This is a genomic window from Streptomyces sp. NPDC056948, from assembly GCF_042674225.1.
In the GTDB taxonomy this organism is placed as follows: domain Bacteria; phylum Actinomycetota; class Actinomycetes; order Streptomycetales; family Streptomycetaceae; genus Streptomyces; species Streptomyces purpurascens.
Map to the genome: position 1 here is coordinate 1 of NZ_JBHUQX010000007.1, position 52,578 is coordinate 52,578.

Genomic DNA, 52,578 nt, shown 5'->3' on the forward strand with positions numbered 1-52,578 from the left:
GGGCCTGGAGGGCCGGGCGCAGGCCCGGGCCGGCGCCCGGCACGTTGCCGTGCGCGAACGGCTCCCCCTCGGCGGTGCGGCAGGAGTCGACGAAGTCGAGGACGCCGGCGAGGTCGAGGCCGAGCCCGTCCGGTCCGCCGAGCAGGGCCGCCGTCTCCACCGCGGCGGCCGTGGACACCAGGTCGGATCCGCGCCCCTCCCAGTAGCCGAACCCGCCGTCGGCGTTCTGGAGTCCGGCCAGCCAGTCGGCGATCCGGTGCCGGGCCGCCCGGTCCTCGGCGAAGGCTCCGGCCGCGAGGGCCCACAGGGTGCAGCGCACCTCACTGCCCCGGCCCGGCATGTACATCACGCCGCCCTCGTTGGGCAGTTGGCAGCCCTCCAGCCAGCGCACCTCGTCCGGGCTCGGGGACTCGGCCGAGAGCACGGCGGCGGCCGTGGTCAGGGCGTCCGCCGAGGCCCGGGGTTCCCGGTAGGTGTAGCCGCCCCCGGCGACGCCCAGTTCGGCGATGCGGGCGGTGACGGCGTCGGTGACGGGGGCGAGCGGCGCGCCGAGGGCCTTGAGCGTGCCCACGGCACAGAAGGAGGCCCACACGTCCTCGACGTCGTACCCGTCCCAGCGGACGAAGGCGCCGGAAGGGCCGCGCCGGCGCATGACCCACTCCCGGCAGCCGTCGGGATCACGAGGCGCCCGGCCGAGTGCCGCGAGCGCGCCCACGGCCCGGTACGTGGCCCACAGGCACGGCACCTCGGCGGCGGGCGCGAACCGGAAGCCGCCCTCGTCGCCCTGGCGGGCGCGCAGCCAGGCGGCCAGCGCCTCCACGTCCCACGGCGGTGCTCCCGAGGCGCCGTTGTCCGTGGCGGCCCGCCAGGCCATCACCCCGTAGTAGCAGGCCCGTACGTCGGCCTTGCCGCGCCGGGCGTCCTCGGGGGACCAGCTCAGTCCGCCCCCGTCGCACTGGAGCCGGCTCAGCCAGTCCAGCAGCCGGGTGCGGTCGGGCACCGGGCCGCCGCACAGCTCGACGGCCGTGCGGGCGGAGAAGTGGGTGGCCCACACGTCCGGGGCCTGCCCCGGGAGCATGGCGTAGGCGTCGCCGGACCAGGTGCGTTCCAGCCAGCGGGCGGTGGCCTCGGTGCCGGGCACCGGGCGGCCCATGTCGCGCAGCGCCTGGGTGCAGTAGAAGGTGGCCCAGGCGTCGGAGAGCATGCCCCGGCTCCAGGCGTAACCGCCGTCGGCGTTGCGCCGGCCGGTCAGGTAGGCGGCCGTGCCGTCCGGGTCGGTGACCGTGTCCGTGCGGTCCAGCCAGCCCAGCGTCCGCACGGCGGCATAGGTGCACCACAGGTCGGGTTCGCCGCCGGACACACCCCGGCCCTGCGGCGCGCGGGGGGCGGTCGTCGTCACGGTGGCGGTCATCGCGCGACCTCCACTTCCCGGATGTTGGACCGCTTCCAGCTCTTCTGCGAGGCGCCGCTCTTGGTGTTGGCGGGCAGGGAGTTGACGAACACCACCCCGTCCCAGCGCAGCCCCAGCAGCTCCTCGGACCTGGCCTGGACGCGCCGGCACTCCTCGGGCTCGCCGTCCCGCCCGGAGCCGATGCCGCGCTCCAGGAGCAGCCGTGCGTAGGTGCCCTCGCTGTCCACCTCCAGCAGGTAGCCCGTGGCGTCGGTGACGCCGTAGACGACCTCCTCGACGGCACGTACCGACAGCGGAGTGCCGCGCACGCGCAGGCCGTCGCTCGAGCGGCCGTGGACCGTGATCCCGGGCGCCGCGCTGCCGCACGGGCAGTCCGCCTCGACGGACACCTCGTCGCCGGTGTCGAGCCGCAGCAGCGGCCTGGCGTGTGCGTTGAGCGGGGTGACGACGAGCCGTCCCCGCTCGTGCCCGCCCCGGTCGTGCAGCGGTACGACGCCCTCGGGCGTGGCCAGCTCGAAGTAGGTGGCGGCAGGCAGCAGGTGCTGGCGGCCGTGCGCACAGGCCGCGGCCAGCGTGCCGGTCTCCGTGCTGCCGTAACTGGCGTCGTAGACATCGGCGTTCCACCACCGGCCCAGCCGGGCGCGGAAGGGCGCGGTGTTGACCTCTCCGAGCAGCATCAGCCGCTCGACCGAGGAGTTGAGCTCGTCCAGTTGCCCGCGCTGCGCCAGCAGCCGGGTGAACTGGAGGGCCACGCCCGGGGCGACGAACACCGTGGTGGGGCGGTAGGTCCGCCACATCGACTCCAGCCGGTCCCAGCCGGAGATGCCCGTGGCGAACGGATAGGCCCGGATGTGCGCGTGGTCGAGGTACTCGCAGACCCCGGCGACCAGATCCGCCACCGGCACGATGTCGGACGGCAGCAGGATCACCACGCGCTCGTCGGAGCCGAGCAGCGGGCGCCACGCCTCGGCCACCGAGACGGTGTTCCAGATGGTGTCCTCGGCCCGGCGCGGGGTGGGCGTGGGCTGGCCCGTGGTGCCGGTGGTCTCGTAGTACTTCGAGGCCTCGGTCGGCGATACGGCCGCGAAGTCCAGGGGCCGCGCCTTGAGTGACTCACGCGGCGTCACGGGCAGGTCCCGGAAACGGTCGGGGGAGAACTCCCCGATATCGCCGCTGCCCTCACCTGCGCCGTAAGCCCTTGTTCCGCGCGCGCGTCGCCAAGCTGCGGAGAGCTTTTCTGCGTAGAAGTACTCGGCCGGGATGCGGCCTTGATTCTCCCTAATCTCGGCCTGTGCCTCACGAAGTATTGTCTGGCGTTTGTCGGTGTGCAGGATCACACGAACCTCGCTCAATTTATCGCTTGTCGCCTGCGCACAGCCAGGAAGGAGGAAGGGCTGTACGCGCCCGTGACGTCGGTCTCGACGGGCCGCCCTGCGAGGGTCGGGAAGCCACAGCTCAGGGCGTGGCGCAGGGGCCAGGAGCCCGACCCACAGCGAACGTATAGCACTAAAGGTGAGCCGTGCAACCGCCTCAGGGAGGCTCAACTCGCCATCCCCGACCGAAAATCGACGGCCCCGCTGACGCGGCAAAGGGCCTACTACTCGGTACGTTGCCCGAGTTGGTTTTCCGGCCTAGTCTCGACGAGCGCCGATGTGAAACCGGCATCGTTTTGAAGCCGCGGTTAATCGAACCCGAACAGCGGGTTTCGCGCCCTGTTGGAGCGCATACCGCACGCCGTTTTACCCGGCAGCCCGCAACCCTCATCCGAATCCGGTTGGAGCTTTCTCATGTGCGGAATCGCAGGCTGGGCCGACGCAGGACTCGACCTCACACGGGAGGTGGACGGCGTCGAGCGGATGGTGCGGACCATGGCCTGCCGAGGGCCGGACGCCGCCGGAGTCCACGTCGGCGCGCACGCGGTCCTCGGACATCGCCGGCTGGCGATCATCGACCCGGACGGCGGCAGGCAGCCCATGGCGGCGCCCGCCGATCCGGACCGGCCCGAAGGGGACAGGCCGGCCGTGGTGCTCAGTTACAGCGGCGAGGTGTACAACTTCCGCGAACTCCGCGAGGAGCTCCGTGGGTTCGGCCACACCTTCCGCACCCGCTCGGACACCGAAGTCGTCCTGCGCGCCTACCTCCAGTGGGGCCAGGACTTCGTCAGGCGCCTCAACGGCATGTTCGCCTTCGCGCTGTGGGACGAGCGAGACCGGCGCCTGCTCCTGGTGCGCGACCGTCTCGGCATCAAGCCCCTCTACGTCGCACGGCTCGGGGGCGGTGTGCTGTTCGGCTCCGAACCGAAGGCGGTCCTCGCTCACCCGGGCTTCCGCGCCCGGCTCGACAGCCAGGGACTCGCCGACCTCCTCGGCCTGATGAAGTCGCCGGGCGTCACCCCCTACCGGGACATCGAGGAAGTGCCCCCGGGCTGCTTCGCCGTCTACGACCGCGAGGGGCTGCGGACCGAGAGGTACTGGAGTCTGGGGCGGCAGCCGCACGAGGACGACCTCGGCACCGCGGCGGACACCGTGCGGGCCCTGCTGGAGGACACCGTGTCCCGCCAGATGGTCACCGACGTACCGCTGTGCGCCCTGCTCTCCGGCGGACTCGACTCCACCGTGCTCACCGCGCTGGCCGCCCGGGTACAGGCCCGCGCCGGTGAACCACCCGTGCGTTCCTTCGCGGTGGACTTCACCGGCAGCGAAGCCGACTTCAAGGCCAGCGACTTCCGGCCGGAGCGCGACTCCCCCTACGCCCTCGAAGCCGCACGGCACATCGGCACCGACCATCGGCTCATCGAACTCTCCGCCGACGAGCTCACCCGGGACGTCAACCGCGACGCGGTCCTGCGCGCCCATGACCTGCCGTACACCTTCGGCGATGTGGACACCTCGCTGCACCTGCTGTTCCGGGGGATACGCGAGCACTCCACCGTCGCCCTGTCCGGTGAGTCGGCCGACGAGGTCTTCGGCGGCTACGCCTGGTTCCACGACCCGGCCGTCATCGAGGCGGCGGCGTTCCCCTGGCTCAGTCGTATGCAGCTCATCACATCCGGGCTGCTCTCCCCGGCCTTCCGGGCGGCCACCCGCTTCGAGCAGTACCGCGCCGACCGCTACCAGGAAGCCCTCGGGGAGGTCGAGCACCTGCCCGGCGACTCCCCGTCGGAACGCCGCATGCGTGAGATCAGCCACCTGCACCTCACCCGCTGGCTGCCCGCGCTGCTCGACCGCAAGGACCGGCTCAGCATGTCCGCCGGTCTGGAGGTCCGCGTGCCCTTCTGCGACCACCGGCTCGTCGAGTACGTGCACAACACGCCCTGGGACCTCAAGACTCCCGACGGCGACCCCAAGGGCCTCCTCAAGCGGGCCACCCGCGACATCGTGCCCAGGTCCGTGCTGGAACGGCGGAAGAGCCCCTACCCGACCACCGCCGACCAGCTCTACGAGAAGGACCTGCGGGCCCGGACCCAGGCGCTGCTCGCCGACCGCTCCTCTCCCGCCTTCGACATCGTCGACGCCGGCGAACTCGGCCGCATGCTCGACCTCCCTCAGGGTCATTTCCACACACAGTTGCACCGCAACGGGCTGGAGACCGCCCTGTACCTCGACAGGTGGATGCGCGAGTACGACATCGCACCGGAATGACAGCGCTACGGCACAGATGCGGATATGTCCGCTGAATCGCCGCCGAAGGCAGTGACAGGCCGAGGTTCGTGGTGGATCAGGTGCCCGCACGCGTTAGCGTGGTGGGTCTGACAGCGAGCCGTGCCGGTTCGCGCTGGTGGCGGAGTGGCGGCAGGGGGAGACATGCGGGTCGGAGCGGTGTCTTGAGACTGCTGCACACGTCCGACTGGCACCTCGGCCGGTCGTTCCACCGGGTGAACATGCTCGGGGCTCAGGCCGACTTCATCGGCCGGCTCGTCGCGACCGTGCGGGAGCGGTCCGTGGACGCGGTGGTCGTGTCGGGGGACGTCTACGACCGGGCGGTTCCGCCGCTCGCCGCGGTCGAGCTGTTCGACGACGCCCTGCACCGGCTCGCCGACCTCGGCGTGCCGACCGTGATGATCTCCGGGAACCACGACTCGGCCCGCCGTCTGGGCGTCGGCGCGGGCCTGATCGGGCGGGCCGGTATCCATCTGCGGACCGAGCCGTCGGCTGCCGGTGCCCCGGTGGTGCTGGCCGACGCCCACGGGGAGGTCGCCTTCTACGGGCTGCCGTATCTCGAACCTGCCCTGGTGAAGGACGAGTTCGGCGTGGAGAAGGCCGGGCACGAGGCCGTGCTCGCCGCCGCCATGGACCGGGTCCGCGCCGACCTCGCCACCCGAGCGCCCGGCACCCGCTCCGTCGTCCTCGCGCACGCCTTCGTCACCGGCGGCGAGCCCAGCGACAGCGAACGGGACATCACCGTCGGCGGTGTCGCCGCCGTACCCGCCGGTGTCTTCGACGGCGTCGACTACGTGGCGCTCGGGCATCTGCACGGCTGCCAGACCCTCACCGAGCGCGTCCGCTACTCCGGTTCCCCGCTGCCCTACTCCTTCTCCGAGGCCGGGCACCGCAAGAGCATGTGGCTCGTCGACCTGGACGCCGACGGGTCGGTCGGCGCCGAGCGCGTCGACTGCCCCGTGCCACGCCCCCTGGCCCGGATCCGGGGCACGCTGGACGACCTGCTCGCCGACCCGGGGCAGGCACCGCACGAGGAGTCGTGGGTCGAGGCGACGCTCACCGACCCGGTCCGCCCGGCCGACCCGATGGCCCGGCTCACCGAGCGCTTCCCGCACACGCTCAGCCTCGTCTTCGACCCCGACCGCACCGCGGACGACCCCGACGTGTCGTACGCCCGGCGCCTCGCCGGCCGCAGCGACCAGCAGATCGCGGAGGACTTCGTCGCCCATGTGCGCGGCGCCGGACCCGACGGGCACGAACAGGGCGTGCTGCGGGACGCGTTCGACGCGGTACGGGCCGACGAGACCGTCCGGGAGGTGGCGCGGTGAGGCTGCACCGGCTGACGGTCACCGCCTTCGGCCCCTTCGGAGGCACCCAGACCGTCGACTTCGACGAGCTGTCGACGGCCGGGCTGTTCCTGCTGCATGGACCGACCGGCGCCGGCAAGACGTCCGTCCTCGACGCCGTGTGCTACGCCCTGTACGGCTCGGTGCCGGGCGCCCGGCAGGGCGGCGGACAGGGCGCGACCCTGCGCAGCGACCACGCCGCACCCGCGACCCGTACCGAGGTCGCCCTCGAACTCACCGTCGCCGGACGCCGGTTGGAGGTCACCCGCCAGCCCCCCTGGGAGCGCCCGAAGAAACGCGGGACCGGCACGACACTCGACAAGGCCCAGACCTGGCTCCGCGAGTACGACGCCACGGCCGAGGCCTGGAAGGACCTCAGCCGCTCCCACCAGGAGATCGGCGAGGAGGTCACCCAGCTGCTCGGCATGAGCCGGGAGCAGTTCTGCCAGGTCGTGCTGTTGCCGCAGGGCGACTTCGCCCGGTTCCTGCGCGCCGACGCCGAGGCCCGGGGCAAGCTGCTCGGCCGCCTGTTCGACACCCGTCGCTTCGCCGACGTCGAGAAGCGCCTGGCCGAGCGGCGCCGTGCCACCGAGGCCCGGGTGCGGGACGGCGACGCCGAACTGCTGGCCGACGCCCACCGTATGCAGCAGGCCGCGGGCGACGCCATGGAGCTGCCGGACCTGGATCCTGGCGAACCCGGGCTGGCCGAGGCCGTGCTGGGCGCCGCAGCCGTCGCCCGCAGCACCGCCCGGGAACAGCTCACCGTCGCCGACTGCACGCTCACCGCCGCCGAGTCCGCCCAGGCCTCCGCCGGCCGCACCCTCGACGACGTACGCGAACTCGCCCGGCTCCAGCGGCGGTTCGCCGAGGCGCGGGAACGGGCGGCGCGCCTGGAGGAGGGCGCCGAGGCCTACCGGGAGGCGCAGGCGCGCATGGAGCGGTCCCGCAAGGCCGAGAAGGTCGCGCCCGCCCTGGACCTGCGGGAGTCCGCCGACGCCGAACACCGGCGGGCCGCCGTCGCCGAGGCACGCGCGCGAGCCCTGCTGCCCGAGAGCTTCGCCGACGCGGGCGCGGCCGGACTCGCGACGGCCGCACGCCGGGCCGCCGAGGAACTGGGCGGGCTGGACTCGGCCCGCCGCGCCGAGCGCCGGCTGGTCGAACTCCTCGACGAACGCACCGGCCTGGACCGCCAGGAGCGCGCCGACGCGGACGTCCTGCGGGAGGCGGAGGACTGGCTCGAGGGCTGGGAGGAGACCCGCGCCGGTCTCCAGACCCGGGTGGACTCCGCGCAGCAGGCCGCCTCCCTCGCCGAACAGCTCGCCGTACGGCGTGAGCCCGCGCGGGCGCGTCTGAAGGCCGCCCGGCTGCGCGACCAGCTCGCCAAGGACACCGACCAGGCCGCCGACCGGGTCCGCGACGTGCAAGAGCAGGCACTGCGGGCCAAGCAGCACTGGCTCGACCTCAAGGAACAGCGCCTGACCGGCATCGCCGCCGAACTGGCCGCGCATCTCACCGACGGCGAGCCCTGCGCCGTCTGCGGTGCCACCGAACATCCCGCCCCCGCCCGCAAGGTCGCCGGGCACGTCGACCGCGAGGCCGAGGAACACGCCCTGGCCGCCTACCAGCGCGCCGACGAGCAGCGCACGGCGGACGAACGGCGGCTGGGCGACGTACGGGAGGCGCTGGCGGCGGCCACCGCCGAGGCCGGTGACACACCCACCGAGCAACTCGCCGAAGAGGCCGAGGAGTTGGAGGAGCAGTACGAGCAGGCCCGCCGTGGCGCCGCCGAACTGCACTCCGCGCGGGAACACCTGCGGCAGGCCGGGCATGAGCAAGAACGGCGCGTCGCCGCCCGGCAGGAGGCCGCCGTGCGGACCGCCGCCCGGGTCGGACACCGGGAGCGGCTGGACCGGGAACGGGCCGGCCTGGAGGAGGAACTGGACCGGGCGAGGGGGACCCTGGACAGCGTCGCCGCCCGGGCCGCGCAACTGGAGCGGCGGACCGCGCTGCTCACGGACGCCGCCGACACCGCCCGCGCCGCAGAGGACACCGCCCAGCGGCTCAAGGACGCCGACGCCCGGCTCGCCGACGCCGCCTTCCGCGCCGGCTTCGAGACCCCGCAGGCCGCGGCCGACGCCCTCCTCGACGACGCCGTCCACCGCGAGCTGCAACGGCGGCTGGACGCCTGGCAGAACGAGGAGGCCGCCGCACGGGCCGTCCTCGCCGAGGCCGACACCGCGGCCGCCGCCCGGCAGCGGCCCGCCGACCCGGAGAGCGCGGAGCGGGCCGCTTCCGCCGCCGACCGGCGGACCCGCGACGCCGCCTCCGCCCATGACGCCGCCGCCCGGCGCTGCGCCGAACTCGACCGGCTGTCCGCCCGGGCGACCGCCTCCGTGCACCGACTCGCGCCGCTGCGCGAGGAGTACGACCGGGTCGCCCGCATGGCCGGCCTCGCCGCCGGCACCTCGGCCGACAACGAACGCCGGATGCGCCTGGAGTCGTACGTCCTCGCGGCCCGGCTGGAACAGGTCGCCGCCGCCGCGACCGTACGGCTGCGGCGCATGTCGTCCGGCCGCTACACCCTCGTCCACTCCGACGACCGCACCGGGCGCGGGCGCAGCGGACTCGGACTGCATGTCGTCGACGCGTGGACCGGCCGCGAGCGGGACACGGCGACGCTGTCGGGCGGCGAGACGTTCTTCGCCTCGCTCGCCCTCGCCCTCGGCCTCGCGGACGTCGTCACGGACGAGGCGGGCGGCGTGCGGCTGGACACCCTCTTCATCGACGAGGGCTTCGGCAGCCTCGACGACCAGACCCTCGACGAGGTCCTCGACGTCCTCGACTCCCTGCGCGAACGTGACCGCAGTGTCGGCATCGTCAGCCATGTGGCCGACCTGCGACGGCGGATCCACGCCCAGTTGGAGGTCGTGAAGGGCCGGTCCGGGTCGGTGCTGCGGCAGCGGGGCATTCAGGGGGGTTTGTGAGAAGGCCCTAACCCGCGGCACGGTGCGGCGAGTCAGCGTTGTAGGTTCTTGCCCCATGGTGCGATACGCGGAGCCGGGCACGGTGGAGTGGGTGGAGTCGGGCGGCGGACCGCTGATAGCGGTGCCCGAGACGGTTCTGCCGTTCTGGGCGGGCGCGGACGGTGAGGAAACGGCGTCCGACTACGACCGGGCGTGTGAGGTGGACGGGCACGTGGGGCTGCTGCCGGTCGGCGACTGCACGGCGCTGGTGCTGGGCGACGAGCCCGCCTCGACGGCCTATCTGCCCGACCAGGGCGTGTTCGTGCGGTGGAGTGCGGGTCATTCCGAGGACGAGCTGCTGGCGAGTGTGCCGGGTGCTGTCGCGACGGCGCAGTGGGAACCGGAGGTCAGCTGGCAGGTGCCGGGGCCGGTGCTGCTGTTTGACGCGGCATGGCCTGGAGGCGTGTCGGCGGGAAGCGACCGTGTGCGGGTGGTTCTGGAGCCGGGGCGGTATGCGGTTCGGGCGGCTCGGGTGCAGCCGGGGCCTGAGACGTGGGTGGGATTGGTTCAGTTGCGGCTTCTCGCGCCCAGATGACCGTGGAGATGTAGGCCGTTCGGAGTGTGCGGGCCGTCTGTGGTTGGTCGCGCAGTTCCCCGCGCCCCCAAGAGGGCCGATATTCGCGTGCGTCGTTTGCATGGCCCGGCCACGATGATCCGTATGCCGCGACTTCCTCACCCCAGTCCCGAAGAACTGCGCCGTGACCCCCTGCCCCTGCGTGGCCGTACGGCCCTGGTGACCGGTGCCAGTCGGCGGGGTGGGATCGGGCATGCCGTGGCCCGGCGGCTCGCCGCCTATGGGGCGAGTGTCTATCTGCATCACCATGTGCCGCACGACGCCGACATGCCCTGGGGCGCCGACCGGACCGAGGACGTGGTGGCGTCCGTGCGCGACGCACTCGGTGATCCCGAGGCGCGGGTCGTCGCCGGGCCCGGTGATCTGGCCGATCCGGCTGTGCCCGCCGAACTGATCGGCAGGGCCGCCGACGCGCTCGGCGGGCGGCTCGACATCCTCGTCGCCAACCACGCGCAGAGCGGATTCGACGGCTCTCTGGACGAGATCGACACGACGATGCTCGACAGGCACTGGGCGGTCGACACCCGCTCGGTCCTGCTGCTCGTCCAGGCACACGCCCGGCTGCGGCCATCGGGCCCCGGAGGCCGCGTCGTGATGATGACGTCAGGCCAGGACATCGCGAGCGGTATGCCGGGCGAGATCGCCTACGCCCTCCAGAAGGGCGCCCTCGCCTCGATCACCCGCTCTCTGGCGACGACACTCGCCGAGCACGCGATCACGGTGAACACCGTCAATCCCGGTCCCGTCGACACCGATTACCTGACCGGTGAGGCGTACGAGGCGGTCGAAGCGCGCTTCCCCGCCGGACGGTGGGGCATGCCCGACGACCCGGCCCGCCTCATCGCGTGGTTGGCCACGGACGAGGCGGAATGGGTCACCGGGCAGGTCATCGACTCCGAGGGCGGCTTCCGCCGCTAGCGGCGCCTAGAGCTGCGACAGTTCGTCCACCAGGTCGTCCAGGCCCAGCGAGCCCTGCGAGAGGGCCGCCATGTGCCACGCCTTCGGGTCGAAGGCGTCGCCGTGCCGGGCGCGGGCGTTCTCGCGGCCCAGCAGCCAGGCCCGCTCGCCGAGCTTGTAGCCGATGGCCTGGCCGGGCATGGACAGATAGCGCGTCAGCTCGCTCTCCACGAAGTCCGCGGGACGGCTGCTGTGCGAGCCGAAGAACTCCTGCGCCAGCGCGGGCGTCCAGCGCTCCCCGGGGTGGAAGGGGGAGTTCTCCGGGATGGTCAGCTCCAGGTGCATGCCGATGTCGATGATGACGCGCACGGCCCGCATCATCTGCGCGTCCAGGTAGCCCAGCCGGCGCTCCGGGTCCGTCAGGAAGCCCAGTTCGTCCATCAGCCGCTCCGCGTACAGCGCCCAGCCCTCGGCGTTGGCGCTCACCATGCCGACGCTCGCCTGGTAGCGGGAGAGGTCCTGCGCCACGTGCTTCCACTGGGCAAGCTGGAGGTGGTGACCGGGGACGCCCTCGTGGTACCAGGTCGACACCAGGTCGTAGAGGGGGAAGCGCGTCTCGCCCATGGTCGGCAGCCAGGTGCAGCCCGGCCGCGAGAAGTCGTCCGACGGCGGCGTGTAGTACGGGGCCGCGGCGCTGCCCGGAGGGGCGATGCGCGACTCCACCCGGCGCACCCGCTCGGCCAGGTCGAAGTGCGTGCCGTCGAGCGCGCCCATCGCCTCGTCCATCAGGGACTGAAGCCAGTCGCGGACCTCGTCGACGCCCTCGATGTGCGTGCCGTTCTCGTCCAGGTGCGCCAGCGCCACCCACGGCGTGGCCGCGCCCGGCAGGATCTTCTCGGCCTCGGTCCTCATCTCGCCGAGGAGGCGGTGGTACTCGGACCAGCCGTAGGCGTAGGCCTCGTCCAGGTCGAGGTCCGTGCCGTTGAAGTAGCGCACCCAGCGCGCGTACCGCTCCCGGCCCACCACGTCCGGGGCGCCCTCGATCGCAGGTGCGTACACGTCCCGCATCCAGTCGCGCAGCCGCAGGACGGCCTCGGTCGCCGAACGGGCGGCGGTGTCCAGCTCGGACCGCAGGGACTCCGGGCCCGCGGCCGCGAACTGCTCGAACCAGCCGTGGCCCGCGCCGTCCGCGTCGGCCCACTCGCCGAGCTGCTCCACGAACGTCTCCGTGGCGCGGGGCCCGCCGTACAGCTTCCGCTCCAGGCCGAGCGCCAGGGACTCCCGGTACCCCTCCAGCGCGGCCGGGACCGCGCGCAGCCGCTCCGCGATCGCCGTCCAGTCCTCCTCCGTCTGCGCCGGTGTCACCGTGAACACCTGCCGCACCGCATGGGCGATGGAGCTCAGGTTGCTGACGGACCGCAGGCCCTCCTCGGCGTCGTGCACGGCGAGTTCGGCGTTGAGCCGCTCGCGCAGCAGCCGCCCGCAGCGGCGTTCGATCTCACTGTCCGCGCCGGGCAGCCGCTCGGCCTCGTCCAGCCGGGCCAGTGTCCGGCGCGCCAGCTCCGCGGAGGCCTCCTGGCCCGCGGGCGAGGTGTCGGGCAGCCTGCTCGAACTCTCCTGCACGCCGAGGAACGTGCCGGTGATCGGGTCGAGGGCGACGAGCTCGTCGACGTAGGCGTCGGCGACCTCACGGGGCAGCGGGCTCTTGATCTCAGACATGCGGCCATCCTCGTACGGCGGGAAGCGCACGTCACCCGGATTGAGCCGAGGGCGAAGGCGGCAGCAGGGGTCCGCACTCCCACTGCTGGAAGATCAGCCGGGTCTCCACGCGTGCCACCTCCCGCCGCGAGGTGAACTCGTCCAGCACGAGCCGCTGCAGGTCGGCCATGTCGGCGACCGCGACATGGACGAGGTAGTCGTCCGGGCCGGTCAGATGGAACACGGTCCGCGACTCCGGCAGGGCGCGGATCCGCTCCACGAACGGCCCCACCAGCTCCCGCCGGTGCGGCCTGACCTGCACCGACAGCAGAGCCTCCAGGCCTCGCCCCAGCTTGGCCGGATCGAGCTCCAGCCGGTGTCCGAGGATCACGCCCGAGCGGCGCAGCCGGGTCACCCGGTCCAGACACGTCGACGGCGCCACGCCGACCTGCGTGGCGAGATCCCGGTACGTCGCCCGGGCGTCGTTCTGCAACAGCCGCAGAAGGTGGAGATCCACCGGGTCCAGTACGACAGATTCGGCCATCGGCCGAACGTAACACGACGTTCTCCCGCACAGAACCGGTCGCTGTTCACCCTTCCCTCCATGGACACGCACATGGACGCGCACATGGACATGGACATGAGCACAGTGAGCCGGGGCGCCCGCGACGACATACGCACCGCCCCGAGGGCACTCGCCACCGAGGCCGTGCACGCGGGGCGCGACGACCTCGCCCGGCAGGGGCTGCACGCCCCGCCGATCGACCTGTCCACCACCTACCCGTCGTACGACAGCCGTGGTGAGGCGGCCCGGATCGACGCGTTCGCCGCCACGGGCTCGGAGCCGGACGGCCCGCCCGTCTACGGACGGCTGGGCAATCCGACCGTCGCCCGCTTCGAGACCGCGCTGGCCCGCCTGGAGGGCACCGAGGCGGCGGTCGCGTTCGCCAGCGGCATGGCCGCGCTGAGCGCCGTCCTGCTCGTACGCGCCTCGATGGGGCTGCGGCACGTGGTGGCCGTACGTCCCCTCTACGGATGCAGCGACCATCTGCTGAGCGCCGGGCTGCTGGGCTCGGAGGTGACCTGGACCGACCCGGCCGGAATCGCCGACGCGCTGCGCCCGGACACCGGGCTGGTCCTGGTGGAGTCCCCGGCCAACCCCACGCTCGCCGAGGTCGACCTGCGGGCCGTCGCACACGCCTGCGGTTCGGTGCCGCTGCTCGTGGACAACACCTTCGCCACACCGGTCCTCCAGCGCCCCGCCGAGCAGGGTGCGCGGCTGGTGCTGCACAGCGCCACCAAGTACCTCGGCGGACACGGGGACGTGCTGGCGGGCGTGATCGCCTGCGACGAGGAGTTCGCGGGCAGGCTGCGCCAGGTGCGGTTCGCCACGGGCGGTGTGCTGCACCCGCTGGCCGGCTACCTGCTGCTGCGCGGACTGTCCACCCTCCCGGTACGGGTCCGGGCCGCCTCCGCCAACGCCGCCGAACTCGCCCGCCGACTGGCCGCCGACCCGCGAGTGGTCCGCGTGCACTACCCGCGCATCGGCGGCGCGATGGTCTCCTTCGAGGTGCACGGCGATCCGCACGAGGTCATCGCCGGCGTCCGCCTCATCACCCCCGCCGTCAGCCTCGGCAGCGTCGACACCCTCATCCAGCACCCGGCGTCCATCAGCCACCGCATCGTGGACGCGGAAGACCGACGCGACGCCGGGGTGAGCGACAGCTTGCTGAGGATGTCGGTGGGGTTGGAGGACGTCGAGGACCTCTGGGCGGACCTGGACAGGTCTCTCCTAGGGGCGCGGGGAACTGCGCGACAAGCCACGACGAGCCTGCAGCCGCCGACTCCCCAAGGCCCCTACGGTGCTGAGGCGCTTCCCAACTCACCGGCACCAGACGCAACCCGCTCACCCAGCCGCGCCGTGATCACCAGCGTCCCCTCCTCGACCTGATAGTCGAGCGGAAGCCCCAGCCCCCGCATCGCCGCGACCATGCCCGTGTTGGACGCCTGCGTCACCGCATACACACTCGCGCACCCGGCGTCCACCGCCATCGCCACCAGCCTGCGCAGCAACTCCGCTCCGACACCCCGCCGCTGCCAGGAGTCCTCGACGAGCAGCGCGACCTCCGTCTCGTCCCCGTCCCACAGCAGATGCCCGAGCCCGACCACCCGCCCCGACGCGGTCTGCACGGCGAGCGTACGGCCGAAGCGGGGGCTGAGCAGGTGGTTCAGATACCGGTCGGCATCGCCGACCGGCCCGTGGTAGCGAAGCCTCAGCGTGCGGTCCGAGCACCGCTCGTGCATCGCCCGGGCCGGCTCCAGATCACGGGTGTCGGTCCGGCGCACGGTGATGTCGGCGCCCTCGGCGAGGGTGAGCACGTCCCGGCCGTGCGGGACGCGCGGGCCGAGCCGGGCGTCCAGTTCCACCAGGGCCCTGGCCCGGGCGAACTCGGTCGGGGTGAACGGCAGGTACGGCCGCTCCACGGTGATCACTCCGCCTTCCGGGGCGCGCAGGCGCAGCACGGTGCCGTCGAGGGCGCCCTCCACCGGTACCCCGCCGGGCGCCCGGTCGCCGCCGGCCGGCGCGGGCTGGGAGCGGATCGTGCAGCGGCCCAGCAACTGGCGCAGAGCCAGCGGCAGTTCCGCGGCGTCCAGGGCGGTGCGGGCGGCGAGTCCCAGGACCCGGGTCGGTGCGTCCACCAGGTCGTGGGCGTCGGCCCGCTCGATCCAGGTGTCGGTGCCGCCGGCCGTCCGGACGGCCGTGGCGATCCCGGACCCCGGCAGCTCACCCGGGGCCCGAAGCAGGAACTCGTCCACCGTGCCGTCGGCCAGCGGATGCGTCTGCAGGCTCAGAATGTCGACGCGCTGCCCGGCGAGGGCCGTGCACAGCGCCGCCAGTGACCCCGGCTCGTCCTGCACCGTGGTCCGCATCCGCCACAGCGTGCTCGCCCCCGGCACCGGCTCCGGTGCCGGGGACTCGGTATGGTCCGGCGGCGGCGCGTTCTCGTGGCGTCGTGTCCGCCAGGCCCGGAACGCCGTGGTGAACCGCCGCATCGGGGTGGCGGGGCGGCAGTTGTTCTTCACGTGCGTCGCTTCAGTCATTTTTCGCGTCATGCACCCACTGTGACGGAACGGTGTTGCGTGATCGCGAACTCTTTGTGACTGGCGGGTAAAGGGGGCAGTCTGCCCCCTTTGTCGACGCTTCAAACGTTGCGCTCCGTACTTACCGGACCCATGGGCGCCTACTGGCCGACCCGGCCGGGCTGGAGCACCTGGGTGAACAGCACGGTGCCGTCCTGCTCACGCAGACGGACCGTCAGCTCGCCGCTGGCGCCGTCGATGTCGACCTCGCCGAAGAACTGGTAGCCGTCGGCGGGCGAGACGTTGGCGGTCGTCGGCGCCTTGAGGAACACGCGGTCCGGGCCGAAGGTGCCGTCGAGCGTGTTCGCGGGGAAGGCACCGGCGTTGAGCGGGCCCGACACGAACTCCCAGAAGGGCTCGAAGTCGGTGAAGGCGGCCTTCGACGGCTGGTAGTGCTGCGCCGAGGTGTAGTGCACGTCGGCCGTCAGCCACACGGTGCCCGTGATCCGTTGGTGCTTGATGAACCGCAGCAGTTCGGCGATCTGCAGTTCGCGGCCCAGCGGCTTGCCGGGGTCGCCCTGCGCGACGGCCTCGATGTTCGGCTTGCCGTCGCCGGTGTCCGGGACGACCAGGCCGATCGGCATGTCGGAGGCGATCACCTTCCACACCGCCCGGGAACGGGACAGTTCGCGCTTGAGCCACTCCAGCTGTTCGCGGCCGAGGATGCCCTGCGCGTCGGTGGGCTGGTCGTCCGTCGAGTTGGCGTTGCGGTAGGTGCGCATGTCCAGGACGAAGACGTCCAGCAGCGGGCCGTGGTGCTGCACGCGGTGGACCCGGCCGCTCGGGCGGCGCAGCGTCGAGATCGGGAAGTACTCCGAGAACGCCTGGCGGGCACGGGAGGCGAGCACGTCCACGTTCTTCTCGGTGTACCGGGTGTCGCCGAGGATCTCGCCCGGGTACCAGTTGTTGGTGACCTCGTGGTCGTCCCACTGGATGATGGACGGGACCCGGGCGTTGAAGGCGCGCAGGTTCTCGTCCAGGAGGTTGTAGCGGAAGTTGCCGCGGAACTCCGCCAGGGTCTCGGCGACCTTCGCCTTCTCCTTTGTGGTGATGTTCCGCCAGGTCCGCCCGTCGGGCAGGGCCACGGTCTCGGTGAGCGGGCCGTCGGCGTAGATGTTGTCGCCGCTGCAGAGGAAGAAGTCCGGGTCCAGGGCGCCCATCGCCTCGTAGATCCGGTAGCCGCCGAGGTCCGGGTTGATGCCCCAGCCCTGTCCGGCCAGGTCGCCGGACCAGACGAACCGCACCCCGTCGCGGCGTTTGGCGGACGCGGTGCGGAAGCTGCCGGTGACCGGCTCGCCGGTGCGGCGCGGGTCGTCCGGGTCGGCGAGCAGCACGCGGTAGTGGATCTGCTCGCCGGACGGCAGTCCGCGCAGCGGGGTCGTGCCGGTGAAGTCCGTGCCCGGGCCCAGCAGCGGGCCGTGCCATCTGCGCGGGTTGCGGAACGACTCGGTCGCCGATGTCTCGACGATCATCCGGGCGGGCCGGTCGGACCGCACCCACACCAGCCCGGAGTCGCAGGTCACGTCTCCCGCCTGCACACCCCACCCCGCCTTCGGACGCCCGGACCGGGCGAAGGCCGGAGCCGCTCCGAGAGCGGTGGGCAGGGACAGGGCCGCCGACGCGGCGAGGGAGCCCCGCAGGACGCTACGGCGCCCGGGGAACGGACGGTGTGACATGGATACGCCTCCAGGGACGGGATCCGGCCAGTGTGCAGAGCCACAACTACTGGCACGCCGCAGCGCACACACGAACCCCAAGTGAACAACTGACCCCAGGGGCGGGGGAACCGGCACGCACGGGCGAGCCCGGCGGAGTCACCCGGTGGCCGCCTCCGCCATCAGCCGTACGCCCTCGGCGATCCGGGCAGGCGGCACATGGGCGTATCCCAGGACGAGCCGCACCTTCTTCGTCTCGGCGCTCTCGGTCCGCGGGTGGGTGCAGGACGACAGCGGGCGTACCGCCACCCCGGCCTCGGCCACGCGCGCGAGGAACCGCTCCTCGGGGCCGTACCGCTCCGGCAGCGTGGCGATCACATGCAGGCCCGCGGCGATCCCGGACACCTCCGAGCCGGGGAAGTGCTCGTCCAGGGCGGCGACCAGCGCGTCACGCCGCTCGCGGTAGGCGCGCTGGCAGCGGCGGAGCTGGCGGTCGTAGTCGCCGCGTTCCAGGAACCGGGCGAACAGGGCCTGGTCGAGGGCCGGATGGCCGAGGTCCATGGTGCGCTTGCGTTCGACGATCTCCTCCGCCCAGGACTCGGGCACCAGCAGCCAGCCCAGCCGCAGCCCCGGCGCGAGGGACTTGCTGACGGAGCCCGTGTAGGCCACATGGTCCGGGTCGAGGCCCTGGAGCGCGCCGACGGGGGCGCGGTCGTAGCGGAAGTCGCCGTCGTAGTCGTCCTCCAGGACGATGCCGTCCACCTCACGTGCCCAGTCCAGCAGCCTGGCGCGGCGGTCGGCCGAGTAGGCGATGCCGGTGGGGAACTGGTGAGCCGGAGTCGTCACCACGGCCCGTACGCCCGACGCCCGCAGCGGCTCCAGGGCGATCCCCTCGCCGTCCACGGGCAGCGGCACGGCGGTGACCCCGGCCGAGGCGTACAGCGCGTCGTGCTGGGGACTTCCGGGGTCCTCCACCCCGACGGTACGCACCCCGCGCGCGTGCAGCGCGAAACCGAGCAGGGTCGTCGCCTGGGCGACCCCGGAGACCACCACGATCCGCTCCGGGTCGGCCACCACGCCCCGCCGCCGGGCGAGCAGTCCGGCCAGCGCGGTGCGCAGCCGGGGCAGCCCGCGCGGATCGGGGTACCCCAGGTCCTGGTGCGGCAGTTCCGCCAGCACATCGCGCTGCGCGGCGGCCCACGCCGAGCGCGGGAACAGCGACAGGTCGGGCGTGCCGGGCACGAAGTCCGCGCGGGCACCGGGGGAGCCCGGTGCGAGGTCGTGCGCCCGCGGCCGTGCGGCCCGTGCGGCCGCGCCCACCCAGGTGCCGGCGCCCCGGCCGCTGCGCAGATAGCCCTCGGCCGTGAGCTGCTCGTACGCCTCCGTGACCAGCCCCCGCGACACCCCCAGGTCCGCCGCGAGATCCCGGCTGGACGGCAACCGCGTGCCCGGCGCGAGCCGGCCCGAGCGGACCGCCTCGCGCAGTGCCGCCTGGAGGGACCGGCCACGCGTGCGTGCCGGTGCCGCGGCGGCGGGGAGCAGCAGCTCCCAGGCGGCGGACGCGGCACCGGTGCCCGGGGCGCTCTGCGGTGGCTTCATGAAGGGAGACCTTAGAGGCTCGCCGCGCGCAAGCCCCGGTACGGTCAGCGGCTGCCGTCGAGGACGACCCTGGCGACCAGCGCCGGGTCGTCGTTCATCGGGACGTGACCGCAGCCCGGCAGCCGTACCAGCCGGGCACCGGGGATGACGCCCTTGGCCCGCACGCCCTGGCGGGGGATGAGGAGCCGGTCCCGGCTGCCCCAGGCCACGGTGACCGGGGTGCCCACGATGTCGTCGCTGAACTGCACGGTCCTGCCGGAGCGGAGCGTCTCGGAGAAGCCCTGGGCCCGGGCCAGGGCCAGCGTCTCGGCGATCACGGCCTCGGGCGAACGGCGGCCCGGGCGGGCGTAGATGGTGCTCGTCAGCAGCGTCCGGCCGATCGCCGGGCGGGCCAGCCGTTCGACCAGGGGCAGCGGCATCCGCCGGGCGATCTGCCGCATCGTCATCAGCACCGCGAAGGCGTAGCGGCGCTCGGTCTCGTTCCAGAACCCGGCGGGGGACAGCGCGGTGACGGAGCGGACGAGTCGCGCCCGGGCCAGGTCCAGGGCCAGCAGGCCGCCCAGCGAGTTGCCCGCCACGTGCGGCCGTTCGATCTCCAGCGCCTCGCACAGCGCCACGAGGACGGTGTTCATCGTCGACAGGTCGTGCGCCATGCCGTCAGGCAGCGCCGGCGACTCCCCGCACCCGGGCAGGTCCACGGCGATCACATCGCGCTCGGCCGCCAGCGCGGGGATCACCGGGTCCCAGACCTGCCGGTGGTGGCCGATGCCGTGCAGCAGGAGCAACGGGTCGCCGCTGCCCCGGCGCGTGTAGGACAGGGTGACGTTCTGCTCGCCGTGCGCGGAGGCGACTTTGAAGGAGACGGTGGCGGACATGGGGTGCTCCTCGGCTGTACTCGCTGACGGACGCTGTAGACAGCTTGTCAGCAATTGCTACCGGCGGGTAGCCCCGAGTCGCCGCCACCTTCACGGCCCCGGACCGCTCACCGGGCCCGGCGTAGCTCCAGGTTGAAGTCCGCGTGCCCGAACTTCTGCATCAGGCCGACCCACAGCGGAAGCCACATCTCCACGGCGCGGGCCGCCCGGATGCCACCGAGGTCGAGCACCCGCTCCCGCGGCCAGCCGAACTCCCCGAGCAGGGCCGTCACCTGCTCCTTGGCGCTCGCGTCGTCCCCGCAGACGAAGACGTTGTGTTCGCCCGGAACCAGCCCCGGTTCCACCATCACCCGGCAGTTGACGGTGTTGAGCGTCTTCACCACGCGCGCGTGCGGAAAGGCCCGCTGGATCTGCTCGCCCACGCTGTCCGACTCGACGGGGGACAGCCGCAGCTCGCCCTCCTCGAACGCCAGCGGGTTGGAGACGTCCACGAGGACCTTCCCGCCGAGGTTCTCCGCCCCCGCCGCCTCCAGCGCGGCGAGGGCCACCCGCCCGCCCACCGCGCTCACCACCACCTCACCGAACGCCGCCGCCTCCGCGAACGTCCCCGCGTCCGCCCCGGCACCCGCGGCGGCGGCCCACTCCAGGGCGGCCGGGTTCTCCCTCGTACGCGAACCGAGCCGCACCTCGTGCCCCAGCTCCACCAGCCGGCCGCCGAGGGTGCGCCCGACGTCGCCCGTGCCCAGAACCGCGTACCGCATCGCCACCTCCGGGAACCCTGCCGGCGATCACCGGCGTCCTGTCGGCCATTCTGTCCGGGAACGAGCGATTCCGCCTGGACAGGGCCGCACCCGTGGGCTGGGATGGAGCCGTGACCACCGAGACCGCGACCGACGTCTTCGAAGCGCACCGCCCCGTCCTGCTGGGCGTCGCCTACCGCATGCTGGGCCGCGTGGCCGACGCGGAGGACGTGGTCCAGGAGGCCTGGCTGCGCTGGACGGGCGGCGACCGCGGTGATGTGCGCGAACCGCGCGGCTACCTCGTACGGATCACGACCCGCCTTGCCATCGACCGGCTGCGCCAGATCAAGTCCCGCGGGGAGACCTACGTGGGCCCGTGGCTGCCCGAGCCGTACGTCACCGACTTCGGCGACACCGTGCCGGACACCGCCGAACGGGCCGTCCTCGCCGACTCCGTCTCCCTCGCCGTCCTCGTCGTGCTGGAGTCGCTGTCACCGCTGGAGCGGGCCGTGTTCGTGCTGCGCGAGGCCTTCGGCTTCCCGTACGCCGACATCGCCGCCATGCTCGACCGCGGCGAACCGGCGGTACGCCAACTGGCCGGACGCGCCCGCAAGCACGTCGAGGAGCGGCGGCCGCGCTACGAGGTCGACCCCGCCCAGCGCCGCGACCTCACCGAACGGTTCCTCGCCGCCGCGGCGGACGGCGATCTCGAAGGGCTGATGGCGCTGCTCGCCCCGGACGTCCGTCTCGTCGGCGACAGCGGCGGCAAGGCGCGGGCGCCGCTGCGGGTCCTCCGGACGGCGGACAAGGTGGGCCGCTTCCTCGTCGGCGCCGCACAGAAGGGTGTCCCGGACTTCTCCGTGCGTTTCCTGGAGCTCAACGGCGGCCCGGCCATGCTGGTCCTGTCCGGCGACAAGCCCGACTCCGTCTTCCAGCTCGACGTCGCCGACGGGCGGGTCCAAGCCGTCTACATCGTCCGGAACCCCGACAAGCTCCGGTCGCTGGCCGCCGGGTAGCGGTCCCCCCCGGTGGCCCCGCTGGCCTCGCGTGAACGCCCCGTGAACGTTCCCGGCCATTGGTCTTGACCAAGGATCAGGGCCGCCCTATGGTCGCAGAGAAGTGAAACAACCTTTAAAAAACAAGGGCGCTAAAACGCCGCCGACCACGGCGATTGCGGAGGACAGGGTGGGGACCACGCAGCTGGAATCGGTGCCGGAACCGAAGTACTGGCATCTCAAGACCGTGCTCAGTGAAGCGCTCGACTCGGAGTTCTCGGTGGGGGAGATCCTGCCGAACGAGCGCGACCTCGCGGCCCGCTTCGGCGTCGCCCGCGCCACGCTCCGCCAGGCGCTGGAGCAGCTCGAACTGGAAGGCAGGCTGCAGCGCCGCCGCGGTGTCGGCACGACCGTCGCCCCGCCGCGCGTGGGCGTCTCCCTCGGTACCGGCCCGCACACCTGGCCCGGCGGCTCCGAGGACGCATGGCAGCCCGTCGACTGCGTGACGGCGGTGCCGCCCGCGGCCGTCGCCGACGCGCTGGAGACCGGCCGCGACGAGCCCGTGCACATCGTGCGGCGCTCCCGTGTCTCGCACGGCCGGCCCGTGGCCGCCGAGCTTCTCCACATTCCGCAGTCCTCGGTGCCCGAGCTCTCCGGCATAGACGCGCCGTCCGGAGCGGCACGCGCGCGTGCGGTGCTGCGGGAGCTGCAGCGGCTGGAGCTGGGGCGGCAGGAGAACGCGGTGGAGCTCGGCTCCGCCGGCGCCGACGACGCGAAGGAGCTGGATCGGCTTCCTGGTGCGCCCGTTCTGGTGGTCACGACTCGTTTCGTGTCCGAGGGACGTACGGCCGCGCTGTCGGTTGCGACGTATCGCGCTGACACGTGCCGGTTGACCTTCGGTGACTCGGGTGGGGTGGAGATTCATGACGGGCCTCAGCAGCGGGCGTCTTGACCTGCGGGTGCGTCGTGGCTGGTCGCGCCCACGCGGCGGAGCCGCATATCGACACAGCCCCGCGCCCCTGACGGGGCGCTGCCTAAAAGGGGCGTTGCTCCACCGCGAAGAGTTGTTCCTCCACGTGGTCCAGGGCCAGGCGTAGGGCGCCCGTCGCCACTGCCGCGTCTCCGAGGCGGGAGAGGGTGACCTGTGGGGGGCGCAGGCAGTAGCGGGAGAGTTCTTGGCGGAGGGGATCCAGGACGCCGTCGAGGCCCGCTGCCCAGCCGCCGATGACGACCAGTTCCGGGTCCAGGGCGAGGACGAGGGCGGCCACGTCGTGGACCAGGCGCTGGATGAAGCGGTCGACGGCCGCGCGGGCCCGCTGGTCGCCCTCGCGGGCGTGCGAGAAGACCTCGGCGACCGCCTGCTCGTCGAGCGGGTGCAGGGGTTCGTCGGTGGTGGAGAGCAGGGTCTCGGGGGTGACCTCCCGGCCCAGCAGATGCAGCGCGCCGATCTCGCCGGCCGCCCCGCCGTAGCCCCGGTGCAGCCGCCCCCCGATCAGCGAACCGGCGCCCGGGCTGAGCCCCGCCAGCACGAACACCACGTCGTCCGACTCGGTGGCCGCGCCCTTCCAGTGCTCGGCGACGGCAGCGGTGTTGGCGTCGTTCTCGACCAGGACCGGGCACTTGAACGACCGGCTCAGCCGCTCGCCCAGCCGCAGCCCCGTCCACCCCGGCAGCGCGGTGCCCAGCCGTACCGTGCCGTCCGCCTCGACGATCCCGGGCGTCGCCACGCCCACGGCCCGCAACGAGCCCCGTGCGACACCGGCCCGCCGCAGCAGCTCTGCGACCGCCCCGCGCAGCCGCTCCAGCCGCTCGTCGGCCCCCAGCGTCTCGGAGACGTCCTTGGCCTGGGCGCCGATCACCCGGCCGTCCAGGTCGGCCAGCAGGGCGGCCACCCGGTGCGCCCCGATCTCCAGCCCCAGCAGATGCCCGGCCTCCGCCCGGAACCGGAACCGCCGCGCCGGGCGGCCCTGCCGCCGTGCGGCACCCTCCTCGGCCGCCTTCTCCACGACGAGCCCGGCCTCGATGAGCCCTTCGACGACGCCCTCGACGGTCGGCCGGGACAGCCCCGTCACCCGGGTGATCTCGGTCAGCGTCGCGCAGTCCGTGGCACGCAGCGCGTGCAGCACCACCGCGGAGTTGATCCTTCGCAGCAGCGAGGGATCCCCGCCGGTCAGCCGCCCCACCGTCCGTCCTCCCAGGTCGCGCGCGTGTTGGCCGGATCGTACTCGGCGTGGAGCGCCCCGGCGAGGGTCCGGCACCGGCCCTCGCCGATCAGCCCGGTGCCACGAACCCCGACTCGTACGCGGCGATCACCGCCTGGGTCCGGTCCCGCGCCCCCAACTTCGCCAGCACCGCGCTGACATGCGACTTCACGGTCTCCGTCCCGACGACCAGCCGGGCGGCGATCTCCGCGTTCGACAGACCCCGCGCCATCAGCCGCAGCACCTCGGCCTCACGCTCGGTGAGCTGGGCCCGCTCCATCACGGCCCGCGCCGCGCGGTTCCCGCCGTCGTCGCCGTACTCGGCGGCGAGCTGCCGCACCGAGGCCGGGAACAGCAGCGACTCGCCCTCGGCGATCAGCCGCACCGCGTGCACGATCTCGGCCGGCCGGGCGCGCTTGAGCAGAAACCCGTCGGCACCGGCCCGCAGCGCCTCGTACACGTACTCGTCGTTCTCGAAGGTCGTCACCACCAGGATCCGCGGCGGCTCGTCGACCGTCCGCAGCAGCGCCCGGGTGGCCTCGATACCGTCCAGCAGCGGCATCCGTACGTCCATGGCGACCACGTCGGGCCGCAACTGCCGCACGAGCGGGATCACCGCCGCCCCGTCAGCGGCCTCCCCGACGACCTCGATGTCGGGCTGTGCCTCCAGCACGGCCCGCAGACCCGCGCGTACGAGGGGTTCGTCGTCGACGAGGAGAACGGTGACCGGCATCCGGACAGCGTAGATCAACTCAACGGCAGTTCGACATGGACCTGCCAGTCGCCTTCGTCGGGGCCGGTCCTGGCCCGTCCGCCGAGCAGGGCGGCGCGCTCGCGTATGCCGCGCAGACCGCTGCCGCGTCCGGGGCCGGGTATCGGCTCGGGCAGCGGGTTGCGTATCGCGAGGACGAGGGTGTCGTCGCCGGCACGGACGCGGACCTCCACCGGGACCGCGCCCGCGTGCCGCAGCACATTGGTCAGCGCCTCCTGGAGGATCCGGTAGCCCTCCCGGGACACCGGCCCCGGCACGGTGTCCACGGGGCCGGTCACCTCGGCGTCGACCTTCGCCCCGGAGGCACGCGCGGACTCCAGCAGGCGGTCGGCGTCCACGAGGGTCGGCCTGCTGCTCACCGGCTTCTCCGACTCGCGCAGGATGCCCAGCACACGCTCCAGGTCCTCCAGGGCGGCCCGGCCGGTCTCCTCGATGGCGCCCAGGGCGCGGTCCGTGAACTCCGCGTCACCGGCCGCCCGCGCGGCCCCGGCCTGTACGACGGCGACCGTGAGCGCGTGGCCGATGGAGTCGTGCAACTCGCGGGCGATACGCGTGCGTTCCAGGAGCTGCTCGGTGCGTACCTCCAGCGCCTCCATCCGCTCGGCGGGTGACGGCCCCAGGAGCCGCACCGCCAGCGCGGTGATGAGTCGGCCCGCCCCCACCACGACCACGGCGAGCAGCAGCAACGGCAGGGGAGCGAGCAGGGCGTGCCACCAGTGCGGCCCCTTGACGGGCACGAACCCGTCGGCGGCGGGCTCGGTGCCGAACGCCGTCGTCGCCAAGTCGATCGCGAGGAGGGGCAACTGGACGGAGAGGTGGGCCACGACCCAGCCGAAGACCAGCCGCGCCTCCAGCCACACCACCGTCCGCCCGCGATCGGCCCATGTGACCGACGGCGTGGTCACGATCTCGCCGCTGTCACCACCGTCCTGCCGATGGCCGGTCAGCAGCAGCCTGGCCTGGAACCCCTCCACGACCCGTGTGACGGGGACGAGGCCCGCGAGTCCGAGCAGCACGGCCGCTGTGATCTGGGTCCACAACGCCTCTTGGATGAACAGCCACAGCGACGACCACACGATGGCCACCAACAGGTGCAGCCACCGCGTGTACGTCACCGCCCGCGTGAACGGGCGCAGCATGCGGACCATGGCGTCATCGTGCCAGTCGCCACTGACAACGAGCCTCCCCCGCACGGGGGAGAGGATCTCCACCGCCGGGGGAGGCCCGCACCCCGCACGACGGGCCAGGCTGCTGCCATGACCAGCATCGACGTCCAGTCCCTCACCAAGGAGTTCGGCACCAAGCGCGCCGTCGACGACCTCACGTTCCGCGTGCTGCCCGGCCGCGTCACCGGCTTCCTTGGCCCCAACGGCGCCGGAAAGTCCACCACCATGCGGCTGGTGCTCGGCCTCGACCGGCCGACCGCCGGCTCCGCCACGATCGGCGGCCGTGCCTACCCGACCCTGCGCGAACCCCTGCGCCACGTCGGCGCCCTGCTCGACGCGCAGGCCGCCCACGGCTCCCGCACCGCCCGCGACCACCTCCGTGTCCTGGCCACGAGCAACCGCGTCCCGGACCGCCGCGTCGACGAGGTACTGGAGGAGACGGGCCTGGCCTCGGTGGCCCGGCGCCGCGTGCGGACGTACTCCCTGGGCATGCGCCAGCGACTCGGCATCGCCGCCGCCCTGCTGGGCGACCCCGAGGTGGTCATGCTGGACGAGCCGTCCAACGGCCTCGATCCCGAAGGCATCGTGTGGATCCGGCAGTTGCTGCAACGGCTCGCGGGGGAGGGGCGGACGGTCCTGGTCTCCAGCCATCTGATGAACGAGACCGCGTCCTTCGCGGACCACCTCGTCGTCCTCGGCCGGGGCCGGCTGCTGGCCGACACCCCGATGCGGGACTTCATCCACGCCCGCGTGCAGCCGCGCGTACGGGTCCGCACGAGCGACCCCATCGCCCTGAAGAGCGTCCTGGCCCGGCACGGCCACGAGGCCGAGGAGCACGCGGACGGTCACTGGAGCGTGCACCACGCACGCGTGGACGACATCGGCCGCATCGCCTCCGCCGCGGGTGTACCGGTCCTGGAACTCGCCGCCGAGGAGGGCACCTTGGAGCAGGCCTACTTCGACCTCACGTCCGCCGAGACCGAGTTCACCGCACAGCCGCAGGAGGCCTGACCATGGAACTCACGCCCGTACTCCGCTCCGAGTGGCTGAAGATCCGTACGCTCCGCTCGCTGCCGGGAGCCCTCCTGGCCCTGTTTGCCGCGACCACGGCGTTCTCCGCGATCGCCGGTGTCTCCGAGACGTCGGATCCGGGGTTCGACGCGCTGTTCACGTCCCTGTCGGGTGTCATACCGGGCCAGATCGCCGCCATCGCCTTCGGGGCCATGGCCGTGTCGTCGGAGTTCCACCCGGGGGCGCTCCGGCTCTCGCTGGCCGCGGTTCCCCAGCGCGGCCGGTGGTTCGCGGCCAAGGCGGCCGTCATCGCCGTACCGGCCCTCCTGGTGGGGCTGGTGACGGCTCTCGCCGCTCTCCTCGTGGCACGGGCGGGGCTCGGATCGGCAGCGGACGGGCTCGGCACCGGTGAGCAGGTGCGCGCTGTCGTGGGCTGCGGCGTCTACCTCATGCTGATGGCCCTGTTCGCCGCCGGGCTGGCCGCCCTGCTGCGCAGCGGCGTGGCCACACTGTCGCTGTTGATCCCGTTCATCCTCGTCGTGGGGTTCGTGATCGGCGATGCCACGGGCACTGTCGCCGACTTCCTGCCGGACAAGGCGGGGCAGTTGGTCCTGCGGGAGACGTACGACGGGTCGTCCCTCGGGCCGTGGTCGGGGCTCGCGGTGACCGCGCTCTGGACGGCCGCCGCGCTGCTGGCGGGGGCGTGGAGCGTGCGCCGCCGGGACGCCTGACCGCCGCCAAGTGTCAGTGGGGGCGGGTTTACTGGACCCATGAACATCGCACAGCACATCGCCCTCGTCGACGAGCTGTGCTACCGCCCCTTTCCGGCGGAGCACGGCCCGTCGGACGTCGGCACCTCGGGACCCGGCTACCACGTAGCGGTGTTAGAGAGCGGTCCCTACGGCGACCCCGCGACCCGGGCCGTGACGATCGACCAGTTCGAGAAGGACCGGGACGCCGTCTACGAGCTTCTTGCCTCGCGCTGGGGCGACTCCGACCCCTACAACCTGCGGACGGTCGTGCTGCGCACCGAGCACGAGGAGATATCCCGGCCGTGGGCCGACCTCAGCGCACGCGCCGGTGTGGCGTACCTCTGGGAGGTGGAGGGCTCCGGCCGCTGGGTCGCCGTGGCGGTCGCGGACCTTGACGAGTCGGACGCGGTTCACCTGCTGGCCCTGGTCACGGAGACGGACCCGCCGTAAGGGATCAGCTCCCGGCGGCTTCCCGCAGCCGACCGAACTCCTCCGCCATGGTCTCGACCGTCCAGTGCGCGTTCAGCCCGCTCGGATTGGGCAGCACCCACACACGCGTGTCCCCGAACGTCCGCGACTGCGGCCCGACCTGAGCCTTCCGGTCGTCGAACGCGGCGCGGTACGCGGTCACGCCGACCACCGCCAGCCAGCCCGGCCGCAGTCGCTCCGCCTTCAGGGCGAGCAGCCGCCCGCCCTCCCGGTACTCCTCGGCGCTCAGCTCGTCGGCCCGAGCGGTCGCCCGCTCCACGACGTTGGTGATGCCGAGCCCGTACGACAGCAACTCCCGCTGTTCGGACGGCTTCAGCAGCCGGGGTGTGAAGCCGGACCGGTGCAGTACCGGCCAGAAGCGGTTGCCGGGGCGGGCGAAGTGATGGCCCGTCGCGGCCGTCATCAGCCCGGGGTTGATCCCGCAGAACAGCACCCGCAGACCGTCCGCGACCACGTCCGGCACGACACGGTCGCGGGCGGCCTCCAACTCCTCGGGCGTGAAGCGCGCCATGCGGCGCGTCAGAGAATCGCGCCGGGCGTGTAGCCCGCGGCCTGGGGGTGCTGCTTCACGATCTCCTCGACCCGGGCCACCACGGTGGCGACCTGGTCGCCCGCGGCACCCGTGAAGGACAGCTTGTCGGCCATCAGCGCATCGAGCTGGGTGCGGTCGAGCGGGATGCGCGCGTCGGCGGCGAGCTTGTCGAGCAGCTCGTTGCGCTCGGCGCCCTGCTCGCGCATCGCGAGCGCGGAGGCGACGGCGTTCTCCTTGATCGCCTCGTGTGCGAGTTCCCGGCCCACGCCCGCGCGCACGGCACCCATCAGCACCTTGGTGGTGGCGAGGAACGGCAGGTACCGGTCCAGCTCCCGGGCCACGACCGCCGGGAACGCGCCGAACTCGTCGAGCACCGTCAGGAACGTCTCCAGCAGACCGTCCAGCGCGAAGAACGCGTCCGGCAGCGCGACCCGGCGCACCACCGAGCAGGACACGTCGCCCTCGTTCCACTGGTCGCCCGCCAGCTCGCCCGTCATCGAGGCGTAGCCGCGCAGGATCACCATCAGGCCGTTGACGCGCTCGCAGGAGCGGGTGTTCATCTTGTGCGGCATCGCCGAGGAGCCGACCTGGCCCGGCTTGAAGCCCTCGGTGACCAGCTCGTGCCCGGCCATCAGCCGGACCGTCTTCGCCAGCGACGACGGCGCCGCCGCGAGCTGCACCAGCGCCGTCACGACCTCGTAGTCCAGGGAGCGCGGGTAGACCTGGCCGACCGACGTGAACGCCTGCGAGAAGCCCAGGTGCGTGGCGATCCGCTGCTCCAGCTCCGCGAGCTTCGCGGCGTCCCCGCCCAGCAGGTCCAGCATGTCCTGCGCGGTGCCGACCGGGCCCTTGATGCCGCGCAGCGGGTAGCGGCCCAGCAGCTCCTCGACGCGGCCGTGGGCCACGAGCAGCTCGTCGGTGGCGGTCGCGAAGCGCTTGCCGAGGGTGGTGGCCTGCGCGGCGACGTTGTGCGAGCGGCCGGCCATGACCAGCTCGCCGTACTCGCCGGCCAGCTTGCCCAGACGCGCCAGGACGGCGACCGTGCGGTCGCGCATCAGCTCCAGCGAGAGACGGACCTGGAGCTGCTCGACGTTCTCGGTGAGGTCGCGGGAGGTCATGCCCTTGTGCACGTGCTCGTGCCCGGCGAGGTCGTTGAACTCCTCGATCCGCGCCTTCACGTCGTGCCGCGTGACCTTCTCGCGCTCGGCGATGGAGGCCAGGTCGACGGTGTCGAGAACACGCTCGTAGTCGGCGAGCGCAGCGTCCGGCACCTCGATCCCGAGGTCCTTCTGGGCGCGCAGCACGGCGAGCCAGAGCTGCCGCTCCAGCTTCACCTTCTGCTCGGGGGACCAGAGCGTGGCGAGCTCGGCGGAGGCGTACCGTCCGGCGAGGACGTTCGGGATGCGGGGCTTGGCAGGCGCAGAAGTCACGTGGACGGATTCTACTGGCGATTCGTGCAGGCCAGCGCACCGGCCTTTTCGTCGGAACCTACGAGAGGCGCTCGGCGGGCTTGGCCGGCACCTCCGCACGGCACCGCTCCGGCGCACACCGGCAGGCCGGCGTCCTGCCGCGCGGCTCGGGTTCGTGCAGCGGCCGGTGCCGGGGCAGGTCCCGGCCTCCGAGGGGCCGGCGGCGGCCGGCGTGGACCACCTCCGCGGGCGCGTGTCCCAGCCGGGGGCCGAGGTCGTGCAGCCGGCCCCTGACGTTGATCACGCGCGTGTCCATGAGGACCTACAGCTCGTACGGCAGCAGCTCGGGGCGCTTCGGCGGCATGCCGTCGCCCGAGGAGCGGCCCGTCAGACGGCGGCCTATCCAGGGCAGCAGGTACTGCCGGGCGAACCGCGCGTCCGCCGCGCGGCGCATGACCCAGCCCGGCGGCAGCGCCGTCGGCATCGGCGTGCGCCACTCGGTGTCCTCGGGCTCGTAGCCGAGCGTCTGCCACACGGCCTCGGCGACCCGGCGGTGGCCCTCGGCCGTCAGATGCAGCCGGTCCACGTCCCACAGCCGGGGGTCGCCGAGCGAGGGGGCGCCGTAGAGGTCGACGACGATCGCGCCGTGCCGGTCGGCGAGCTCGTCGACGCAGGCGAACAGCTCCTCCATGCGCGGCCGGAACCGCTCCAGGACAGGACCTCGCCGGCCCGGGCTGCGCATCAGCACGAGCTGCTTGCACGACGGGGCCAGCCGCTCCACGGCCTCCTCCAGGAGGGCGCGCACCCGGCCCATGTCGCACTTGGGCCGCAGCGTGTCGTTGAGCCCGCCGACCAGGGTGATCACATCGGGCTGCATGGCCGCCGCCACGTCCACCTGCTCGTCGACGATCTGCTGGATCAGCTTGCCGCGCACCGCGAGGTTGGCGTAGCGGAAGCCGGGTGTGCCGGCCGCCATCCGTGCGGCGAGCAGGTCGGCCCAGCCGCGGTAGGTGCCGTCGGGCAACAGGTCCGACATGCCCTCGGTGAAGGAGTCGCCGACGGCGACGAGGCTGCTGTGGGTGGGGTTCGTGTGCATGGCGACGGAAATAGTATCCCGTGCACATACCCAGCAGTCGGTCGGCCGCCGGTGGCCCCGCTCACGTCCGCCGGCCGAACAGCTCCCGCAGTACGTCTTCCATGGTCACGAGACCGGCCAGCCGTCCGTCCTCCCCGAGGACCGCCGCGAGATGTGTACGGCTGCCCCGCATCGCGGTGAGGACGTCGTCCAGCGGCGTGTGCTCCCGCACGCGCGCGATGGGCCGCATGTCCCGCAGCCGGAACGGCACATCGCGCCCCAGGGCGTCCAGGGCGTCCTTCACATGCAGATAGCCGACGATCCGCCGCCCCTCGTCCACCACCGGGAAGCGGGAGAACCCGGACTCCGCCGTCAGCCGCTCCAGCCCGTCCGGAGTGACGCCCACGCTCGCGTACACCACGCTCTCCAGCGGCAGCACCACGTCGCGCACCGGGCGGCGGCCCAGTTCCAGCGCGTCGTGCAGCCGCTCCTGGGCGCGGTCGTCGATGAGGCCGGCCTCGCTGGAGTCCTTCACGATCTGCGCTATCTGGGCGTCCGAGTAGGAGGCGGCGACCTCTTCCCGGGCCTCCACGCGCAGCAGCTTCAGCAGTGCGTTGGCGAAGGCGTTGATCGTGAAGATCACCGGGCGCAGCGCACGGGACAGCGCCACCAGGGGCGGGCCGAGCGCCAGCGCGCTGCGCACCGGCTCGGCGAGCGCGATGTTCTTCGGCACCATCTCGCCGAGCAGCATGTGCAGATACGTGGCCAGGGCCAGCGCGATCACGAAGGACACCGCGTGCCCCGCGCCCTCGGGCACGCCCACCGCGTGGAACACCGGCTCCAGCAGGTGCGCGATCGCCGGCTCGGCCACCACACCCAGCACCAGCGTGCACAGCGTGATGCCGAGCTGCGCGGCCGCCATCAGCGCCGACACGTGCTCCAGGCCCCACAGCACGCTCTTGGCGCGCCGGTCACCCCGGTCGGCGTAGGGCTCGATCTGGCTGCGGCGCACCGAGATCAGCGCGAACTCGGCGCCGACGAAGAAGGCGTTGACGACGAGCGTCGCCAGACCGATCAGCAGTTGTACCGCGGTCACAGCTCCGCTCCCTTCTCGTCGGGCTTCTCGTCGTCGAGGGGCGCCCGCAGCCGGACGCGCGCCGCCCGGCGGCCCGTCGCGTCCAGGACCTCCATCCGCCAGCCGGCGACCTCGAGGGTGTCACCGACGGCCGGTATCCGGCCCAGCACCGTCGCCACCAGCCCGGCGAGCGTCTCGTACGGCCCCTCCGGCGCACGCAGCCCGACCCGCTCCAGGTGGTCCACGCGGGCGGAGCCGTCGGCCGAGTACAGGGCGTGGCCGGCCTCGTCCGTGCCGGCCGGCGCGAGGTCCGGCAGCTCGTGGGGGTCGTGCTCGTCGCGCACCTCGCCGACGACCTCCTCGACGATGTCCTCCAGGGTGGCCACGCCCGCCGTACCGCCGTACTCGTCGATCACGACGGCCATCGTGCGCTTGCCGGAGAGCCGGTCCAGGAGCCGGTCGACGGTGAGCGTCTCCGGGACCAGCAGAGGCTCGCGCATCAGCTCGGAGACGAAGATCCGGGTCCGGCGCCCGGCCGGTACCGCCAGTACGTCCTTGACGTGCGCGGTCCCGACGACCGAGTCGAGGGTCCCGCGGAAGACGGGGAACCGCGACAGGCCGGTCGCCCGGGTCGCGTTCGCCACGTCCTCCAGGGTCGCCTGCACCTCCAGGGCGACGACCTGCACCCGGGGCGTCATCACGTTCTCGGCGGTCAGGTCGGCGAGGTTCAGCGTCCGCACGAACAGCTCGGCGGTGTCGGCCTCCAGGACGCCTTCCTTGGCGGAGTGGCGGGCCAGTGCCGCCAGCTCCTGCGGCCCGCGCGCCGAGGCCAGTTCCTCGGCGGGCTCCACACCGATCCGGCGCACGACCCGGTTCGCCGTGTTGTTGAGGTGGGTGATGAAGGGCCGGAACGCGGCACTGAACCAGCGCTGGGCGTTGCCCACGGTCTTGGCGACGGCCAGCGGCGAGGAGATCGCCCAGTTCTTCGGAACCAGTTCGCCGACCACCATCAGGAACACCGTCGACGCGGCCGTGCCGAGCACCAGCGCGAGGCTGTGCGACGCCGACCGCGAGACACCGGCGTCCTCCAGCGGCCCGGCGATCAGTACGGCGATCGACGGCTCGGCGAGCATGCCGACGACCAGGTTCGTGACGGTGATGCCGAGCTGCGCCCCGGACAACTGGAACGTCAGGCTCCGTACGGCTTTCAGCGCGCCCTGCGCGCCCCGCTCGCCGCGCTCCACCGCCCGCTCCAGCTCGGCGCGCTCGACCGTGGTGAGGGAGAACTCGGCCGCCACGAAGGCGCCGCAGGCGAGCGAGAGCAGGATCGCCGCCAGAAGGAGGAGCACTTCGGTCATCGGTTCACCCCCGTTCCATGGTTCTCCAGGACGGGGCGGAACGCGCGGTGTCGCGTACGGGGAGGCACGCCCATGGGTGGACGCTCACAACCTTTCATGCAGAACCGAGTGGCCATCCAAGAGTAAAGGATGGGCAAAGTCCTTCCGCGGGGGTGCTCAGGGCGAGTCGGCGGGGGCGGGCGCGAGCCGGTAGGCGCCCTCGTGGGCGACGACGCGGCCGGCGGTGGGCGGCGCGAAGTGGGTGCCCAGCAGGAGGGTGTCCGTACCGGCGAGCGCGTCGAGCAGCCCGCGTCGCGAGGCCTCGGACTGTCCGGGGTCGATGTCGACGCAGGCGCCGATGCCGGGGTGGGCGAGCTGGACGGGGTGGTGGACGCAGTCGCCGGTGATCAGTGCCGTCCGTCCGTGACTGGTCAGTTCGACGGCGAGGTGGCCGGGGGTGTGCCCCGGGGTCGGGATCAGGCGCAGGCCCGGGGTGACTTCGACGCCCTCGGCGGGGACGTCGACGAGGTCGAGCTGCCCCGCCTCCTCCACCGGGAGCACGGAGTCGCGGAACATCTGCGCGCGTGCCTCGTCCATGGCGTACCCGGCCCAGAACTCCCGCTCGACGCGGGAGGTCAGGTAGCGGGCGTGCGGGAAGGTGGGCACCCAGGCGCCGTTCACCTCCCGGGTGTTCCAGCCGACGTGGTCGGCGTGCAGGTGGGTGAGGATCACCAAGTCCACCGAGTCCGGGGGGAATCCGGCGGCGGTGAGGCGCCGCAGGTAGTCGGTGTCGAGGTCGTGCCAGGCGGGATTGGCCCGCTGCTTGCCGTTGCCGATGCCCGTGTCCACCAGGACGCGCAGCCCGCCGGCGGTGAACGCGAAGCTGTGGCTGTCGAGGTGCAGGACGCCCTCGCCGTCCGCGAAGTGAGGGCGCAGCCAGTCCTGCCCCGCGACGACATCCGGTGTGGCGTCGGGCAGCAGCCACGGTCCGGTGGCTGGCGGCAGAAGCACCTCGTCGATGCGGTGGACGGCCACGTTGCCCACGGTCCAGGTGGTCATCGGTCTCTCCTCGCGCGCTTAAAGCTATCTGTTTGCGTTAAGTCGACCGTAGGTCCTACAGTCCACTAATGCAAACAGTTAGCTTTTATAGCTCAGGGGAGTCCATGTCCTCCACCGAACTCACGCCGTCGGAAGCGGCCCGCTGGGCCCACCGCGCCGGGCTCGTCCTGCCCGTCGACCGTCATGCCGCCGTCGCGGCCACCGCCGACCACATCCACTCCGTCGTCGCCGTCCTGCGTGAGCTGGACTTCGGCGACACCCCGCCCGCTCCCGCCTACCGCGCGGCACAGGAGGCCCACGATGCAGCCCTATGAACTGACCCTCAGCGCCGCCGCCGACCTGATCCGGGCGCGGCGGCTTTCCCCCGTCGAGCTGGCGGACTCCGTGCTGGAGCGCGCCGAAGAGGTGGAGCCGCGGCTCGGGGCCTATGTCACCGTCACCGCCGAGCACACCCGCCGGGCCGCGCTCGAAGCCGAGAAGGACATCGCGGCCGGCCGGCACCGCGGTCCGCTGCACGGCATCCCGATGGGTCTGAAGGACCTCATCGACGCCGCCGGACTGGCGACGTCGGCCAGTTCACGGGTCAGGGCCGACCACCGCGCGCACGCCGACAGCACCGTCGCCGCGCGTCTGTCGGCGGCCGGAGCCGTCCTGGTCGGCAAGACCCACACCCACGAGTTCGCCTACGGGCTGACCACCCCGCAGACCAGCAACGCCTGGGACCGCGACCGGGTCGCCGGCGGCTCCAGCGGCGGATCGGCGGTCGCCGTCGCCGCCGGCACCGCCACCTTCGCCCTGGGCACCGACACCGGCGGATCCATCCGGGTGCCCGCCGCGCTCAACGGGGTCGTCGGCCTCAAGCCGACCTACGGCCTCGTCCCGCGCCACGGCGTCACCTCGCTGTCCTGGTCCCTGGACCACGTCGGCCCGATCACCCGCACCGTCGAGGACGCGGGCCTGGTCCTCGACGCCCTGGCCGGCCACGACCCCCGCGACCCCGCCTCCCTGACCACACCGCCGGCGGACCACCGGCCGACCGAGGGCACCGACCTGAGCGGACTGCGGATCGGCGTGCCGCGCACCTGGTACTTCGACCACGTCGACGCGGAGGTGGAAGCCGCCGTCCGGAGCGCGATCGACCGGCTCCGGAGTCTCGGCGCCCGGCTCGTCGACGTCGATATCCCCATGACCCGCTACATCCGGGCCACCCTGTGGGGCCTGATGGTGCCCGAGGCCACCGCCTATCACGAGGGCACCCTGCGTACGGTCCCCGAGCTCTACCAGGCCGACGTCCGCATCCTCCTGGAAGCCGGCGAACTGATGCCCGCCGGCGACTACTTGCGGGCCCAGCGCTCTCGCACCCTCATGCGGCAGGAGTGGGCGAGCCTGCTGCGCGAGGTCGACCTGATCGCCGCCCCCACCCTCCCCGCGACCGCGGTCCCAGCCGGCCAGGAGACGATCACCTGGTCCGACGGCACCGTCGAGGGCGTCTCGGACGCCTATGTGCGGCTCTCCGCCCCCGCCAACATCACCGGCGTGCCGTCCCTGTCCGTACCGGTCGGCCAGGACACCGAGGGCCTGCCGATCGGCATGCAGCTCCTCGGCCGGCCGCTCGGCGAGAGGCTGCTCCTGCGGGTCGGTCACGCCTACGAGCAGACCCGGCCCGCCCGCGAGCTCGCGCCGGCGGCCTGAAGCTCGCGCCGGCGGCCTGAATGAGCACCGTCCCAGACGCAAAGGGTTCGCTTTAAGGTGGGGGCTGTGAGCAGACAGATGGTGCGCCCCGGCGGCCGCAGCGCCCGGGTCCAGGCATCGGTGCACGCCGCCGTGCGCGAACTCGCCTCGGAACTGGGCCGGGACGCCCTGACGGTGCCGCTGGTCGCCCAACGCGCGGGCGTGACGCCGTCGACGATCTACCGCCGCTGGGGCGATCTGCAGGTGCTGCTGTCGGACGTGGCGGTCGAGCGTCTGCGGCCCGACACCACGCCCGGGGATCACGGGGCCCTGCCGGCCGACCTCACGGCCTGGGCCGAGCAGTTCCTCGACGAGATGGCCTCGCCCGCCGGCCGCGCCTACATCCGCGACGCCCTGCTCGGCGACCCCGACGGCGGCAACGCCGGCCAGTGCTCGGCCTACGCCGCCGAGCAGATCGGCCTCGTCCTCACCCGCGCGGCCGGGCGCGGGGAGCGGACACCCGACGTCGAGACGGTGATCGACCGGGTCGTCGCGCCCATGATGTACCGCATCCTCTTCCGGCCGGACGGCCTCGACGCCGCCTACGCACAGCGGCTCGTGGCCGGGGTCCTCGCCCCGGCCGGAGACACTCCCTAGCCGATGAGGGGCTTGACCCAGCGCCGCCAGTGGTCCTCGCGCCGGTAGCCGCCCGCGGCCCAGGTGTGGTGGGCCTGTTCGTTGACTTCGAGGACCATGGCGTCGACGCGTCGCCCGCCCAGGGCGGCGAAGCGCTGTTCGGTGGCTTCGAGCAGGGCGGTGGCGATGCCTTGCCGGCGGTGGTCGGGGTGTACGGCGAGTCGGTAGGCGGAGCAGCGCCAGCCGTCGAAGCCGGCTATGACGGTTCCCGCGAGGAGACCGTCGCGCTCGGCGAGGATCAGGGCCTCGGGGTCTCTCGTGATGAGGCGGGCCACTCCGTCGTGGTCGTCGCTGATGCTGGTTCCTTCCGCGGCTTCGCGCCAGAACCGGAGCACGGTGTCGATGTCCGAGAGGGTCGCGCAGCGGATGTGGAGATCGCTCATGGGGGCGAGCCAAGCAGAACACCGGCCTGTCCGGCGATCGGGTTTCAGTACCCGGACACCGCCTGTTGGTTAGGGTGGCCACCGGAGACTGACGGCACCCGCGCGGGCCGAGTCGGACACGACGGGGGGTCGTTCGTGGGGAGTTGGCGCCCAGAGGTCATGGCTGCCCACCGGCCGGTGCCCGCGGTGCTGCCCCCACCGTTGCGCGTGTGGCTCGGGTTGATCGCGGCCCTCGCCGGGCTGGTGGTCGTCGTGCTCGGGGGCCTGTACGCCGGCCACAGCGAGCCCGGCAGGGTGGACAGGTGGATCATCCAGCCGACGGCGGACAGTGTGCGGCCGCCGTTGCGGCACGTCGCTCTGGCCACGGACTTCCTGGGGGAGCCCGTGGGAGCGGCGGCGCTGGTCGTGGCCATCGTGACCGGCTGCCTGCTGCTTCGACTTTTTCGCGCGGCGGTGCTCGTCGTCGCCGGCGCCGGCCTGACCGTGGGGACGACCACGCTGCTCAAGTCTCTGGTGGGACGCACCATCCACGGCGACGGCAACCTGTCCTATCCGAGCGGGCACACCGCCTTCCTCACCGCGGTCGCCCTCGTGGTGGCGCTGCTCGCGACCGGCCGGCTCGGCCTCGGCAGGACGGCCGGCACGGTGCTCGTGCTCGCCGCGGCGCTGGTCGCCGGCGGCGCCATGGGATGGGCGCAGGTCGCCCTCGGCGCGCACTACCCGACCGACACCCTCGGCGGCTGGTGCACCGCGCTGGCGGTGGTACCGGCGACCGCGTGGCTGGTCGACCGGACGGCCGACGCCGGTGGGCAGCGGCGCCGCTGACGTCACGTCACGCCAAGCGGCGGAACACCGGCCTCACCGGCCGCCCGGCCAGCCAGGGGGTGGGGTCGCCGGCGTCAAGTGCCTTCCGGTACACCGCACACGCCTCGGCCACCACCTCGACGGTGTGATCGATGTCGGCGTCGTCGAGCGCGCTGCTCACCACGAACGACGGGGCCAGCACCCCGCCCGCGAGGAGCCGCCGCAGGAACAGGGTGCGGTACTCCTGAGACGGCTGACGGTTCTCGTCGAGGGTGGCGAAGACCAGGTTGCTGGCCCGGCCCCGGACGACGACGTGGTCGCCGACGCCCATGCCGGCCGCGGCCTCGCGGACACCGGCGGCCAGCCGCTCGCCGAGGGCGTGCAGCCGCGCGGTGACGCCCTCCTCGACGTAGGTGGCCTGCACAGCCATCGCGGCGGCCAGCGAGTGCGTTTCCGCGCCGTGCGTGGTGGACAGCAGGAACACGCGCTCGCCGGAGTGCCGCAGCCCGCCCCGCTCCATCAGATCGCGGCGCCCGGCCAGGGCGGAGACGGCGAACCCGTTGCCCAGCGCCTTGCCGAACGTGGAGAGGTCGGGGACGACGCCGTACAGGCCCTGGGCGCCCGCCTCGGACCACCGGAGGCCGGTGATCATCTCGTCGAAGATCAGTACGCAGCCGTGCCGGTCGGCCAGCTCGCGCAGTCCGGCGAGGTATCCGGGCGGCGGCTCGGTGTGGGTGGCGGGTTCGAGGATCAGGCAGGCGACCTCGTCCTGATACCGGGTGAGCAGCTCCTCCGTGGCGGCCAGGTCCCCATAGGGGAACGCCACGGTGAGGTCGGTGGTAGCGGTCGGAATGCCGGCGGACATCGGTGTGGTGCCGATGAACCAGTCGTCGACGGAGAAGAACGGATGGTCGGCGCAGAGGGCCACCCGCGTGCGCCCGGTGGCGGCGCGGGCGAGCCGCACCGCGGCGGTCGTCGCGTCGGAGCCGTTCTTCGCGAACTTCACCATCTTGGCGGTCGGCACCGTGGCCAGGAAGCGTTCCGCGGCCTCGACCTCCACGATGGACGGCCGGACGAAGTTGCTGCCGCGGTCGAGCTCCCGCCGCACCGCCTCGGTCACGCGTGGGTGGGCGTGGCCGAGGCTGACCGACCGCAGGCCGGAGCCGTACTCGATGTAGCGGTTGCCGTCGACGTCCCACACATGGGCACCGCGGCCGTGGCTGATGACCGGGGCCAGGTCCTCGGGGTACTGGTCGTCGCCCTTGGCGTAGGTGTGCGCGCCCCCGGGGATCAGGGCGTGCAGCCGCTCGTTCGCCAGCCGCGACCGGGGGAGGCGGAACTCTTCGGTGTCCACGCTGACTTCAGCTCTCTTTCTGCTTCAGGGCCTCGGCGAGTCCCGGTGCCTCCCGGTCCCGCTGGGACATCGAGGTGGGCGGCAGCGGCCAGGGAATGGCGAGCTCCGGGTCGTCGAAGGCGATCGTCACGTCCTCGGCCGGATCGTGCGGGCGGTCGATCCGGTACGAGGTGTCGGCGGTCTCGGTCAGCGCCTGGAAGCCGTGCGCGCACCCCGCCGGGATGTACAGGGTCACCTGCGTCTCGCCGGACAGCTCGAAGGAGGCCGTGTTGCGGTAGGTCGGCGAGTCCGTCCGCAGGTCCACGACGACGTCGAAGATCCTCCCGTACGAGCACCGCACCAGCTTGGCCTCGCCGGCGCCGGAGCGCAGGTGCAGACCGCGCAGCACGCCCCGGACCGAGCGGGACACGCTGTCCTGGATGAAGGCGTCCGGGTCGAGGCCCACCGAGCGGACCACGTCGGCGTCGAAGGTGCGGCAGAAGAAACCGCGTTCGTCGGCGTACGGGGTCGGCTCGAACAGGTACGCGCCGGCGATCTCCGGGACTGCGGTCGCTTTCATGAAGCCTCCTGCCGGGCGTGAGCGTGGTCGGCCGCCGGGATGAGGGCGGCGGTCAAGGCGTCGAACTGGTCCTCGAGTTGCCGGGCGGCCACCACGTTCCGCTCGGCGAGGGTCCGCCGCAGCTCCGCCGATCGCCGCTCCAGCGCCCGGAACTGTTCGAGCAGCCGGTCGGCGTCGACCTCGCGAGCCGGGTGGCAGTACGCGGCAAGGCCCATCCGATCCATGAGCGCGTCGCTCTTCGCCGCGTAGCTGAGTGCGAGCGTCGGCGTGCCGACCTTCAGCGCGCAGATCAGGTTGTGGTACCGGGTCGCCACCACGGTGCCGGCAGCCGCCGTCTCCTTCATCAGGTCGGCCAGCGAGGCCGCCTCGGCGGCGGTGACCAGCGGCGAGTCCACCGCGTCGAGGATCGCGGCGACCACCGGCGCGTCGCACTCGTCGCCGGTGAGCAGCCGGACCTGCCTGCCGTCCTCGACCAGGGCGCGAACGAAGCGGGTCGTCCCGTCGAGGTAGCGCCGGTGGATCTCCTCGGCCCGGGCGCGGTCGTCGTTGCCGCCGTGGAAGTCCATGACGCCTACGCAGACCGGACCTGCCGGATCCGGGGGAGTGCTCGCCCGTGGCGTCGGCAGGGCGAAGGCGAGGTCCGGGTAGACCTCGTCGCGTGCGGTGTCCACGCCCATCTCCCGCATCGAGTCGCGGGATCGGGTGTCACGGTACGACCGGTAGGCGGCCAGCCGAGCCGACCAGCGCACCAGGGCCCGGGTCGGCCGGTCGCGGATCGGGGCAGCGCCGACGCCGACCAGCGCGACCCGGGTGCCGACCAGCCGGCCACTCGCGCAGAGCAGGAACAGGGAGTACGGGAAACCCCACGGCCGCAGCGGCAGCGTGGCCTCCAGGACGCCCATGCCCGGCACGATCACCACGTCGTGCCGGCGCACCCAGGCGGCGGTGCGGAAGACGTCGACGAGTTTGCCCAGGCCCTTGCCCGCGATCGCGCCCGCCCGCGACGCCGTCCGGTACTCCCCGCGGTACCAGTGCAGCCGCGTCGCGCGGATCCCGTACCGGGCCGTGACGACCTCGGGCCCGCCGCACAGCGCGTCCACGACCGCGTCCGGGTGCTCGGCGCGGAGGTACCCGAGCACGGCCTCGAGCGACCCGTCGTTGCCGAGGTTGCCGGAGCCGAGCAGACCGAACACCCCGACGCGTACGGGAGTTCTCATGTCTGCCGCCCCTCGCGTCCTGCGACGAGGTCGTCGACGGAGACGGTGAGCTTGGCCGGGTCGACCGGGGCGCGGTCCTCGACCCGCTCGCCGGCGCCCGGCCGCACCCGGCTGGTCATCCAGGCGGCGAGGTGGCGGTAGCAGGCGCGCCGGTCGGCCGCGGAGAGCGGCGCCCGCTGAATCGCCGAGGCGAAGCCCCAGACGTACTCGGCGAGCAGCCGCGGCGTCGGGTGCAGCGGGCCTGCCCGGCGCGGGTCCAGGTTGACGCACCGGGAGCGCTTGGAAGGGTTCGCCCGCTCGGCGCGGGTGGGGTGGTCGCGGCGGAAGTACAAGAGTTCCGGCACCTGGTGGAAGGGGCCGTGCAGGACGATCTCGGCGACGAACGTCCGGTCCGCGTGGTGATAGCTGTCGTGCGGCTTCACCCGGCGCAGCATGTCGGCACGCATCACCCCGTAGAAGTCGTCGCCACCGGGCTCGAACAGGAAGCTTCGGAAACGCTCCGGCGCGTGCGGGGAGGCGGTGGCAAGCCCGTACTCGTACGGGACCTTCACCTGCCCTTCGCCGTCGATGACCGCCTGGTCGGAGTGCGCGAGGACCACGTCCGGCCGCGCGTCCAGCGCCGCCACGCAGCGCCGCAGCAGGTCCCGGGCGTAGAGGTCGTCGTGCGAGGCCCACTTGAACAGTTCGCCGCGGCACTCGGTGAACACGTAGTTGTGGTTCGGCGCGGCGCCGATGTTCCGAAGCAGCCGGATGTACCGGATGCGCGAGTCCTGCGCGGCGTACTTGCGGCAGATGTCCTCGGTCCCGTCCGTCGAGGCGTTGTCGGAGATGACCAGCTCGAAGTCCTCGTAGGTCTGGCCGAGCAGGGCGTCGAGCGATTCGGCGAGGTACTCCTCGCCGTTGTACACGGGCAGGCCGATGCTCAGCCTGGGTCGGGCGGTCATGGCGTCCTCACTTCGGAGATGGGGTTCCGGTGGTGCTCGCGCAGGGCGGAGCGCAACTGCAGCCACCACACGGCGGAGGCGGCGAGGGTCGCGGCGGCGACGCCCCAGGCCGAGCCGACCGTGCCGGCCAGGGCCGCCCCGCCGAGCCCGCCCGCCACGTAGCAGGCGGAGGCGAAAAGCTGGCAGCGCAGGCTGCGCCGGGCCGCGGCGAGCGCGCGCAGCCCGGCCGCCGCGCCGGTGCCGAGGCCGGCGCCCGCGACGCCGAGGGTGACCGGCACGATGAGCTGTGCGGCGGAGTGCCAGACGTCGCCGAGCACGAGCTCGCCGAGCCGGTCCGGCATCAGGAGCAGCGCCCCGCCCCAGAGCAGCGCGGCGACGGCCTGCCCGCCTCCCAGCAGCAGGCAGAATTTTCCGAGGCGGTGCGGGGCCCGTCGCAGCACCCGTGCCGCCTCCGCGACGGTGACCAGCGAGAGACCCATCAGCACGGCGAGGAACGGGCCGAGCAGGAGCTCGGCGCCCCGGACCGCACCCACCGCGCCGACCCCGACGATCGCGCCGAGCCCGTACGCCCGCAACTGGCTCGCGCCGCTGAGGCTGACGTTCTCGACCAGGTAGCGATAGCCGAGGTCGCGTTGCTCGCGAAGCCACGCGCGTGCCCGGGTCATCCGGGGCCGGATGCCGGACTGGACGTAGCCGTACCCGGCGGCCACCGTGGCGGACGCGCCCCAGGCGAGCACGAAGGCGGCCACGCTGCCCACGCGGGCCGCCACCACCATGGCCGGGACGAGCGCGACGCCCCACACGAGGTCGTTGACGAACGCCTTCCGCCCGATGCCCGCGGCGAAGAACGAGTACCGCCAGGCGTCCTGGAGCAGCAGCCCCGGCAGCATGACGCCGAGACAGGCGAACGCGGGCCCCACGCGGCCGCCGAGAGCGAGGCCGGCCACCAGACACGCCGCACCGATGGCGGTACCGACGCCGAGCGCGGTACCCGACGACCGGGCCACCGCCCCGCGCCAGGACGCGTCCGGCACGCCGCTGAAACGCACCACGAGCGGGTCGGTGGCAAGGCCGCGGGAGACGTTGAGCACCACGCCGTACGTCACCCAGGCGAGGCTGAAGACGCCGAACGCGGTCACTCCCAGCGAGCGCGCCACGTAGATCCCCACCGCGAAGTTGCTGATGCTGGAGGCCGCCTGGTCGGCCAGTCCCCAGGACAGCCGGCCGGCGAAGGCACGCCGGGCGGATCCGGCCGGTGCCGTCGCTTTCTCCTCCTCGGTGGTCATCCGTGTCACGCCTTGATCAGCCCGGCGCCGTGCAGGGCGCCGGCCGCGGCGGCGACGGTGTCGAACGGCAGCCCGGACCGCTCGGCGACGTCCAGCAGACTGTGCTCGCCCTCGGAGAGGCTCAGCACCCAGAGCATGGCCAGCTGGGCCTGCTTCGCGTCGCTGCGGCCGCCGAGCGAGTCGTACAACCCGCGTCGGCCGAGCTGTGGTTCGCCGTAGGGGCTGAGGTTGACGTACCGCCGGTTGCGGTCCAGCACGGCGAACGCCTCGCGGCACACGGCGAGCGTGTCCGCCATCGCCTCCGGGGAGACGAAGTGCGGGTTGTCCGCCGAGGTGTGGTACTCGGGGTACCCGGCGTACGGGGTCCGGCTGAGCGAGCCCACGCCGAGATCGAACCCGGGCGAACAGAACTGCCGCTCGTCGTAGCCGTACGGAGTGAACTCGGTGATGTGGTGCGGGCGTTCGGAGGCCGTCAGCACATGCCGCATCACCCGGTCGATCTCCGCGTCGCCGCGCCTGCTCTGCTTGTACGTCAGTCGGCCCGAGTCACCGGCGCAGGCCAGCACGAGGCCGTGCTTGACCCGCTCGATCCGCTCCGCGTTGCGGGCCAGCCAGGTGATCGCCCCGATGGTGCCGGGCGCGTAGATGAACCGGTAGGTGTAGTACGGCTTCTCCTCCGCCAGCGCCCGGGCCAGGAACGTCGCCACCGCGATGCCGGCCAGGTTGTCGTTGGCCAGCGACGGGTGGCAGACGTGGCAGGAGACGATCACCTCGTCGGCGACCTGCCCGGGGACCACGTGCTCGGCGTAGGTGAGGTGGCCGTCCGCGAGCGTGGAGTCGACGCACACCTCGTAGTCGCCGTCCGGCAGCGCGTCCAGGGTCTCCTGGGACAGGCAGAAGCCCCATTCCGGCTTGTAGTAGCTGGTGCGGTACGGCACCCAACTCGGGTGCTCCGGCAGGGTGTGCAGATGTTCGCGCAGCTCGGCGAGCGGCATGGTCGTCGACACCGGCACGCTGTAGCCGAGCACGTGCAGGCTGGACGCGGCGAAGTCGACGACCCGGTCGCCCGCGGTGTCGGCGATGTACGCGTCCCGGATGTTCCACTCCTGCGGCACCGTCCAGTCGAGCACCTGCGTCCCGGTCGGCACCTCGTGCACCTGGAGCGGGACGTACTCGCCGACGATCTCCAGGGTGGCGCGCACACCGTCGCCGGTGATGCTCCGGCAGAGCGGGTACAGCCGCTCCACCAGGGCGTGCATCTCTTCGCCGACTGCGGTCATCGGCGCCACCGCAGGGTGTCGTCGACGGCGCCGGCGTCGGAGGCGGCGCGCAGCACGGCCAGCCGGGTGAAGCGCCGCTCGAAGTCCTCCCGGGTCAGCCCGTGTTCGCGGTAGGCGTCGGCGAGGTCGAGCGCGCCCTGCTTCACCGTCCACTCGCAGTCGAAGCCGGGGATCGCGGTACGGAACCGGGAGAAGTCCACCCGGTACGACCGCGGATCGGCACCGGTCTCCCCGGTGATCCTGACCTTCGAGCCGGACACCGCCTCCGCGACCTGCTCGGCGATCTCGGCGACCGTGACGTTGTTGATCTCGCTGCCGATGTTGAACGCCCTGTCGTGCACTGCTTCGCGCGGCGCGGTCAGCGCGGCCGTGAAGGCCCGTGCGATGTCGGCGGCGTGCACCAGCGGGCGCCAGGGGGTGCCGTCGGAGAGCACCAGCACCTCGCCGGACAGGAGCGCGTGGCCCACCAGGTTGTTCAGGACGATGTCGGCGCGCAGCCGGGGCGAGTAGCCGAAGGCGGTGGCGTTGCGCATGAACACCGGGCTGAAGTCGCCGTCGGCCAGCGCGTGCAGGTCGTCCTCCACCCGCACCTTGGACTCCGCGTACGGCGTCACCGGGCGCAGCGGGGCGTCCTCGCCCACCAGGTCGTCACCGCCCGCGGCGCCGTACACCGAGCAGGTCGACGCGTACAGGAAGCGCCCCACTCCGGCGTCGCGGGCCAGCCGGGCGAGGCGTACGGAGGCGTGGTGGTTGATGTCGTAGGTGAGCTCCGGCGCCAGCGATCCCAGCGGGTCGTTGGACAGCGCGGCGAGGTGGATCACGGCGTCCACGCCGGCCACGTGGTCGGCCGTGACGTCGCGCAGGTCCACCCGATGCCCGGACGGGTCCGCGGGCGGCGGGCCGAGGACGCAGTCGGCGAACAGGCCGGCGTCAAGGCCGACGACTTCGTGTCCGGCGGCGGTGAGGACCGGGGCCATCACGGTGCCCAGGTAGCCCTGATGTCCGGTCAGCAGTACGCGCAAGGTTCATTCCCCCAGGTCGAGAGTGAGTTTGGTGACGGCGAACGCCTCGGCGTAGCGCTCGTGGCATTCGATGCCGCGGATCCGGGCGAGACCGAGGAAGGCCTCCCGGTCGTACCAGGGCCGGTGCCGCTGCGAGGGGTAGTGCTCCTGCAGCAGCCGCACCTTTTGTTCGGCGGTCTCCGGCGACAGCGGCTGGTACGCCGACGGACGGCCGAGATCGCCGTCCCACTTGACGATCTCGTAGCCGAGGACCATGTGGTCGCGGAACGCGGTGGGAAGCAGCTTGGCCAGGCCGCGGTGATCCTGGTGCGCGTCATCGGTGCGCGGGGCAAGGACGAGATCCGGCTCGGTCTGCCCACGCAGCTCCTCGACCGCGGCCTTGGCCTCCTCCCAGTGCGCGGGCATCCGCCCGTCCGGCAGCTTGAGCACGGTCAGCCGCAGGTCGGCGCCCGGGCAGAAGGCGGCGAGCGCGGCCCGCTCCTCCTGCTCCCGGTCGGTGCCGCCGCCGGAGAGCACCAGCGCGTCGACGCGGATACCCGGCCGCGCGAGGCACAGCGTCAGCAGCGTGCCGCCGGCGCCGATGGCGATGTCGTCGCAGTGCGCGCCGACCGCGACGATCCGGTCCAGGGGCCCGGCCCCGAGCCGGATCACGCCCGCACCCCGGCGCTTTCCCGTTCCCACACGGCCCACGGGCGGTCGCCCCGGGCGTAGGCGTCGTCGAGCGCGGCCCGCTCCTTCACGGTGTCGGTCGGCTTCCAGAACCCGCGGTGCTGATGCGCCACCAGCCGTCCCTGCTTGGCCAGTTGGGCGCATCCGTCGGCGACCAGGTCCCCGTTCTCCGGGATGTGGTCGAAGACCTCCTGGCGGAGCACGAAGTAGCCGCCGTTCTCCCACAGCGGCATGTCGCTCACCGCGGTGATGCCCCCCACCAGGCCGTCCTCGCCCAGGTCCACGCAGTGGAACGACGACTGCGGCGGCACCACCATCATCGACGCGCCGGCGTCGCGCCGGGAGAACCGGTCGATCATCTCCGGCAGCGGGGCATCGGTGAGCACGTCGGCGTAGTTGGCGAGGAACATCTCGTCGCCGTCCAGATGGTGCCGCACCCGGCGCAGCCGCTCCCCGATCGGTGACTCGATGCCGGTCTGCGCGAATGTGATCGTCCAGTCGGCGATGTCGGTGGACAGCAGCTCGGTCCGCCCGCCGCGCAGCACGAAGTCGTTGGACGTCGTCTCCTCGTAGTTGAGGAAGAAGTCCTTGATGTGGTGCGCCCCGTACCCGAGGCACAGGATGAACTCCGTGTGCCCGTAGTGCGCGTAGTAGCGCATCACATGCCAGATCAGCGGTCGCGGGCCGACCATCGCCATCGGCTTGGGCACGTCGTCGGACGTTCCGTTGCGCATCCGCATCCCATAACCGCCGCAGAACAGAACGACCTTCATGCCTCGACCTCGACAATGCTCAGTTCCGGGATGGGAAAGACCAGCCGGCCGCCCCAGTCGTGCACGAAGGACAGTTGCTCGACCAGCTCGGCCCGCAGATTCCACGGGAGGACGAGGACGTAGTCCGGCTTGTCGGCGGCTATCTGCTCGGGCGGCAGGATCGGGACGCGGGTGCCCGGGGTGTACCTGCCGTGCTTGTACGGGTTCCGGTCGACCGTGTACGGGAGCAGGTCGGGCCGGATGCCGCAGTGGTTGAGCAGGGTGTTGCCCTTGCCCGGGGCGCCGTAGCCGACGACCGTCTCGCCGCGCTCGGCCGCCTCGATGAGGAACCGCAGCAGGTCCCGGCGCACCTTGGCCACCCGTGCGGAGAACTCGGTGTACCCGGACAGCTCCTGCAGCCCGGCGGCCTTCTCCCGGGCCAGCACGTCGGCCACCCGCTGCGTCGGCTCGCCGGCCACCTCGGCCGGCCGCGCCCACAGCCGGATGGAGCCGCCGTGCGTGGGCAGCAACTCGACGTCCACGAGCGCGAGTCCGCCGCTCGCGAGGGCTCGGATCGCGGACGCGACCGTGTAGTACTGGAAGTGCTCGTGGTAGATCGTGTCGTACTGGTTCTCCTCGATCAGGGTCAGCAGGTGCTGCACCTCGATGGAGACCCAGCCGTCGTCGGCGACCAGGGCGCGCAGCCCCTCGGTGAACCCGACCACGTCGGGGATGTGCGCGTACACGTTGTTGGCCACGACCAGGTCCGCCGGGCCGTGCTCGGCGCGGACGGCCGAGCCGGTTTCCGGGGACAGGAACTCCGTGAGCGTGGGCACGCCCGCGTCCCGCGCCGCGGCGCCGACGTTGACCGACGGCTCGATGCCGAGGCAGCGGATACCCCGGTCCACCACGTGCTTCAGCAAGTACCCGTCGTTGCTCGCGACTTCGACCACGAAGGCCTCGGAGCCGTCGGTGCCCTCGGTGCCGAGCCCCACCCGCTGTACGGCGTCGGCGACGAACGTGCGCGCGTGCTCCACCCAGGAGGTCGAGTACGAGGAGAAGTACGCGTACTCCTTGAACGTCTCCTCCGGCGTGATCAGCGGAGGGATCTGCGCCAGCCAGCAGTCGGTGCAGACCCGCAGGTGCAGCGGGTAAGCGGGCTCCGGCTGGTCCAGTTGGTCCGCGGCGAGAAAGCTCTCGCACGGTGGCGTCGCCCCGAGATCGACGACGCTCGCCAGCGTCGCCGAGCCGCAGAGTCTGCATCGTGTCATTTACTGCCCCCCATTGATTCGGTCCCCGATTGATTCCGACCGACCCGCGATCGCGGTGCGGTACCCCTCCACCAAGCGCTCGAGGCCGACGGCCGGGCTGAAGCCCTGCTCGTACCGGCGCCGGGCCGCCCGGCCCATCTCCTGGTTACGGGCTCGCTCCGCCGTGATCCGGCGTAGGCGATCCGCGAGCGAGGCGGTGTCGCCCGGCCGGTGCAGCAGCCCGGTCACCCCGTCCTCGACGAGTTCGACGAAGGCGCCGTGACCGGCGGCGACGGTCGGGACCCCCGCCGCCATCGCCTCCACGACCACCAGGCCGAACGCCTCGAGCCACGTCGAGGGAGCCACCACGGCGACGGCACGCGCGACGGCCTTCCGGCACTCCGCCGTGTCGTACAGGCCGACGTAGCGCACGTCGTCCCGGCCCGCCGCCCAGGCGGTCACCTCCGGCTCCAGTGGCCCCGCGCCGGCGATCACGAGCGGCACACCCACACCGCCGTCCGCGGCGATCTCGTCCCAGGCGGCCATCAGCAGCCGCACGCCCTTGGCCTCCGCGAGCCGGCCGAGAAAGAGCAGATGCTCGCCGGCGCCCTCGCGGCAAGTGCCCGGATCCGGCACGAAGTTGTGCTTCACCGCCAGCCGCTCGGCCGGCATGCCGGCCCCCACCAGGACGTCGCGCTGCGCCGCGGAGATACAGAAGAACCGCTCCACGCCGGACCACCAGCGCCGCCGGTTGACCGACATGCTGACCGCGAGCGGCACCGTCGCCAGCCGGGAGCTCCGGTAGCAGCCGTGCCGGACGGCGGGCAGCGGTGCGGACCCGACGCACTCGGTGCACGGGCGGCCGTCCCGCTGCAGCGTGCCGGGCGGGCAGACCTGGGTGTAGTTGTGCAGCGTGGCGACGGCGGGCACGCCGGCGTCGGCGCAGGCGGCCAGCACCGCCGGCGACAGGAGCGGGAAGACGTTGTGGACGTGCACCACGTCCGGTCGCTCGGTGCGCAGCTTGGCGGCGAGCTCCGCGCGGACCGCCGGGTTCCACGGCACAAGGAGCGGTATCGCGGCCTTGCCCAGCAGGGACCGGGCGGCGATGTCGTCACTGCGCCGCTCGAACACCTCGACCCGGTGGCCGGCCCCGCGCAGCAGCGCCACCTCCTGGTCGACGACCTTGTTCTCCCCGCTCGGCTGCGCCGAGGCGTAGCGGTTGTGCACCACGAGAACGTGCATGCTCAGGTCACCTCCGATCTCTGGGCCCATCGCGGGACGGGTCGTCGAGGGGCTTCGGGCTTGGAGAGGGGAGTGGTCGCGGCAGGTGCCGCCAGCAGCGAGGCGGCCACGGCCAGATGCAGCAGATACGGCGAGGCGTCGCCCAGACCGGCCTCGGTGTACGACGCGATCGCGCAGTAGCTGATCAGGAAGATCGCGCAGGCCCTCTGCAGGGACGGTGGCCGCAGCAACGCGACGCCGCCCAGCACGATGATGATCGCCGCCACCAGGGAGACGCCGGTCAGACCCTGCTCGTGGTAAACGGCCAGCCAGCTGTTGTCGATCGGCAGCCCGCCGAACGACTTGTCGCCCAGGCCCGCGCCGAACAGGTACTCCGAGGTCGACCGGGGCGCCGCCAGCAGGGCGTCCCAGACCTTGGCCCGGCCGGTGAGGCTGGTGAAGTTCTCCTGGCTCTGCCCGCGCAGGAACCACGCCTGCAGCGCGGAGCCGAACCCCACCGCGGCCACGGCGGCGCACAGCACCGCCCAGGCGAAGAACCGGCGGGCGGCGGCACTGGTCAGGACGAGCGAGCCGATCGCCAGCGCCAGCCCGATGAACAGGCCGAGTGTGGCCGTCCGGGTATGGGTCAGCGCGAGCAGGACGAGCGCCGGCACGATGACCACCGCCGCGCTGCCCCGGTCGGTCCGGCGGCCCAGAACCAGCAGCACGGTGAGCCCGATGATCACCGCGGCGTACTGTCCGATCTGCGGCGGGGTGAGCGGCCACAACGCGCCGACCAGCCGCCCGCCGTAGAGCTCGGGCATGGCCGCGCCCGGTGAGATGACCAGGCCGGCGGCCACCGACCCGAGCACCGCGAAGTAGATCCGGATGTGGTGCCGTACGAACGTCAGGCCGCCGTCCCACCAGCGGCTGAGCAGCCACAGCGTGCCGACGAAGAGAGCCAGCCGGGCGCAGCGGAACAGCGCGCCGAACCCGGACTCCAGGTTCGCGCTGGAGATCACGCTCGGCACCAGCAGCAAGGTGAGCAGGAAGACGAAGGCACTGGCCCGGACGCGCAGCCGGAGATTGACGGCGAGCGCCAGCGCGAACGCGGCGGCCAGCGCGCCCATGGTGACCATCTGGATGAGGGAGCGGGGCAGCGGGACGATGGTCTTCGCCCCGGCGGAGCCGAGCGTGTTGAGGATGAGCAGTCCCCAGGCCGTACCGACGATCTTCGACGTGTGGTCCGTGTGGTCTGGGCTCATCTCAACCACCGTCCTGTGCGCGGAAGGTGCTGCCCGCGTCCTGCCGGTACGGCGTGGCCTGCCACTGCCCGAAGTCGAGCACCCGGCTCGGGTCGTGGGCGACGAACTTCCATGGTCCGACGTAGACGTTGTCGTGCCAGCGGTTGTGCTGCTCGCCGGTGATCGCCTCGGCCACCCGCTCGCCCTGGTAGGGCGACCAGTCCGGATAGGTGCCGTAGTTGGCCAGCACCGCCATGCGGTCGCACTTCACGGTGCACTCGACGACGGAGGTGTCCAGTACGAAACGGTTGTGGTGGATGTCCACCCGCTGGGTCTTCCACCGGCAGTCGGCGTAGAGCGGTGCGGTGGCGATCGCCGGCCGTGCGCAGCGGTCGGTGTCCTTCACCAGCAACGTGCAGTCACCGGACGAGGTGTTGGCCGGGCTGTTGCAGAACCGGTCGGCGTTCTCCCACAGGGTGATGCCGGACCAGTTGTTCTCCAGCACGTTCCGGTAGACCTCGATCTTGTTCGTCCGGGCTCGGATGCGAGGTTCGCCGCCGGACTCGGACAGGTAGATCGTCGCGAACGGAAAGTTGTCGCCGCGGTCGGCGTACCTGCGGCCCTCGACCCGATTGTTGCGCCGGATCGTGTTCTTCCGGATGACCGCGTTGTAGCTGGTCTCGTAGATCAGCGCGGCACCGTCGTTGGCCTCGAGCACGTTGTCCTCGATGCGGAAGTCGTTGTTGTTGGTGTCCGCCCACAACCCGGCTCCGCGGTTGTCGTGCACCCAGTTGCCGCGCACGTCGGCGCCGTCGACGGCCCAGAACTTGACGCCTCCGGTGCAGCCGCAGCCCTGCCGCCGCCGCTCCCAGTCGTCGGTGTTGTTGCCCACGATCTCGTTGCCCTCGACCACCAGGTCGCTGATGGGGCCGCCGGCCTTGTAGGCGTTCATGCCGTACTGCCCGTTGCCGCGCAGGCAATTGGCGCGGACCCGTTGGCGGGCACCGGCCATCAGCCCGGCGCCGGAGTTGTTCTGGATCGTCGCGTGCTCGATCACCCACCCGTCGGCCGAGTCATGGTTGACCACGCCCTCGTTGTGCGGCGCGACGAAACCCTGCACGGTCAGATGGCGGATGGTCACGTCGCGGGCGGTGCCGCCGAACGCGTACTGGTTGGTCTTCCGGCCGTCGAGCACCGCGCCCGGCGCGCCGAGGTAGCGGTTCCCCTTCTTGGGGATGACCTGGGCGTAGCGGTCCGGCTCGAGCCTGTGCGTGCCCGGTCGAAGCCAGAACGTGGTGTTCGCCGGGCTGCTCTTGGTCTTCGCCGCCAGGTCACCGGTCACCGCGGGATCGACCGTCACGGCGCCCGACGGCGCCTTCACCGGCCCGGCCGCGGGCTCGGCGCACACCCGGGCCACGGACGTGGACGGCACGGCGGTCGGCTCTGGCCGCGCGCCCGGCGCGCTCTCACACCCGGTCGCCGCCAGCAGGGCCAGCACCAGCGGTGCCGCCGGTAACGCCCGCTGCCGCCACTTGATCCCCACGCGCGCCCCCCTAGCCGCGGAACTTGAGGACGGTGGTGAACCCCTGCGCACCGTCGGCGAAGCCGGTGCCGACCAGCGTGGTGGTGGGTTCCTTGCGTCCGAAGCCGGCCGAGTACCAGCCGAGCGGCGGGTCGCTCTCACCGCGATGCGCCCGCCAGGACAACTGCCCGGGCAGGTCGAGTACGGCGGAGC

The 52,578-nt window shown here is 72.6% G+C and carries 49 protein-coding genes; 15 read left to right on the top strand and 34 right to left on the bottom strand.

The features are described from left to right. Both ACFTZL_RS01865 and ACFTZL_RS01870 read right to left on the bottom strand, forming a co-directional pair. Positions 1-1,411, bottom strand: a 1,411-nt coding sequence (locus ACFTZL_RS01865; RefSeq protein ID WP_382576999.1) for a prenyltransferase/squalene oxidase repeat-containing protein, incomplete at its 3' end; no start/stop codon positions are given. After that, positions 1,408-2,538, bottom strand: a complete 1,131-nt coding sequence (locus ACFTZL_RS01870; RefSeq protein WP_382577002.1) for a phenylacetate--CoA ligase family protein — start codon at positions 2,536-2,538, stop codon at positions 1,408-1,410. The genes ACFTZL_RS01865 and ACFTZL_RS01870, both read right to left, overlap by 4 nt. A 660-nt stretch (positions 2,539-3,198) precedes the next feature. On the opposite strand from ACFTZL_RS01870, the gene asnB reads away from it, so the two are divergent. From asnB to ACFTZL_RS01895, 5 genes are all read left to right on the top strand, one after another. Further along, the gene (gene asnB / locus ACFTZL_RS01875) at positions 3,199-5,052 is read left to right on the top strand and encodes an asparagine synthase (glutamine-hydrolyzing) (RefSeq protein ID WP_382577004.1); all 1,854 of its coding nucleotides are present in this window, start codon (positions 3,199-3,201) and stop codon (positions 5,050-5,052) included. A gap of 182 nt (positions 5,053-5,234) precedes the next feature. Further along, complete coding sequence (locus ACFTZL_RS01880; RefSeq protein ID WP_382577007.1) at positions 5,235-6,398, top strand: exonuclease SbcCD subunit D; 1,164 nt, start codon at positions 5,235-5,237, stop codon at positions 6,396-6,398. Then, a complete protein-coding gene (locus tag ACFTZL_RS01885; protein ID WP_382577009.1) occupies positions 6,395-9,400 on the top strand; it encodes an AAA family ATPase in 3,006 nt (1,001 codons plus the stop codon). The genes ACFTZL_RS01880 and ACFTZL_RS01885 overlap by 4 nt, the downstream gene beginning before the upstream one ends. 55 nt (positions 9,401-9,455) lie before the next feature. Beyond that, positions 9,456-9,974 (top strand): immunity 21 family protein, encoded by a 519-nt coding sequence (locus ACFTZL_RS01890; RefSeq protein WP_382577012.1) that lies wholly within the window; start codon positions 9,456-9,458, stop codon positions 9,972-9,974. Between the two features lie 123 nt (positions 9,975-10,097). Beyond that, entirely contained in the window at positions 10,098-10,931 is an 834-nt protein-coding gene (locus ACFTZL_RS01895) for an SDR family oxidoreductase (RefSeq protein WP_382577015.1), read from the top strand. A gap of 6 nt (positions 10,932-10,937) precedes the next feature. Here ACFTZL_RS01895 and ACFTZL_RS01900 read toward each other — a convergent pair whose 3' ends face one another. Both ACFTZL_RS01900 and ACFTZL_RS01905 read right to left on the bottom strand, forming a co-directional pair. Continuing rightward, entirely contained in the window at positions 10,938-12,629 is a 1,692-nt protein-coding gene (locus tag ACFTZL_RS01900; RefSeq protein WP_382577018.1) for a DUF885 domain-containing protein, read from the bottom strand. Between the two features lie 31 nt (positions 12,630-12,660). Next, on the bottom strand, positions 12,661-13,152 hold the full coding sequence (locus ACFTZL_RS01905; protein ID WP_382577021.1) for an Lrp/AsnC family transcriptional regulator: 492 nt from the start codon (positions 13,150-13,152) through the stop codon (positions 12,661-12,663). A 96-nt stretch (positions 13,153-13,248) separates the two neighbouring features. Here ACFTZL_RS01905 and ACFTZL_RS01910 point away from each other — a divergent pair, with 96 nt between their 5' ends. Next, positions 13,249-14,559: a trans-sulfuration enzyme family protein gene (locus ACFTZL_RS01910; RefSeq protein ID WP_382577105.1), complete on the top strand. Its 1,311-nt coding sequence runs from the start codon at positions 13,249-13,251 to the stop codon at positions 14,557-14,559. Here the strand turns inward: ACFTZL_RS01910 and ACFTZL_RS01915 are convergent. From ACFTZL_RS01915 to ACFTZL_RS01935, 5 genes are all read right to left on the bottom strand, one after another. After that, positions 14,466-15,710 carry a GNAT family N-acetyltransferase gene (locus ACFTZL_RS01915; protein WP_382577024.1) on the bottom strand — a complete coding sequence of 415 codons (1,245 nt, stop codon included), beginning with the start codon at positions 15,708-15,710 and terminating at the stop codon, positions 14,466-14,468. The two genes, ACFTZL_RS01910 and ACFTZL_RS01915, sit on opposite strands and share 94 nt — an antisense overlap. Before the next feature lie 140 nt (positions 15,711-15,850). Further along, the gene (locus ACFTZL_RS01920) at positions 15,851-17,425 is read right to left on the bottom strand and encodes an alkaline phosphatase D family protein (RefSeq protein WP_382577026.1); all 1,575 of its coding nucleotides are present in this window, start codon (positions 17,423-17,425) and stop codon (positions 15,851-15,853) included. Between the two features lie 138 nt (positions 17,426-17,563). Next, positions 17,564-19,003 carry a PLP-dependent aminotransferase family protein gene (locus ACFTZL_RS01925; protein ID WP_382577029.1) on the bottom strand — a complete coding sequence of 480 codons (1,440 nt, stop codon included), beginning with the start codon at positions 19,001-19,003 and terminating at the stop codon, positions 17,564-17,566. Positions 19,004-19,047: 44 nt separating this feature from the next. Next, entirely contained in the window at positions 19,048-19,878 is an 831-nt protein-coding gene (locus ACFTZL_RS01930; protein WP_382577031.1) for an alpha/beta fold hydrolase, read from the bottom strand. Between the two features lie 107 nt (positions 19,879-19,985). Further along, positions 19,986-20,639 (bottom strand): NADPH-dependent F420 reductase, encoded by a 654-nt coding sequence (locus tag ACFTZL_RS01935; protein WP_382577032.1) that lies wholly within the window; start codon positions 20,637-20,639, stop codon positions 19,986-19,988. Positions 20,640-20,749: 110 nt separating this feature from the next. Here ACFTZL_RS01935 and ACFTZL_RS01940 point away from each other — a divergent pair, with 110 nt between their 5' ends. Beyond that, on the top strand, positions 20,750-21,634 hold the full coding sequence (locus ACFTZL_RS01940) for an RNA polymerase sigma-70 factor (RefSeq protein WP_382577033.1): 885 nt from the start codon (positions 20,750-20,752) through the stop codon (positions 21,632-21,634). 169 nt (positions 21,635-21,803) lie between these two features. Next, positions 21,804-22,565, top strand: coding sequence for a GntR family transcriptional regulator (locus ACFTZL_RS01945; protein WP_382577036.1), 762 nt, complete (start codon positions 21,804-21,806; stop codon positions 22,563-22,565). A gap of 82 nt (positions 22,566-22,647) precedes the next feature. Here ACFTZL_RS01945 and ACFTZL_RS01950 read toward each other — a convergent pair whose 3' ends face one another. From ACFTZL_RS01950 to ACFTZL_RS01960, 3 genes are all read right to left on the bottom strand, one after another. Next, entirely contained in the window at positions 22,648-23,796 is a 1,149-nt protein-coding gene (locus tag ACFTZL_RS01950; RefSeq protein WP_382577038.1) for an ROK family transcriptional regulator, read from the bottom strand. 88 nt (positions 23,797-23,884) lie between these two features. After that, a complete protein-coding gene (locus ACFTZL_RS01955; protein WP_184599565.1) occupies positions 23,885-24,547 on the bottom strand; it encodes a response regulator transcription factor in 663 nt (220 codons plus the stop codon). Positions 24,548-24,561: 14 nt separating this feature from the next. Next, positions 24,562-25,734: a sensor histidine kinase gene (locus ACFTZL_RS01960; RefSeq protein WP_382577040.1), complete on the bottom strand. Its 1,173-nt coding sequence runs from the start codon at positions 25,732-25,734 to the stop codon at positions 24,562-24,564. Positions 25,735-25,842: 108 nt separating this feature from the next. On the opposite strand from ACFTZL_RS01960, the gene ACFTZL_RS01965 reads away from it, so the two are divergent. Genes ACFTZL_RS01965 through ACFTZL_RS01975 form a run of 3 tightly spaced genes read left to right on the top strand, consistent with a single transcriptional unit; the run spans position 25,843 to position 27,965 of the window. Further along, positions 25,843-26,763, top strand: a complete 921-nt coding sequence (locus tag ACFTZL_RS01965) for an ABC transporter ATP-binding protein (protein WP_382577043.1) — start codon at positions 25,843-25,845, stop codon at positions 26,761-26,763. Positions 26,764-26,765: 2 nt separating this feature from the next. Continuing rightward, entirely contained in the window at positions 26,766-27,494 is a 729-nt protein-coding gene (locus ACFTZL_RS01970) for an ABC transporter permease (protein WP_382577046.1), read from the top strand. A 39-nt stretch (positions 27,495-27,533) separates the two neighbouring features. Then, positions 27,534-27,965 carry a hypothetical protein gene (locus tag ACFTZL_RS01975; protein ID WP_382577048.1) on the top strand — a complete coding sequence of 144 codons (432 nt, stop codon included), beginning with the start codon at positions 27,534-27,536 and terminating at the stop codon, positions 27,963-27,965. Between the two features lie 4 nt (positions 27,966-27,969). On the opposite strand, the gene mug is transcribed toward ACFTZL_RS01975, so the two are convergent. From mug to ACFTZL_RS02010, 7 genes are all read right to left on the bottom strand, one after another. Further along, entirely contained in the window at positions 27,970-28,515 is a 546-nt protein-coding gene (gene mug / locus ACFTZL_RS01980) for a G/U mismatch-specific DNA glycosylase (protein WP_382577050.1), read from the bottom strand. A gap of 8 nt (positions 28,516-28,523) precedes the next feature. Continuing rightward, positions 28,524-29,966: an adenylosuccinate lyase gene (gene purB / locus ACFTZL_RS01985; RefSeq protein WP_382577052.1), complete on the bottom strand. Its 1,443-nt coding sequence runs from the start codon at positions 29,964-29,966 to the stop codon at positions 28,524-28,526. Between the two features lie 58 nt (positions 29,967-30,024). Continuing rightward, on the bottom strand, positions 30,025-30,249 hold the full coding sequence (locus ACFTZL_RS01990; protein WP_382577054.1) for a hypothetical protein: 225 nt from the start codon (positions 30,247-30,249) through the stop codon (positions 30,025-30,027). A gap of 18 nt (positions 30,250-30,267) precedes the next feature. Next, positions 30,268-31,041, bottom strand: a complete 774-nt coding sequence (locus ACFTZL_RS01995; protein WP_382577057.1) for an SGNH/GDSL hydrolase family protein — start codon at positions 31,039-31,041, stop codon at positions 30,268-30,270. A 61-nt stretch (positions 31,042-31,102) separates the two neighbouring features. Continuing rightward, positions 31,103-32,116 carry a hemolysin family protein gene (locus ACFTZL_RS02000; RefSeq protein WP_382577059.1) on the bottom strand — a complete coding sequence of 338 codons (1,014 nt, stop codon included), beginning with the start codon at positions 32,114-32,116 and terminating at the stop codon, positions 31,103-31,105. Next, entirely contained in the window at positions 32,113-33,453 is a 1,341-nt protein-coding gene (locus ACFTZL_RS02005) for a hemolysin family protein (RefSeq protein WP_382577061.1), read from the bottom strand. The genes ACFTZL_RS02000 and ACFTZL_RS02005 overlap by 4 nt, the downstream gene beginning before the upstream one ends. 156 nt (positions 33,454-33,609) lie before the next feature. Then, positions 33,610-34,491, bottom strand: a complete 882-nt coding sequence (locus ACFTZL_RS02010; protein ID WP_382577064.1) for an MBL fold metallo-hydrolase — start codon at positions 34,489-34,491, stop codon at positions 33,610-33,612. Between the two features lie 104 nt (positions 34,492-34,595). Between ACFTZL_RS02010 and ACFTZL_RS02015 the strand changes: the two genes are divergently transcribed. From ACFTZL_RS02015 to ACFTZL_RS02025, 3 genes are all read left to right on the top strand, one after another. Then, positions 34,596-34,805: a hypothetical protein gene (locus ACFTZL_RS02015; protein WP_382577066.1), complete on the top strand. Its 210-nt coding sequence runs from the start codon at positions 34,596-34,598 to the stop codon at positions 34,803-34,805. Beyond that, positions 34,792-36,183, top strand: coding sequence for an amidase (locus tag ACFTZL_RS02020; RefSeq protein WP_382577068.1), 1,392 nt, complete (start codon positions 34,792-34,794; stop codon positions 36,181-36,183). Before ACFTZL_RS02015 ends, ACFTZL_RS02020 begins: the two co-directional genes overlap by 14 nt. 78 nt (positions 36,184-36,261) lie before the next feature. Beyond that, on the top strand, positions 36,262-36,819 hold the full coding sequence (locus ACFTZL_RS02025) for a TetR/AcrR family transcriptional regulator (protein WP_382577107.1): 558 nt from the start codon (positions 36,262-36,264) through the stop codon (positions 36,817-36,819). On the opposite strand, the gene ACFTZL_RS02030 is transcribed toward ACFTZL_RS02025, so the two are convergent. Then, the gene (locus tag ACFTZL_RS02030) at positions 36,816-37,241 is read right to left on the bottom strand and encodes a GNAT family N-acetyltransferase (RefSeq protein WP_382577070.1); all 426 of its coding nucleotides are present in this window, start codon (positions 37,239-37,241) and stop codon (positions 36,816-36,818) included. The genes ACFTZL_RS02025 and ACFTZL_RS02030 overlap by 4 nt on opposite strands. Positions 37,242-37,400: 159 nt before the next feature. On the opposite strand from ACFTZL_RS02030, the gene ACFTZL_RS02035 reads away from it, so the two are divergent. Then, a complete protein-coding gene (locus ACFTZL_RS02035) occupies positions 37,401-38,066 on the top strand; it encodes a phosphatase PAP2 family protein (RefSeq protein WP_382577072.1) in 666 nt (221 codons plus the stop codon). 7 nt (positions 38,067-38,073) lie between these two features. Here ACFTZL_RS02035 and ACFTZL_RS02040 read toward each other — a convergent pair whose 3' ends face one another. From ACFTZL_RS02040 to ACFTZL_RS02105, 14 genes are all read right to left on the bottom strand, one after another. Next, positions 38,074-39,399 (bottom strand): glutamate-1-semialdehyde 2,1-aminomutase, encoded by a 1,326-nt coding sequence (locus tag ACFTZL_RS02040; protein ID WP_382577074.1) that lies wholly within the window; start codon positions 39,397-39,399, stop codon positions 38,074-38,076. Positions 39,400-39,406: 7 nt separating this feature from the next. Beyond that, positions 39,407-39,958 (bottom strand): dTDP-4-dehydrorhamnose 3,5-epimerase, encoded by a 552-nt coding sequence (rfbC, locus tag ACFTZL_RS02045; RefSeq protein WP_382577075.1) that lies wholly within the window; start codon positions 39,956-39,958, stop codon positions 39,407-39,409. After that, positions 39,955-41,175 carry a polysaccharide pyruvyl transferase family protein gene (locus ACFTZL_RS02050; protein WP_382577078.1) on the bottom strand — a complete coding sequence of 407 codons (1,221 nt, stop codon included), beginning with the start codon at positions 41,173-41,175 and terminating at the stop codon, positions 39,955-39,957. Before ACFTZL_RS02050 ends, rfbC begins: the two co-directional genes overlap by 4 nt. Then, on the bottom strand, positions 41,172-42,119 hold the full coding sequence (locus tag ACFTZL_RS02055; RefSeq protein WP_382577080.1) for a glycosyltransferase family 2 protein: 948 nt from the start codon (positions 42,117-42,119) through the stop codon (positions 41,172-41,174). The genes ACFTZL_RS02050 and ACFTZL_RS02055 overlap by 4 nt, the downstream gene beginning before the upstream one ends. Further along, positions 42,116-43,405 carry a hypothetical protein gene (locus ACFTZL_RS02060; protein ID WP_382577081.1) on the bottom strand — a complete coding sequence of 430 codons (1,290 nt, stop codon included), beginning with the start codon at positions 43,403-43,405 and terminating at the stop codon, positions 42,116-42,118. The genes ACFTZL_RS02055 and ACFTZL_RS02060 overlap by 4 nt, the downstream gene beginning before the upstream one ends. A 5-nt stretch (positions 43,406-43,410) precedes the next feature. Beyond that, complete coding sequence (locus tag ACFTZL_RS02065) at positions 43,411-44,685, bottom strand: DUF4910 domain-containing protein (RefSeq protein WP_382577083.1); 1,275 nt, start codon at positions 44,683-44,685, stop codon at positions 43,411-43,413. Continuing rightward, positions 44,682-45,707 carry an NAD-dependent epimerase/dehydratase family protein gene (locus ACFTZL_RS02070; protein ID WP_382577086.1) on the bottom strand — a complete coding sequence of 342 codons (1,026 nt, stop codon included), beginning with the start codon at positions 45,705-45,707 and terminating at the stop codon, positions 44,682-44,684. The genes ACFTZL_RS02065 and ACFTZL_RS02070 overlap by 4 nt, the downstream gene beginning before the upstream one ends. 3 nt (positions 45,708-45,710) lie before the next feature. Next, positions 45,711-46,358: a PIG-L deacetylase family protein gene (locus ACFTZL_RS02075; protein ID WP_382577088.1), complete on the bottom strand. Its 648-nt coding sequence runs from the start codon at positions 46,356-46,358 to the stop codon at positions 45,711-45,713. Beyond that, positions 46,355-47,149, bottom strand: coding sequence for a glucose-1-phosphate cytidylyltransferase (locus ACFTZL_RS02080; RefSeq protein WP_382577090.1), 795 nt, complete (start codon positions 47,147-47,149; stop codon positions 46,355-46,357). Before ACFTZL_RS02080 ends, ACFTZL_RS02075 begins: the two co-directional genes overlap by 4 nt. Further along, on the bottom strand, positions 47,146-48,399 hold the full coding sequence (locus ACFTZL_RS02085) for a class I SAM-dependent methyltransferase (protein WP_382577093.1): 1,254 nt from the start codon (positions 48,397-48,399) through the stop codon (positions 47,146-47,148). Before ACFTZL_RS02085 ends, ACFTZL_RS02080 begins: the two co-directional genes overlap by 4 nt. Beyond that, positions 48,400-49,620, bottom strand: coding sequence for a glycosyltransferase (locus tag ACFTZL_RS02090; protein ID WP_382577096.1), 1,221 nt, complete (start codon positions 49,618-49,620; stop codon positions 48,400-48,402). 2 nt (positions 49,621-49,622) lie between these two features. Next, positions 49,623-50,864 carry an O-antigen ligase domain-containing protein gene (locus ACFTZL_RS02095; protein WP_382577099.1) on the bottom strand — a complete coding sequence of 414 codons (1,242 nt, stop codon included), beginning with the start codon at positions 50,862-50,864 and terminating at the stop codon, positions 49,623-49,625. A 1-nt stretch (position 50,865) separates the two neighbouring features. Further along, complete coding sequence (locus ACFTZL_RS02100; RefSeq protein ID WP_382577100.1) at positions 50,866-52,386, bottom strand: right-handed parallel beta-helix repeat-containing protein; 1,521 nt, start codon at positions 52,384-52,386, stop codon at positions 50,866-50,868. Between the two features lie 10 nt (positions 52,387-52,396). Beyond that, positions 52,397-52,578: hypothetical protein (locus ACFTZL_RS02105; protein WP_382577103.1), on the bottom strand; the 182-nt coding region annotated here is incomplete at its 5' end.

What these genes read in the sequence shown, in the direction of transcription:
- asnB (WP_382577004.1), top strand. Translation starts at nt 3,199, where the DNA reads ATGTGCGGAATCGCAGGCTGGGCCGACGCAGGACTCGACCTCACACGG.
- ACFTZL_RS01890 (WP_382577012.1), top strand. Translation starts at nt 9,456, where the DNA reads ATGGTGCGATACGCGGAGCCGGGCACGGTGGAGTGGGTGGAGTCGGGC.
- ACFTZL_RS01895 (WP_382577015.1), top strand. Translation starts at nt 10,098, where the DNA reads ATGCCGCGACTTCCTCACCCCAGTCCCGAAGAACTGCGCCGTGACCCC.
- ACFTZL_RS01900 (WP_382577018.1), bottom strand. Translation starts at nt 12,629, where the DNA reads ATGTCTGAGATCAAGAGCCCGCTGCCCCGTGAGGTCGCCGACGCCTAC.
- ACFTZL_RS01905 (WP_382577021.1), bottom strand. Translation starts at nt 13,152, where the DNA reads ATGGCCGAATCTGTCGTACTGGACCCGGTGGATCTCCACCTTCTGCGG.
- ACFTZL_RS01910 (WP_382577105.1), top strand. Translation starts at nt 13,249, where the DNA reads ATGAGCACAGTGAGCCGGGGCGCCCGCGACGACATACGCACCGCCCCG.
- ACFTZL_RS01915 (WP_382577024.1), bottom strand. Translation starts at nt 15,710, where the DNA reads ATGACTGAAGCGACGCACGTGAAGAACAACTGCCGCCCCGCCACCCCG.
- ACFTZL_RS01920 (WP_382577026.1), bottom strand. Translation starts at nt 17,425, where the DNA reads ATGTCACACCGTCCGTTCCCCGGGCGCCGTAGCGTCCTGCGGGGCTCC.
- ACFTZL_RS01925 (WP_382577029.1), bottom strand. Translation starts at nt 19,003, where the DNA reads ATGAAGCCACCGCAGAGCGCCCCGGGCACCGGTGCCGCGTCCGCCGCC.
- ACFTZL_RS01930 (WP_382577031.1), bottom strand. Translation starts at nt 19,878, where the DNA reads ATGTCCGCCACCGTCTCCTTCAAAGTCGCCTCCGCGCACGGCGAGCAG.
- ACFTZL_RS01935 (WP_382577032.1), bottom strand. Translation starts at nt 20,639, where the DNA reads ATGCGGTACGCGGTTCTGGGCACGGGCGACGTCGGGCGCACCCTCGGC.
- ACFTZL_RS01955 (WP_184599565.1), bottom strand. Translation starts at nt 24,547, where the DNA reads ATGCCGGTCACCGTTCTCCTCGTCGACGACGAACCCCTCGTACGCGCG.
- ACFTZL_RS01960 (WP_382577040.1), bottom strand. Translation starts at nt 25,734, where the DNA reads ATGGTCCGCATGCTGCGCCCGTTCACGCGGGCGGTGACGTACACGCGG.
- ACFTZL_RS01965 (WP_382577043.1), top strand. Translation starts at nt 25,843, where the DNA reads ATGACCAGCATCGACGTCCAGTCCCTCACCAAGGAGTTCGGCACCAAG.
- ACFTZL_RS01970 (WP_382577046.1), top strand. Translation starts at nt 26,766, where the DNA reads ATGGAACTCACGCCCGTACTCCGCTCCGAGTGGCTGAAGATCCGTACG.
- ACFTZL_RS01975 (WP_382577048.1), top strand. Translation starts at nt 27,534, where the DNA reads ATGAACATCGCACAGCACATCGCCCTCGTCGACGAGCTGTGCTACCGC.
- mug (WP_382577050.1), bottom strand. Translation starts at nt 28,515, where the DNA reads ATGGCGCGCTTCACGCCCGAGGAGTTGGAGGCCGCCCGCGACCGTGTC.
- ACFTZL_RS01995 (WP_382577057.1), bottom strand. Translation starts at nt 31,041, where the DNA reads ATGCACACGAACCCCACCCACAGCAGCCTCGTCGCCGTCGGCGACTCC.
- ACFTZL_RS02005 (WP_382577061.1), bottom strand. Translation starts at nt 33,453, where the DNA reads ATGACCGAAGTGCTCCTCCTTCTGGCGGCGATCCTGCTCTCGCTCGCC.
- ACFTZL_RS02010 (WP_382577064.1), bottom strand. Translation starts at nt 34,491, where the DNA reads ATGACCACCTGGACCGTGGGCAACGTGGCCGTCCACCGCATCGACGAG.
- ACFTZL_RS02015 (WP_382577066.1), top strand. Translation starts at nt 34,596, where the DNA reads ATGTCCTCCACCGAACTCACGCCGTCGGAAGCGGCCCGCTGGGCCCAC.
- ACFTZL_RS02020 (WP_382577068.1), top strand. Translation starts at nt 34,792, where the DNA reads ATGCAGCCCTATGAACTGACCCTCAGCGCCGCCGCCGACCTGATCCGG.
- ACFTZL_RS02025 (WP_382577107.1), top strand. Translation starts at nt 36,262, where the DNA reads ATGGTGCGCCCCGGCGGCCGCAGCGCCCGGGTCCAGGCATCGGTGCAC.
- ACFTZL_RS02030 (WP_382577070.1), bottom strand. Translation starts at nt 37,241, where the DNA reads ATGAGCGATCTCCACATCCGCTGCGCGACCCTCTCGGACATCGACACC.
- ACFTZL_RS02035 (WP_382577072.1), top strand. Translation starts at nt 37,401, where the DNA reads ATGGCTGCCCACCGGCCGGTGCCCGCGGTGCTGCCCCCACCGTTGCGC.
- rfbC (WP_382577075.1), bottom strand. Translation starts at nt 39,958, where the DNA reads ATGAAAGCGACCGCAGTCCCGGAGATCGCCGGCGCGTACCTGTTCGAG.
- ACFTZL_RS02050 (WP_382577078.1), bottom strand. Translation starts at nt 41,175, where the DNA reads ATGAGAACTCCCGTACGCGTCGGGGTGTTCGGTCTGCTCGGCTCCGGC.
- ACFTZL_RS02055 (WP_382577080.1), bottom strand. Translation starts at nt 42,119, where the DNA reads ATGACCGCCCGACCCAGGCTGAGCATCGGCCTGCCCGTGTACAACGGC.
- ACFTZL_RS02060 (WP_382577081.1), bottom strand. Translation starts at nt 43,405, where the DNA reads ATGACCACCGAGGAGGAGAAAGCGACGGCACCGGCCGGATCCGCCCGG.
- ACFTZL_RS02065 (WP_382577083.1), bottom strand. Translation starts at nt 44,685, where the DNA reads ATGACCGCAGTCGGCGAAGAGATGCACGCCCTGGTGGAGCGGCTGTAC.
- ACFTZL_RS02080 (WP_382577090.1), bottom strand. Translation starts at nt 47,149, where the DNA reads ATGAAGGTCGTTCTGTTCTGCGGCGGTTATGGGATGCGGATGCGCAAC.
- ACFTZL_RS02085 (WP_382577093.1), bottom strand. Translation starts at nt 48,399, where the DNA reads ATGACACGATGCAGACTCTGCGGCTCGGCGACGCTGGCGAGCGTCGTC.
- ACFTZL_RS02090 (WP_382577096.1), bottom strand. Translation starts at nt 49,620, where the DNA reads ATGCACGTTCTCGTGGTGCACAACCGCTACGCCTCGGCGCAGCCGAGC.
- ACFTZL_RS02095 (WP_382577099.1), bottom strand. Translation starts at nt 50,864, where the DNA reads ATGAGCCCAGACCACACGGACCACACGTCGAAGATCGTCGGTACGGCC.